The sequence below is a fragment of the Acinetobacter tandoii DSM 14970 = CIP 107469 genome (assembly GCF_000400735.1).
Lineage (GTDB): Bacteria > Pseudomonadota > Gammaproteobacteria > Pseudomonadales > Moraxellaceae > Acinetobacter > Acinetobacter tandoii.
On the sequence record NZ_KE007367.1, the window covers coordinates 699225 to 756895 of the forward strand.

The following is a 57671-nucleotide window of genomic DNA, read 5'->3' on the forward strand; positions in this document are numbered from 1 at the left end:
GCCCATCAACAGTGGCAACCAGTTCAACAAGAAATACAGCACAACGAGGGTACAGAAAAAGCTGATCCAAATCTGAATGGTCGACATACGACGGTCTTTGGCAAACAGTACTTCCATAAAAGATGTGGTTTGCTGACTTTGGGTTTTTCTTTGCAAATAATCGCTAGATTCAGGCAATAATTTTAACAACAACGGAATTAATAAAATCGGTGCAATACCGCCGACATAAAAAATATGACGCCACTCTGCATCTCCTGCCAACATCATGGCAACCACCGAAGTTAATAGCCCTCCAAATGGAATACCGCTATACATCACACTGACCGCAGTTCCTTTACGGTCAGATGAAACTGCCTCAGATGCCAAAGTAATCATCATGGGTAAGGCACCACCCATTCCTAAACCGGTTAGAAAGCGAATGACTAACAGGAGTTCATAATTAGCTGCAAAAGCAGTCACTAAAGACATGACTCCGAAGAGTAAAATACTAAAAATTAATACTTTTTTACGACCAATAATATCTGCCAGTCTTCCTCCAATAATAGCACCTGGCAAAGTACCTAAAATTGCTGCACTAAAAGCCAAGGCCATTTGTGCATTATCCAACATAAACTCTGCGCGCATGCGCGGTGCTGCAACCCCCATGGATTGAAGATCAAAACCTTCAAAGATGGCGATGGCAAAACACAGCAATAAAGTGATTTTCGCCTTTCCTGACGGATGTAACACTTTTTCCATAGTTCAATCCTTTTTTCACAGTTATTTCCATTAGATTTTGTTGTTTTGTGCTGTTCATTGAACACCCAATAAAATATCAGTTAGACTGATTAAAAAATCAATAGTAATTTTAAATATAATTTTAAATAATATTTAATTTTTATATTTTTCATTGATTTATAAATTTTATTTGAAATTTTTCAAAAAACACTTGAATGTAAGTTTAACTGATATTATGTTGGATACAGAACAAACAAACTGTCATTCAAGGAGTAAGCACATGACATATGAAAAGCGCTGGGAAACCGTTGATGTTAAAGTTCAAAATGGAATTGCATGGGTCACATTCAATCGCCCAGAAAAGAAAAATGCCATGAGTCCAACATTGAATCGTGAAATGATTGATGTATTGGAAACTATCGAACTGGATCAAGAGGCTCGCGTGGTAGTTCTTACAGGTGCTGGCGATTCATGGACTGCGGGCATGGATTTGAAAGAATATTTCCGTGAAGTGGATAGCCAACCAGAAATTGTACAAGAGCGTATCCGCCGTGATTCTTGTCGCTGGCAGTGGCAATTATTGCGTATGTATTCAAAACCAACCATCGCTATGGTTAATGGATGGTGTTTCGGTGGCGGCTTCTCCCCGTTAGTGGCTTGTGATCTGGCTATTGCAGCAGACGAAGCAACCTTTGGTTTATCTGAAATTAACTGGGGAATTCCACCGGGCAACTTGGTCAGTAAAGCAATGGCTGATACTGTTGGACACCGTACCTCTCTGTATTACATTATGACGGGCAAGACTTTCAGCGGAAAAGAAGCGGAAAATATGGGCTTGGTCAATAAAAGTGTGCCTTTGGCTCAACTTAAAGAAGAAGTCACTGAACTTGCCAATATTTTACTAGAGAAAAACCCTGTGGTATTGCGTACTGCGAAGAATGGCTTTAAACGCTGTCGTGAACTCACTTGGGATCAAAATGAAGATTATTTATATGCCAAGTTAGATCAATGTAACCATCGCGATACCGAAGGCGGACGCCAAGAAGGTCTGAAACAATTCCTAGATGAAAAATCAATTAAACCAGGTTTACAAAGCTACAAGCGTACTGGCTAATTTCTGGTTTTTTTAAATGGTTAAGTAAGGATACAACCCATGAACAATGTACAGTTAAAACAAGATGAATCTATAGACATGCCAAACAGTCCTACGGTGCAATTGCTCATTCACGGGCAATCTGTCGATGCATCGAATCAGGCAACATTTGAACGGATTAGTCCTATTGATGGTCAAGTCGCCAGTGTTGCGGCGGCTGCGACATTAGCCGATGTTGATTTAGCAATAGCATCTGCGGAAAAGGCTTTTCCTATTTGGTCGAAACTTTCTCCTACTGAACGTCGCTTACGTTTACTCAAAGCAGCGGACTTGATGGATGCAAGAACAGATCAATTTATTGAAATTGGGATGCGTGAAACAGGTTCAACTGCGACATGGTATGGGTTTAATGTCCACCTTGCTGCCAACATGTTGCGTGAAGCAGCAGCCATGACCACACAAATGGATGGCAGTCTTATTCCGTCTGATGTGCCGGGAAATATGGCAATGGGGATCCGTGTTCCGTGTGGCGTTGTAGTTGGCATAGCGCCTTGGAATGCTCCTGTAATTTTACCGACTCGTGCATTAGCAATGCCACTGGCCTGTGGTAATACTGTGGTACTCAAAGCATCTGAAGCTTGCCCTGCAACACAGCGTTTAATTGGTCAAGTGTTGCATGAAGCAGGACTTGGCGATGGTGTGGTAAATGTCATTACTCATGCTGCTGAAGACGCACCACAAATTGTGGAACGCTTGATTTCGCACCCTGCGGTCAAACGAATTAATTTTACTGGCTCTACCAAAGTCGGAAAAATTATTGCAGAAACCGCGGCCAAATATTTAAAACCTGTTCTACTCGAACTTGGTGGAAAAGCGCCTGTAGTGGTGTTGAATGAAGCTGATGTTGATGAGGCTGTCAATGCAGTTGCATTTGGTGCTTTTTTCAACCAAGGGCAAATCTGTATGTCTACCGAACGTGTACTCGTTCAAGATGGGATTGCAGATCAATTTATTGAAAAACTGATTGAAAAGACCCGTACCATTCATGCAGGAAATCCAGCATTTAAAGGGCACACTCTTGGGGTATTGGAAAGCCAGCGCGCTGCAAATCGCATTCGACATTTACTTGAGGATGCGCAAAGTAAAGGGGCAAATTTACCGCTCGGCATTCAAATACAAGACACCACCATGCAACCAACTTTGGTTTTAAATATTCAACCCGAAATGCTGCTATATCGTGAAGAATCTTTTGGCCCTGTTTGCACGGTACAACGCTTTAGCAACGTTGAAGAAGGCATTGCCGTTGCCAATGACAGTGAATTTGGTTTATCTGCTGCCGTGTTTAGTCAAAATATTGCACAAGCACTGGATGTTGCAAAACAAATTGACTCAGGTATTTGCCATATTAATGGTGCAACCGTACACGATGAAGCACAAATGCCTTTTGGTGGAACCAAAGCCAGTGGATACGGACGCTTTGGCAGTAAGGCTTCGATTGCAGAATTTACCGAATTACGTTGGATTACCATTCAAACCCAGCCTCGCCATTATCCAATTTAAGGCTTGGACTGGCGTAGAAATAAAATATAAATTGCATGATGCAAAAAATATAAAAGCGCAGTGATGCGCTTTCCATGGAGTGAAAAACAATGCAAATGAATGCCACTCAATCACAAGATCGCGAACGACTGGTAAAACTTGGGCGTCATGATATTGATTACGTCTACAAAGATCAGGTTTTGTATCTGCATCCGAAAGAACAACTAAACAGCTATCCGCAAAAACTGACTGATCGCCTGATTCATTTTGCACAAACCAAACCAGAGCATATTTTTGCGGCAAAACGGAATACTCAAGGTGAGTGGGTTAAACTCAGTTATGCCGACACCTTGCAACGTGCATGGCATATTGCCCAAGCCTTACATAATCGCAATTTGAGCGAGCAGCGCCCTTTGCTTATTTTATCGGGCAATGATCTTGAGCATTTAACGCTGTCGATGGCTGCGATGTTGGCTGGTGTTCCATTTTCTGCCATATCCCCTGCTTATTCACTGATTTCACAAGATTTTGGCAAACTCAAACATGTTTTCGATGTACTTACTCCGGGTATGGTTTATGCCAATGATGGTCAGGCTTTTGCTAAAGCCATTCAAAGTTGCGCCCAAACGGAGATTGAAGTTGTTACCAATAAAGGGATTCTAGGCGAACATGGTTGCACTGCCTTTCAAGAACTATTAGATACGCCTGTCACGAATGTGCAAGAGCATTATCAAAGTTTAGACGAACATCAAATTGCCAAATTTTTGTTTACTTCTGGTTCGACTAAACTACCGAAAGCTGTTCCAACTACACATTTGATGTTAAGTGTAAATCAGCAAATGTTATTACAAACTTTCCCAGAGTTTGAAGAAACACCACCTGTATTACTCGATTGGTTGTCTTGGCATCATACCTTTGGTGGTAGCCACAATGTCGGGATCGCCTTATATAACGGCGGCACTATCTATATCGATGATGGTAAACCTGTTGCAGGCAAGTTCGATGAGACGATTCGAAACTTAAAAGAAATTTCACCCACAGTTTATTTAAATGTACCCAAAGGTTGGGAAGAACTCACCGATGCACTGGAAAAAGATGCTGAATTGCGTGATCGCTTTTTTGCCAAAGTGAAAATTCTATTCTTTGCCGGTGCTGCTTTATCCGAAGCGGGTTGGAATCGATTAGACCGAATTGCACAGCAACATTGCGGTGAAAAAATCCGCATTATGAGTGGCCTTGGCATGACCGAGACAGCCCCCTCTTGTGCCTTTACCACAGGCCCGCGTGTTATGGCAGGCTTTATTGGCTACCCTGCACCCGGCTGTGAAATCAAATTGGTTCCATATGGCGATAAACTTGAATTCTGTGTCCGTGGCAAACATGTCATGAAAGGTTATTGGCGCTTAAATGAAGATCAGCAAAGTACAGTCTTTGATGAAGAAGGCTTTTTCCATACTGGAGATGCGGTTCGCTTAGTCGATGTCAATGATCCAACTCAGGGCTTGATGTACGATGGCCGTATTGCAGAAGACTTTAAACTCAATACAGGCACGTTTGTAAATGTTGGTACCTTACGCAATAAAGTGCTGATTCAGGGAAATTTACTGATTCAAGATGTCTGTATTACGGGGTCTAACCTAAACGCGATTGGTTTTTTAATTTTTCCCAAACTGGATGCCTGTGCCGATTATGCAGGGCTGTCTTTATCAGAACATCGCGCTGAAGAAATTTTGAAACATCCAAAAATCCAGCAATGGTTCCGTCAATTCTTGATGCACTACAACAAAGATGCAACAGGAAGTTCCAATCGCGTTTCTATGCTGTATCTGCAAACTGAACCACCGCAACTGGATGCGGGTGAAGTCACCGATAAAGGTAATCTCAATCAAGGCAATATTATTAAGCGTCGTGCCGAGAAAATTGAAGAGTTGTATCAAAAACAGACCGATAATTCGCTGATTATTCGAGTCCCAACTTTAAACAACTAAATCACTGAAATAACAGTAAAAAAACTCAATTTATTTTGGGCTTTACCCTTACTTTTGCCAAAAAAAGGTTAAGTATGCAACAAGATACTGAATTTGAACTGTTTCGCGATAACTATCGCCGCTTTTTGAAAGAGTTTGTCACTCCACATTATGAGCAATGGGAAGAAGATGGTCTGATTCCGAGACAATTATGGAACCAGTTAGGTGAAAACGGCTTTTTATGTGTGGATGTACCTGAAGAATATGGCGGTTATGGCGCCCCCATTCACTATTCTCTGATGCTGGTACAGGAAACTGCACAAGCAGGTTTTACCTCCTTGGCTGTTGCAATTGGTGGACAAAATGAACTGGTTTCTCCATATATTCAAAACTTAGGCAGTGAAGAACAAAAGCAATATTGGCTACCCAAAATGGTTACTGGCGAAGTGGTGACTGCGATCGCCATGACGGAAGCCAATGCTGGCTCTGACTTACAAGCCATTCGTACTCAAGCCATTTTGAACGATGACCATTATCTGGTGGATGGTTCAAAAACCTTTATTTCCAATGGGATACATGCCGACCTCATTGTCTTGGTGGCAAAAACAAATCCTGAAGCTCGAGCAAAGGGTATTTCCCTATTATTGGTTGATGCTACATTAGAAGGTGTTGAAAAAGGGCGATCTCTGAAAAAAATTGGACTCCATGCCCAAGACACCGCTGAGTTATTTTTCGATCAGGTCAAAGTACCTAAGAATCAAAGACTGGGAGAAGAAGGTCAAGGTTTTGCCTACCTCATGCAGGAATTGCCCCGTGAACGTTTAAGTATTTCCATGATGGCATTGGGTTCAATTTTAGGTGCGATTGAACTCACCAGTGATTATGTTCAGCAACGAAAAGCCTTTGGTCAACCTTTAAGTCACATGCAAAACACGCGTTTTGTGTTGGCCAACACGCAAATTAAAGCCAAAGCAGCTCAGGCCTTTGTCGATCAATGTGCGGAACAATATAGTCGAGATGCGTTAAGTGTCAGCCATGTTGCTGCCTTGAAATGCTTTATTACCGATACTCAATGCGATGTGATTGATCAATTACTGCAATTGTTTGGTGGTTATGGCTACATGCAGGAATATCCAATTTCACGTTTCTTTGTCGATGCGCGTGTGCAAAAAATTTACGGCGGCACCAATGAAATTATGAAAGAAATTGTCGCGCGGGAAATGCTCGGAAAATAATTCGTTTAAACGACAAATGAAGAACAGACCTTGGTTTGAGGTCTGCATGTAAAACAACAATGATATTTCAGGAAGAAATGCAATGCAGTCTAAATTATGGATGTACTCTACCCTTATGCTCTCCAGTTCAGTATTTGCTGGTAACTTTATTGATAACAGCACAGTCGATTTAACCACGCGAAATTTTTATTTCGATCGAGATTATCAAGAGCAGTCTAAATACCCAGCCGCTAAAGACTGGACACAAGGATTTATTCTAAAAGCCAATTCAGGCTATACCGAAGGAACAATTGGTTTTGGGATAGATATTTTAGCGACGGCTGGGTTGAAATTGGATGCTAGTGCTGACTATGCAGGAACAGGAAATTTACCACGAGATACTGTGACCAATGAACCTGCTTCCAGTTATGGGGAAATTGGAGTCACAGGTAAAGCTAAAATCAGTAAAACTGAATTAAAGGTTGGAACACTTCGACCAATGAACCCTGTACTGGTTGCCTCACCTGCCCGTTTATTACCACAAACCTACCGAGGCATTTCCTTAGAATCGAAAGATATTCCAAATCTGGATTTTCAATCGGCGTATATCGATCAGGTCAATCATCGTGATTCAACTAACTGGGAAAATCTGCGCATTTCAGCAGTCAATGGTCGCTTTAAAAGTGCCGATACCGACCAACTGTATTATCTAGGTGGTCATTATCAGCTTATTCCAAGTACCAAACTGACCAGTTTTTATATGGATGTAGAGGATCTATATAACCAGTCCATGTTTGGCATTACCTATAATCACAAATTCAATGACAGCAATAATTTTAGCTCACAATTACGTTACTACCGCAGCCGTGAAGATGGGCAAGCCAAAGCAGGTTTGGTGGATAACGACCTGATTCATGGTTATTTTGAACTGAAACATCAAAATCACAAATTTATTTTGGCGACTTTTCATCATAGTGGCGACACAGCATTTCCATATTTAACGGGCGGAGAAACGGGGCTACTGATCGATACTTGGCCTGCGGAATTTTTAAATCCCAAAGAGCGTGTTTATAGCTTCCGTTATGAATATGACTTCAAAAACTATGTACCAGGTTTACGTTTCATGACCCGTTACACCACAGGCGATAATATTTATGCACCAAATTTGGGTGGAACCGATTTAAAAGAACACGAAACCGATTTTGACATTGGTTATACCGTGCAAAACGGGCCATTAAAAAATCTAGGTTTACGTGCTCGCTACGCCATGTATGACAACAACATGCTCTCAACCGCCAACATCAAACCGTCCAACGAAACACGTATTAACATTGACTACACTTGGAAATTTAAATAATGCCTTGAGGTTCTGCTGTTGCCAGAACCTCTTTTTTTTTTGCGAGAAAATTCTAATGAAAAAAATACTCGGACTTTGCTTTGGCCTGAGCTTATTCAGCCAGAGCTATGCTGAAACGCAATACCATCCGCCAGTACCTCATTTAGAACCACTGGCTCAATTTAGCGTGGATTTGAATGCACCTGTTTGGGAGCTTGGAACCACTAGCGATAGCGGCAAACGTCGAATAATTCCAATTACAGGTGGCACCTTCCAGGGGAAACAACTCAAAGGTCGAATTTTAAATAATGGAGCAGATTGGCAAATTGTGGACAATCAAGGACTTGCCATTATTGATACACGTTACCTGTTAGAAACAGATGATGGCGCTTTAATTTATTTACAAACCAAAGGTTATCGACATGGCTCAAAAGAAGTGCTGCAACAACTGGCGCAAGGTAAAGATGTCGACCCGAACAAATACTATTTCAAAATCACCATGCAATTTGAAACCAGCTCACCCAAATATGCGTGGCTGAATCAAACTGTTGCCGTCGGGAGTGCCATGCGTTTAGGCAAAGCCGTAATTTATGACGCTTACACGCTGCAATAAGCATCGAAGCTCTATCTATCTTTTCGTCATTATTCGAGGAACGGATCTTTCATTATGACTCCAAGCACTTTAACAAACCTTCCCCCCATTCATCATCTTCTGGGAGGTCATAATATCCAATGGAATGCTGACCAGACTGAACTAGAAATTAGTTATGTCGCATTGGACAGCTTTACCAATCCGCGAGGCAGTGTAGAAGGTGGCATGGTCTGTGCCATGCTAGATGATGTGATGGGGCTGTTTGCTTATCTTGCCAATAATCAAACTCCAGCAACCACCATTAACTTGACTATGGATTTTTTACGTCCCTGCCAAGTGGGAACTGTACTCACCAAATGCCGCTTTACCAAACAAGGCAAAGCCATTCTGAGCCTTGAAAGCGAAGCATGGCAAAACCAAAAAATGATTGCACGAAGTACCGCCAATTTCATGGTTCTCCAATCTTAACCTTCAACATTGATTGATATGGAATTTCAATAATGCAAAAAAATTTAAAACAAAAAAATTGGTTCACACCGTTAAGTGTATTGACCTTATGTATTGGTCTTTCAGCCTGTAGCGATAATGACAGCTCAAATACGCCACAAGCGACAGTATCAATTCCGCAAGTGACGCCTGCTGTGGGCACCAATTTAAAAGGTGCTTGTACAGATTTAAATGGCTTTCACTATGCAAACACCAGTATCACTTCAGCAACTTTACAAGAAGCGGGCAGCCTCAAGGTTGCGGGGCAAGACATCGCTGCACATTGCTTAATTACAGGCTACATGTATCCACGCGTCAGTCCCGTAGATGGTCAAACCTATCAAATTGGTTTTGAAATGCGCTTACCTCTAGATTGGAATGGTCGTTTCCTTTATCAGGGGAATGGTGGTACAGATGGCAATATTGCGACAGCAACGGGGCAAGTGGGCAGCGGTGGCCCATTGACCAATGCCCTGCATGATGGCTTTGCTGTTATTTCATCTGATGCGGGACACAATGCAGCCCAAAACCCATTGTTTGGCTTAGACCCACAAGCTCGAATTGACTATGGGTATGGCGCAATCACTAAACTCACGCCAATGGCGAAAAATCTGATTCAAGCCGCTTATGGAAAATTGCCAGATCGTTCTTATGCAGGTGGAACTTCAAACGGTGGTCGACATGCCATGATGGCGGCAACACGTCTAGCAGATCAGTATGATGGGATTCTTGCCAGTACACCGGGTTTCCATTTGCCACGTGCTGCGGCAGCCCAACTTTATACGGCGCAACAATTACGCCGAGTGGCTACCGATGAAAACGATTTAAGAACAGCCCTCACCCTATCTGAACGGAAAGTGCTGGCGCAAGCTATTTTAAATCAATGTGATGGACTTGATGGTATTACAGATGGTTTAGTCCAAGACGTTGAAGCTTGTCGTACGGCATTTGATATTCACCGCGATGTTCCAGTATGTTCTAGCACACGAGATGGCAGTTGTTTATCTACAGATCAAATTGATGTGCTTGCCAATATCTATCAGGGTCCTGTAAATGCAACAGGTGAAGCATTATATGCCACACAACCGTTTGATCCGGGGCTGATCGGCAGTAATTGGGCGAGTTGGAAATTTGATTCATCTGTTGGTACAGCACGTGACCCAGTTGCAGTCGGAATCATTTTTCAGGTTCCACCAAATCCAGACGTTATGCTCAATTCTCGCCAATTTGCTTTCAACTTTAATTTTGATGTGGACTATGCAAAATTATCTGCCACCAATGAAACCTACCCAGAAAGTGCCATGTCTTTTATGATTCCACCTGATGAGTTGAATTTGGATAAACTCCTTGCACGTGGCGGTAAAATGATTGTAGTTCAGGGCACTGCTGACGGTGTATTTTCTGTAGATGACACCCAGAACTGGTACGATAAATTACTACAAAAATATCCAAATAACGCCTCTGGCAATGCTCCAAGTTTTGTTCGTTTTTTTCGTGTTCCAGGCATGAATCACTCTCGTGGTGGTATCTCAACCGATCAGTTTGATGCACTCACAGCCTTGGTCAATTGGGTGGAATATGGTCAGGCGCCAGATCGAATCATTGCTGGAGCACGGGGTGAAGGCAATGCCAGTGGGCAAGTGAATACTGAATTACCTACCGATTGGTCGGCCACTCGTACACGCCCACTTTGCCCATATCCTTTAATCGCACGTTATAACGGTCAGGGAGACAGTGAGCAAGCCGAGAATTTTAGCTGTAAATTGTAATAAAAAATAAGTGTTTAGAAACAAAGTAAGAGCGAAAAATCAGCTCTTTCTTTGTTTGAGTCAGGTTAATACTATTTATAATCGAATGGCTGGAAACCTTCCTCAAACATGACTTCTCCCCAAACATTCGATTTTGTTGGTGTAAAGTCAAAAATTTTAGAAGAGTTTAAGCTATTGACTGCATCTATCAAAAGATTTGCAGTTTTAATCCTCTTAGCTCGTTGTATTTTAATGATTTAAATTTTATTACCATAATTTCAAATGCCTTATCATATCTTTATGCTTTATTGATGATTAGAACTCAATCCCTAAAATTAACCGTATTGCGATTGCACCCAGTAACACGCCCATAACTTTTTCTAAAATAGAATTATATTTCAGAAAGCCTGATCTGATTCTAGGCTGCGTAAAAATCAAACTGACTGCAATAAACCACAAAGTATTTACCAAACACATCCACTCACCATACAGGATCTGTATATATAACGGTGTTGTTGTGCTGACTATACTGGTGAAAATGGCCAAGAAAAAAATGGTGGCCTTCGGGTTCAGTGCATTGGTCCAAAAACCAGTCATGAACGCTTGATGATAAGATATCGTTCTGTGTTCAGAGGTAACATCCATATTGATTTCAATTGGTGTCGACCCACCTTTCAAACAATTCCAGCCTAAATAGAGTAAATATAAGGCACCGATTATTTGAAAAAGACTCATGAAAATATGATTTTGAGACAGAACTAGCCCAACACCCATAAGGGTATAAAACACATGAACGGAAATGCCACAACCAATTCCTACTGCGGTTATACAGCCGATTCGATAACCGTGTTGGGTACTTTGCCGCACACTAATAATGAAATCGGGACCTGGAATAATGACTGCAAGAAAATGTATGAGGGTTAGCGTAAGAAACTCATGGTAATAGACATTCATCCTAAAATACCCTTAGCTAAGGCATAATGTACGGTGAGTTTGCCTTTCTTTATTTCCATTTTAATAATTTTGACGTTACCAACTTCCGATAAAGATAGAACATGCGTTCCACCACAAGGATAGGCATTCAATTCACCAAACTGAATTTCACGAAATCCATTCTCATTAAGGGTAATCTTTGCTGCTAAATCTGCATCGATAAAGGCTTGTAGACGAGTTTCTAAATACATAGAATCCACAGGTTCACTGTTTTGGGTCGCCAAAAACTGTACTTTTGAATTATTTGGCCAGTGTTGTGCTTTGATTGGTTGCCAACCATAACTTTCAACAATATGTCCAATCAAATGTCCTGCACTGTGCAAACGACTGTGGAGTCGACGGGCTTGAATATCAACTTTTGCATATACTCGACCTAATGCTACAGCACTTTTACATAGATGAATAATCGTGCCATTTTCAATTGCGACATGGACAACTTCACTCTCTGCAATATATCCAGTATCACTCGGTTGTCCCCCACCTTGAGGATGAAATGGCGTGTTTTCTAATTTAATTTCAAATTGACCATTTTCCAGTAAAGTACAAGCCACAACTTCGACGAAACTTTCAGTAACACCAGATAAATAAAGATGTTTAATCATGAAATAATAACCATATCTAAATATGAAAAAATTGTATAACTTTGTCTATGGGGTGATAATCTAGAAAATTATCAAATAACTTTTGCTTCATGAGCACAAATCAAAATTTAAACTTACTGAATGAAATGGTGACATTTGTAACAGTGGTAGAAACAGGCAGTTTTTCTGAAACAGCGCGTCAGTTTGGAACAACACCTTCCGCAATCAGTCGAGCTATTTCGCGTTTGGAAAAAGCATTAGGGACCCGGCTACTACAAAGAACCACTCGTAAGTTACGTATAAGTGAAAGTGGACAAGCTGTATACGAGCGTTGCCTAGATATGGTGAATGCAGCTCAAGCCGTAATGGAAAGTTCGGAAAAATTTCACTCAGAACCTCAAGGTCAAATTCGAATGAGTGTGCCTAAGGCCGTTGGGCATTATCTAATTCACCCCTATTTACCTGAATTTTTGAGACTTTATCCTAAAATTGATATTCAACTACTATTAGAAGATCGTTATGTTGATTTAATTGAAGATCAAGTCGACCTAGCTATTCGTATTACAGAGAAGCCACATGATGGTTTGATGGGCCGTAAACTTTTAGAAATAGACCATGTAATTTGTGCAACGCCTGAGTATTTATCAAGGTTTGGTACACCTCAGCATCCACACGATTTGAAAGAACATCAGTGTATCTATTTGGGTGAGCAAGCAATAGATTCAAAATGGAAATTTCAACAAGGGAACAAAAACCTTTCAGTCCATGTCAAAGGTCGCTACGCGGCGAATCATACAGGAGTACGACTTGATGCAGCCTTACAGCACCTTGGAATTGCCAGTTTACCATTCTTTGTAGCCAATAAGGCAATGAAAAATAAGCAGTTAATTCAAGTTTTGTCAAACTGGTATTTTAAAACCTACTATAGTGGCGGAGCATGGTTGTTGTACCCAGCGACAAAACATTTGCCACCAAAACTAAAAGTATTGATTGAATTTCTGGCACAAAAATTGGCACAAGAACCGACATTGTTAAGACCAGATTGATAAAAAAATACGCAAAAGGTTGTATGCTGAAGCAATGAAGGAAGGTGCTTTAAATATGAGCAGAACCAGTAAATGTAAGAACAATTTTTGTTATTTATATTAGAAAAATAATATTGGCATTGTATAAATTGAATAGATGAAAATATTATTTATACAATGCCTAATTCATATTAATTAGTTAAAGTATTCCATATATAGTCCATACGTTGAGAATATATAACTTTACTGCGAATAAGATAAACATCTTGGAAAAAATGATAACCATCTAAGACGCGTAATTTATTTTCAGTAATTTCTTCTTCTACTAATAATTTAGGCAACCAAGCAACGCCTAGTCCTTGTAAAACCAAAGCTTTTAAATCTCCAGCATTATCTGTTTCATATAAAATTCGATAATCTAATTTATCTTCAATTTCACGATCGACACATTTTCTTAAATAAGCCTGCTTACTATAAGACAGCAACGGAAAATTTTGATCTAAACTGTATTTCTCATATTTATCGCGTGCAGATGCAACGGGAAGAATTTCCATTTTCACAATTTTATGAAATGCAAAAATTGCATGGTCTAACTGTTTTAGAGTTTCTTCATCACAATAGCAAATTAAAAAATCACATGAACCTTCTTTCAACAGTCGCATGCCCTGTTTCATATTGGCTGCAATAATTTCAAGCTGTAGATCTTTAATATCTGTATATAAATTGTGAATGAAATTAGGGAAAAACTGTGTAATTAACGAATGGGACACGGCAAACTTGATAGAAAGCTCATTGTTCCTAATATTTTTTTCCAGATACTTTATTGTTGTATCTAATTGATTTTGTATATTTTTTGCAGATGACAGCAGGATTTGACCAGCATCTGTAAAGTCTACATTCTTGCTATAGCGTTTTAAAATTTGAAAGCCTAAAGCATCTTCAATGGCTTGAATTCTGCGTGTAAAGGCAGATTGTGTTACATGTCTGAGTTCGGCCGCTTTTGAGATAGATTTTTCTTGTTCTAATGCAAGTAAATCTTCAATCCAACGAATTTCCAATGACATTTGCGCTGTCCATAATCTAAGCGATATTGATAATTATACAGTGTTATGCAAAAAATGCATGGATAAATATTTTTTTACATTAGTCAGGCTGGGTGTTCTAGTTCTAAGATAAAATTATTCCCGCTATAGAGCATTTCTTAATGAATATTGAAATTAAATCACGGACTGAAAAAGATTTACTCGGTTTTAAAGAAGTCCCATTCCATTGTTACTACGGTGTACAAACACTTCGTGCATTGGAAAATTTCAATTTAAGTCCGAATAAATTAAGCCATTTCCCAATTTTCATTAAAGCATTGGCGATGGTTAAATCTGCATGTGCAGTTTCAAATTTTAAATTAAATAAATTAGAAGAAAATAAATACAATGCAATTCAACATGCTTGCCAGCAGTTGATGAACGATTTATATCATGATCAATTCCCAATTGATATGATTCAAGGTGGTGCTGGTACTTCAACCAATATGAATGCAAATGAAGTAATTGCAAATATTGGCTTGGAATATATGGGACATGCTAAAGGTGAATATAAATATTTACACCCAAATAATGATGTAAATATGTCACAGTCAACCAATGACGTATACCCTACAGCAATTAAAGTTGGTTTATTATTTTCTTTAGATCAACTTAACACACCATTCCAAAGCTTAATCGATAGCTTCCGTGCGAAATCTGAAGAATTTGCGCATATCTTAAAAATGGGTCGTACCCAGTTGCAAGATGCTGTGCCTATGACTTTAGGTCAAGAGTTTGGTGCATTTGCTAATACCTTACAAAATGACTTGAATATGCTTTACAGCATCATGCCGAATGCATTAAGTGTTGTGAACTTAGCAGGTACAGCAATTGGTACAGGTATTAACACTGAAGTTGAATACCGTTTACACGCAATTGAAGCGTTGTCGCAAATTACGCAAAAGAACATTTCAAGTTCTCCTGACTTAATTGAAGCAACTTCAGACATGGGCGATTTCGTTCTATTGTCAGGCTTCTTAAAGCGTACAGCGACTAAACTTGCTAAAATTGCCAATGACTTACGTTTATTGTCGAGTGGTCCACGTGCAGGTCTAAATGAAATTCACTTAGAACCACGTCAACCAGGTAGTTCAATCATGCCAGGTAAAGTGAACCCAGTAATTCCTGAAGCAATGAACTTGGCATGTTACCAAATTATTGCAAATGACTTGGCAATTACCCTTTCTGCTGAAGCGGGTCAGTTACAGTTAAATGCAATGGAACCGTTAATCGCTTTTAAACTTTTCGAATCAATTGATTTGTTAGGTAAAGCAATGCGTATGTTCCAATTGAAATGTATTGAAAACATCCGTGCGAATGCTGAACATTGCCAACACTTGGTAGATAACTCAATTGGTATTATTACTGTATTGAACCCATACCTTGGCTATGAAACGACGACTCGTATTGCCAAAGAAGCAAACCAATCTGGTCAAAGTATTCTTGCGCTCATCAAAGCCGAAAACTTGCTTTCTGATGAAGTCCTAGCAGAAGTACTTTCAGTACAAAACATGGTACATCCTAAGCAATCTGCATAATATTTTTATGTAATTGCTCAAAAAAGGAACTTAGTCATAAGTTCCTTTTTTCTTTGTTCGTAGTCCCAATTCAATCTAATAAGTAGTGTACCTTTCCAAAAGGAAAATTTACCACATTGAGCTAATAGGTATTCGATTTAAAAGTTTTTATGCTGCCTAGTGATTTTTTACAATGAGATCTAATGGTTATCATTTGAATACAGTTTTCCACTTTATCTTCATCAAAGTCATTCCATAATAAAAGCAGATCAATAAACTGAATAATCAAGGTATATAACAATGAATAATACAAATGGAGCCGTGAGTCGTGAAGTCCAAGATCATCTTTTATTCATTGGTTTAGATCGTGCCAGTAAACGAAATGCTTTTGATAGTCACATGATCTTGGCGTTATCTCAGGCACTCACTGAATATGAAGCCGACCCCGCTTTAAGATGTGCCGTTATTTTTGCACATGGTGATCATTTTACAGCAGGGCTAGATTTGCTTGAACTGCAAGATAAATTGGCTCAGGGTGTTTTTAATTTTGGTGCTGATCAAATTGATCCTTGGGGAGTAACTGGAAAGAGCAGAACCAAGCCAGTCGTTGTAGCCGTACAAGGTACCTGTTTTACCGCAGGCATTGAACTGATGTTAAATGCCGATGTTGTGATTGCCAGTGAAGACTGTAAATTTGCACAAATGGAAGTACTGCGTGGCATTATGCCTTTTGGCGGAGCCACAGTACGTTTTGTCCAAGCCGCAGGTTGGCAAAAAGCGATGCCATATCTTTTGACTGGGAAAAGTTTTACGGCAGCAACGGCTTTGGATTTAAATCTTATTTCTGAAAAAGTTGCATGCGGTCAACAGCTTACTCGAGCAACTCAAATTGCTCAGGAGATTTCTACAGCAGCACCCTTAGCCGTGCAAGCCTTACTCTGCTCTGCTCAAGAAGCACAACAAAAAGGCTCAGCGTATGCCCTACAGAATTTAGCCTCTTATTTACCTGCTTTATTCCAATCGGAAGATGCACATGAAGGTGTTATGGCAATGGTACAAAAAAGAAAACCTGAGTTTAAAGGAAAATAGAATGCTTTATTCAAGACTCGAAACCTTTATTCAATAAAAGGCAGATACTTTACGCTAGCTAAGGTTTAAGTCATAAAACGCCTTTGAAACATCCGTTACTTACACGAAAAAACATAACAGAAGTTTGAAATTCTTTTCTTCTGTTATAGTTTTTTATTTAAAAAGTGTATCTACATCAGTGAATAGAACTTCGCCATAATCATTACAAGCCATAGTAGAGTGAGTTTTGTGATGAAAGATGATCAAGGTTCAAATAACCCAGAAAAATATGCAGACAGTTCTATTTCCGATAAAGCCTTTAAACGAATGATTCTTTGGTTTTTCTTATACTGTGCATTTTTTTGCATCTGTGTCATCTTTGTGGTCAATGCCGACTCAGCATTTATGCCTTGATGTCACACAGTACAAAATAACATTAACATCCCCCTACATGAGATTTGCATCAGCAATCGAAATCTTCAAATTTGATTCTGATGCAATACAAATGATGATTTTAAATCAGACTCTTTAAATATTCTCCAAGCCAATTTGGCGTCTATAGTTCTATCATTCAATCTGACTCAAGTTCAAATTATGATGTCCTCTGACCGCATAATCAGTTAATATTTTTCAAAATAATTCAATAAATATGAGAAATATATGAGTGCAGAAGCGGATTCTCTTAGTCTCATCTCCCCTGTAATCTTACTTACAGCAGCCGTCATCGCTGTGCCAGTGATCAAACGCTTGGGGCTGAGTTCGGTATTGGGCTATCTAATTGCGGGATTAATTATTGGGCCATTTGGTTTGGCTTTTTTCTATGATTCAGCATCAATTTTACATATCGCTGAACTGGGTATTGTGATGTATCTGTTTGTGATTGGGCTAGAAATGCGTCCTTCACATTTATGGAGTTTAAGAAAGGAAATTTTTGGACTCGGAACCTTACAAATTATCGCATGTTCAATTGGGCTGACTGGCGTCGGCTTAGTTTATGGCTATTCTTGGCAAGTGAGTTTTGTGTGTGCTGCGGGTTTTGTCCTTACATCTACCGCAATTGTGATGCAACTTTTGGGAGATCGTGGTGATATTGCACAACCTCGTGGACAAAAAATTGTCTCTATTCTTTTATTTGAAGATTTGCTGATTGTTCCTTTACTCGCGATTGTTGCATTTATCGCTCCGAATCATGTTGTTGAAAGCACCTCGGTGCGTTTGCAAAATATTGGTATTGGCTTAATTTCAATTGCGGGTTTAATCGCGGCTGGTTATTGGTTACTCAATCCTCTATTCCGTCTATTAGCAGCAGCGAAAGCACGTGAAGTGATGACCGCAGCAGCATTATTGGTTGTCTTAGGCGCAGCATTGCTCATGCAAATTAGTGGGCTTTCTATGGCAATGGGTGCTTTTCTAGCGGGCGTACTCCTCTCCGAATCAACCTTCCGCCATCAAATTGAAGCCGATATTGAGCCTTTTCGAGGAATTTTACTTGGTTTATTTTTCCTTGGCGTTGGAATGTCCTTAGACCTAAAAGTAGTGAAAAATAACTGGCCACTGATTCTCAGTGCCGTCGTTGCATTAATGTTTGTTAAAGCAGTGATGATCTATCTTACCGCTCGTTTAACCAAAAGCCCGCATATCGAAGCGCTTGATCGTGCATTACTGATGGCTCAAGGCGGGGAATTTGCTTTTGTGCTGTTCACGGCAGCAATGAGCGCTCAAGTAATTAGCGCTGTCGAACGCTCGAATCTTACCGCTATTGTAGTTTTGTCGATGATTCTTACACCAATTATCGGTATTTTATTTAAACGATTTACCCAAAAAACAGCACAAGTTTCATTAGACAATATACGTATTGCAGATGGTCTTTCGGGTAAAGTTTTGATGATTGGTTTTGGTCGTTTTGGGCAAGTTACCAGTCAATTGTTACTCGCACGCGGTGTTGATGTCACAATTATTGATAATGATATCGACATGATTCAAAACGCGGAACGCTTTGGTTTTACCATTTATTATGGCGATGGTTCTCGCTTAGATATTTTACATGCGTCAGGAGCAGACACAGCAGAAGCCATTGTGGTCTGCGTAGACCACAAAGAAACTACGAATAAAATTGTAGAGTTGGTACAGCATGAATTTCCCCTAACCAAACTATTGGTACGCTCATATGACCGTGAACACGCCTTACATTTGGCTAAACAAAATGTCGATTACATGATTCGGGAAACTTTTGAGTCGGCTATGGTGTTTGGTGGAGCGATTTTAGAAGAACTTGGCGTTGACCTAAACGAGGTCGAAGAAATTAGTCGTGAAATTCGTGAACGTGACAAAGAACGCTTTGAAACAGAAGTCGCGGCAGATGATGTTTATGCAGGAATTGGCCTACAATACACAGGCCCACGCCCGACAGCACCATTAATCACGCCTAAGCATACAGGGCAAATTATTAATGAATGCGACACGCAACAGTAATCAAGATTATACAATTCATCAATAAAAAGAGGTCTAATTAGACCTCTTTTTTATATTTTGAGTAATTTCTATCGCGCTAAAATTTCATGACACATTTGTCTTAGCCATTGATGGCTGGTCTTATGATGACATGACATATGCCAGAACTGTTTTACGCTATAAGTCGGAAATGAAATAGGCGCATTAAAAATTTGTAAATTACCGCGCGATAATAATACTTCACTCAGGTAATAAGGCACAGTGGCAATCGCATCGGACTCTTGCACTACCAAACCCACACCCAAGTAGCTTGGTAAGCGCATGATAATATTGCGTTTTAGATCTAAATTTAACAGCTCATTTTCAATATGATAATGACCAATGCCAGCGTCAATATCTATATGTGACTCTGCCAGATACTGTTCAATGGTTAAATGATTTGGCGTTAAACGAGGATGGTTTTTCGCGGCAATCACCACATAGTATTGTTCAAATAACAATTGTTGATAAAAACCATTTTCCATGTGCGGCAAGAAACCAATCGCCAGATCAATTTCTCCATTTGCCATTTGATAACTGGTTTCAGAGGTAATCGGACGCACATTTAATCTTACATGGGGTGCATGCTGTTTTAAGTATTGTGAAATCTTTGGCAGCAAGACTAAATGTGATACATCTGTCATCGCAATGTTAAATTGCTGATGTGAATTCATTTCATCAAAATCGATGGTGAAATTATTAATTAATTCAATTCGGTTTAAGGCTTCACTCACCAATGGAAATAACTGCTTGGAGAGTTCCGTCGGCATCATTTCATTGCCAATACGTAAAAATAGCGGATCGTTATAATGTTGACGGATTTTATTTAAGCTATTACTGACCGCAGGTTGACTCATGCAGAGTTGTTCTGCAGCAACCGAAACACTTTTAAATTTATACACATAGAAAAAAATGCTGAGAAGTTTACAGTCAAGTTCGAACACTAAAATAGAAATCCTGATTTTATTTCAATAAGCGCATATCATCGCTTTTTTTCATATTTACGCCAATATCAAATTCTATCTTTTTCTGTGATTGTATGTATTTTCTTAATTATTTAAATTAATAACTTCCCCACACGCATGGTGAGAATCTCCGCCTCTAAGCTTTTTAATTCATCCATATGATGCGTGACATAAATCATCGGTAAATTTAGTTCATCTTTAATGCGTTTAAAAAAAGGTAATATTTGTTGTTTGAGTTGACGATCTAAACCTGTAAGTGGTTCATCTAAAAGTAATAAATTGGGTGACGACAACAATGCACGTCCAATACAAACACGCTGGGCTTCACCCCCTGATAGTTGATGGGCTTTGCGTTGAATCAGATGTTCTAATTCTAATAATTCTACAATTTGTGCAGAGTGAAATTTAATATCTTGAGGATCTTGAAGTTTTTCTGCATATTTTAGGTTTTGTTGAACATTTAAATGTGGGAATAACAACGCTTGTTGAAAGACTAAAGCAACTTGTCGTTGATGGGGCGCTAAGTTGATCTTCCGAGATGAAGCAAATAAAGTTTGAGAACCCAATTGAATATCACCCGATAGCGGATTGAGTAATCCTGCTATGTTCTTGAGCAAGGTGGTTTTACCACTTCCCGATGAACCGACAATGCCTAAAATTGGGTGCTGCATTTCAAGTTGAATATTTAAATTAAAATCAGCTCGTTGATAATGGAATTTACAGATCAACATGACGTTAAACTCCTAATTGCTTTTGATATTTCTGCAAAATCATATAATTGGCAATTAATGCACTAAAGGCCAACAGCATAGAAAGTGCAACTAAGCGCATTGCCATTTCTTCGCCATTGGGTTGTTGTAGAAATGAATAAATTGCAATCGGTATCGTGCGTGTTTCATCTGGAATATTGCCAACAAAAGTAATGGTTGCGCCAAATTCACCAAGGCTACGGCTAAAACACAAGATGCTACCAATAATGATGCCGGGAATTGCCAAAGGTAAACTAATACTACAAAACACCCGTATCGGGCTGGCACCTAAAGTTGCCGCTACTTGTTCTAATTGTTGATTAATCAATTGAAAAGACAGACGAATGGGCTGCACCATCAAGGGAAAAGCCACGATCATTGAAGCAAGTACGGCGCCTTTCCAGTTAAAAACCACCTGAATACCGAGTTCATTTAAGTAGCGCCCAATCCAGCCTTGTTGCCCAAATAAAACCAAGAGTAAATAGCCCAAAACTACGGGAGGTAATACCATCGGCATTTGTAAGATGGCTTCTAATACAAATTTAAGCCGAAACTCATAACGTGCTAAAACCCAAGCCAAAGCAATGGCAAAAGGCAAACTCAGCAAGGTCGCAAATATCGCGACTTTGGCTGATAAATATAATGCACTGAGTTCCTCTGGGCTTAACATGGATTCAGTCCTATTGTTTTAAAACAAAACCATAGCGTTGAAAAATTTGCTTTGCTTGGCTGTTAGTACGCACATATTGTTCAAATTTCAAGGCATCTTGATTGGTCATGCCTTGCTGAGTAAGCGCAATAGGATAAATAATCGGATGATGTGAATTGGCAGGGAAAGTCCCAATAATTTTAACCTTCTGGCTAATGAGTGCATCGGTTTTATAGACAATTCCAACAGTGCATTCCCCGCGTTCAATAAATGCCAAAGCAGCGCGTACATCATCTGTTCCCACAATTCGACCTTTTAAAGCTTTGAACCAATTCAGCTTAATTAAACTTTGCTTGGCATATTTCCCCGCAGGGACAGATTCCATTTGCCCTGTACACAGGTATCCCTGAAAAGCTCCTGCAAAGTTAAATTGTGGTTTGGCTTGAAACGGAATATTTAATTGACGCGAGCTAATGGCGACCAATTGATTCAATAAAAAAGGATGCACTTGCTTACCGCTAATTTTCTGTTTTTGTACCAGATAATTCATCCAGTCTAGATCCGCAGAGAAATAGATATCGCTACTTGCCCCCGCTTCTATCTGTTTTGCTAAAGCAGAGGATGCGCCAAACACAGGCACAATCTTAGTTTTTGGATATTGTGCCTGATACTGTTTGGAAATATCAGTTAAAGCATTGGATAAACTGGCTGCGGCATAGATTTTGACGGTATTGGCATGACTTAAAATGCTCAAACAGCAGGTTGTAACAAGCACTAAAGCAGGTTTAATTTTCATACAATCCCGACCTCTTAATTTAACGATAGTGGTTTGATTACAGGAAAAGCCCTTGTACCGTTGATCCTGCACTTAAAACCTGATTTTCAGGTATTCGAACCAAACAATTGGCGTGCATCAGATTACTCAGCATATGTGATTGCTGTTTTGATAAATTTTCGACCCATAATTGCCCTTGCTCAAAATGAGCAAACATTCTCAGAAAGCGTTCTCTCGAATCACTTTTGATGGATTGCTTTAAGGTTGCGTTAAACCAGTTAGGTAATTGAGTCTGACCTTGTAATGCATTTAATAAGGTTGCAGTATAAATTTGCATGCCGACAAATACCGCAGCGGGATTCCCCGGTAGTCCTAATAAATAACAAGTATCGCCAGATGCACGTTGATATTCTGCAAAGAGCATCGGTTTACCAGGTTTCTGTTTTACTTTCCAAAAGATTTGCTGAAAGCCTTGCGCTAATGCCACAGGTCGTACAAAGTCATAGTCTCCGACCGAAACTCCACCAGTGGTCAAAATGACGTCGTACTCTTGTTTGAGTTGTTGAATCAACTGTTGTAGCGTCAGTTCGGTATCTTCGACATGGTAAATGTTGACATTTTGCTGCTGTTGTTCAAACCATGCTTGGATTAATGGGGCATTGGCATCAAAAATTTTTCCCGCACTAAAATCATCTAGTGTTTTAGCGACTTCATCTCCAGTAATGACCACGGCAACTTTGGGAAATTGATAGACTTTAACCTGTTGAACCCCTGCCATCGCCAATGCAGCTATAGCCCCAACACTTAAATGCTGTCCTTGATTTGCCAGTAGTTGTCCGCGACTCAATTCTTCTCCTACATCACGAATATCGGCATGTATTTCTAAGGCGACATTGATTTGAATTTGATCAGGGCTCAATGGGGTGACAATTTCTTGCCGTGCAACGGTTGTTGTACCTTCAGGGATTTTTGCACCTGTGAAAATACGTAGTGCCTGTCCATTTTCAAGTTGCAAGTTTTGATCTTGCCCTGCTCGAATTTCACCAATCAATTCAAACTTGGAATTCTCTAGGATTGGCTGATTGCTGCATAGGGCATAACCATCGACCGCACTTTGATTAAACAAGGGCAAATCAATTTCAGAGTGAATATCTACTGCTAAGTATCGATTCAATGCCTGTTGCAATGGAATACTTTCACTGGCTAATGCATGAACTCGATTTACTATCATCGCAAGGGCTTGATCTACACTCATCATTCCTGTTTCAGCACAACAACCCGACATTATTGATACCCTCCTGCATGAGGAATATTTTTCTGTATATCGAACAGATGAATTAATGCAGGTTGAATCGCAATGAGGGATTCTTTCGCGCCCTGACGGCTTCCGGGTAAAGTGATCACTAGACTCTGATCAATATAACCTGCAACACCACGGCTAAGTGCTGCATAAGGTGTGCGTTTCTGACCAAAACTACGAGAGGCTTCCATTAACCCCGGAATTTCACGTTTCATTAAGGGTTGTAGAGTTTCTACGGTAAGATCTTTCGGACCAAGCCCCGTTCCACCCACGGTCAGAATAAGAGGATACTCTTTTTTTTGCTGTTCGATTAATGCCAGCAATTGCTCTGGACTGTCTGGAATCACCTGATACGCAATCTCTTTAAAATTGGCTTCTTGAAGGATCTCCAGCACATTTAAGCCTGCGGTATCTGGCTTTTTACCTGCGGCAACCGTATCGGAGAGGACAATGATTGAAGCAGGAATGGCATCTTTTAGTGCGCGAGTATAATGAGACTTGCCCCCTTTTTTCTTCGCTAGTTTACATTGGTCTAGGCATAAATCTTCTGGTTCGCAATGTGGCTTGAGCATGTCATAGAGGGTTAATCCCGCTAGACTGACCGCGGTTAATGCCTCCATTTCCACGCCTGTTGGACCAATAGTTTCAACGGTTGCTGTAATTAAGACATGTTGTTCGAAGAGTTCATATTCCACATCTGCACGGTAAATAGGTAATGGATGACACAAGGGAATCAGTTCATCGGTACGCTTGGCTGCAAGGATTCCTGCGATACGGGCAGTTTTTAGTGCATCACCCTTTTCAGTATTGCCATTGCGGAGTAGCTCAATACAGTGTGCAGGCGCATACAAAATACCCGTTGCTACTGCGGTTCTATAGCTTTCGGCTTTCATGCCTACATTTTTCATGGTGCTTTCCTATTGCTAAATATTAAACAGAAGCCGCTTTTGTTTGATGGTGTGAACATGATTCATGATGAGCATGTGACTGAACAGGCGTTGTAATGGCAACATAATCCTGATCTTTACGGATACAGCAACCTTCTACATATTGGCTCGAACCATCTGTATAAAACTCTTCTTTCCAGACAGGCACTTCATGCTTAACCCGTTCTACTGCTTCTTCACAGGCTTGGAAGGCTTCTCGACGATGTGCGGCATAAGCCATGGCAATAATTGCAGTATCGCCAATATCTAAAGCACCAATGCGATGAACCACCCGAACATAGGACACTTGATATTTGGCTTGAATTTCTTGCTCAATGGCGCGAATCATTTTTTCAGCAACAGGAGCATAAGCAGTATATTTCAACGCTTTGACCGCTTTACCTTCATGGTGATTACGTACTGTCCCGATAAAGATACCAATACCACCACATTCAGGAAAATGTTGGATACCATCAAAATCACTTTGCGTTAATGCGGTGGTTTGAACTCGTGGGAAATTTTTCAGGCTCATCTAACTTACCCCCCTGCCACTGGCGATAACAATACGAGGGTTATTGCATGTTCAATAACCAAATGACGCGGGATAATGTCTTCACCGATTGCACAGGCACAGCGCTCAATCAGGGTTTTAGCTTCAGGATAAAGTGACATGACTTGGCTTAAGACTGCCCCGATATCACTATTGGGCGGGCTGTAAATCACAAGGTTTGCAGGCAATAATTTTTCAACTGCACCATAAGCTTCAATTTTAATTTGGATGGTTGAATTTGATTGCAACATATTAACCTCCGATCATATGCATACTAATTTTTCTATAGGTTTGCTGTGCCTGAATGGCATGAAACCCCGCTTTTTTGTTCCAGATATAAGATTCAAGTTTCTGCTTTAACAGACTCGCATTTTGTTTCGTCTGAAGTTGCTCAATTTCAGTTTTAAGCGCTTGCCCTTGTGTGGCAAATAGGCAGTTATAAAACTCGCCTTGTGCGGTCAACCGTAGACGATCACATTCTCCACAAAAGGCATGAGTAATGGTGGAGATAATGCCGATTTGATGCCCATCGACCCAATACTGTCTTGCTGGACTTCTGGACTGCTCTTGGATGGCTTGAACATTAAATTTCGATGCAAGCGTATCCAGTATCTGCTGTTCACTGACCACATGTTCAGCGTTCCAATGTCGGTCACCATCCAAAGGCATAAATTCAATAAAACGTAGTGGAATAGCGAGGTCTTTTGCCCATTGCACCAAGGGAATGATTTGCTCATGATTTTGCCCTTGAATGAGCACACTGTTAATTTTTAATGGCAGCCCCACAGCTAATGCGGCTTGAATTCCCTCAAGCACGGGAGCAAGCTGCTTTTGGGTGAGCTGAAAGAACTGTATTGCATCTAAACTATCTAAACTGACATTTATACTGTCTAGCCCTGCACGTTTTAAATCTTGCGCATATTTTTTTAAGTAGTGACCATTGCTGGTCATCGAAATTTGTTTCAGTCCGATTTTTTTAAGTTTTTGCAGTTCCGCAACAAAATGCACAACCCCTTGACGCATTAAAGGTTCCCCACCCGTAATGCGAATATATTCAATCCCGTTTTGTACCATAAACTGGCAAAACTGAAACAATGCCTCAAAGCTTAAAATCTGATGTTTCTTCATCCACTCAGGATGTTCAGGCATGCAATAGACGCACTTAAAATTACAGCGATCGGTCACTGAAATTCTGAGTTTACGCTTGCTGCGACCAAATTGATCTATAAATGCAGCACGGGTTTCTACCATAGATACTGTCATGCATGTTATTCCATGTGGGAATGACCAAATGCCCAAGAATTGTGCTTATTAACTGATTGCACTTTGATTGTGCTCATAGCTATAAATGACTCAGCAATAAGTGTTCCAACTTTGTGCTATCTCTGGATTTAATTAAGAAATTTTAATTGTTGGTACTGTTGTAGTTCATCGAGTGAGTTAATACTGTGAAAAAATAGATTTTTATGACTAAACCGTGCAACTTGAGGGTGCATTTCAGCAAAACACTTTTTTAAACTGAACTGTTTTAGTTCAATGTCTCGATTTAATTTTTCCAACGCGCTACGTTTTAACAAACAGAAGGGATACAGTGCACGTCCATTTAATTCGACATAAGCCACTTCAGCCTGTGTGTTTTTTGCCAGTACAGCATGAAGTTTCTCAAGCACACGAGATGGAATGTAGGTGACATCACAAGGAATAAATAGAACATAGTCCGATGGGACATTTGTCCACGCGCTTTTCATGCCCATCAGTGGACCTAAAAACCCAGATTCCTCATCTTGATAATAGGCAATACTTGGCACTAAGGCGCGGTAAAGTGAATAGTCTCGATGGCTATTCACCCAAATAGAATTCACCTTCTGTTTTAGGGTTTGATGAATTTTTAAAAGCTGGATTTGATCATCAAAGGTTTGTAAAAGTTTATTCATTCCGTTCATACGTCGTGCTTGTCCTCCTGCAAGAATGACAAGATCAGTGGCAGGATAAGCTTTAATCATTCCACATCCTCCGTTTGACAGGCTTTAATTAAGCCGCGAATTTCAGGTAAGCAAGAACCACAATTGCCTCCTGCCTTTAAGCAAGCTGTAACTTGCTTTTCATTGCTGATGTTTTTCTCTTTAATAGTTTCAATAATTCGATTTTTACCCACTTTAAAGCAACTACACACCAATGGGCCTTCATTGTTGTTCATCGAAATAGGTTGACCCGCCAATAACGCTTTACGGTGCATGGCACTTAATCGCTCACGCTTAAATAATCCTGCAACCCAGTCTCGGTCTGGCAGTAAACCACGTGGGGCAATATATAAACTGGCTATCAAAATGCCATCTTTTAAGACGATGCTATGACTGATTTGTGCCGAATGATCGTCAACATTTAACCATTCAAAACTTTCATCTTGAAACGGTAAAAGTTCTTTTAAATGTTTGGTAATATCATCGTATTTACGGCGATCTGCCAGTTCATAACGAACAGCTTTGGCCGTGGTCACTTTGGTCCACCACACACAGGTTTCTATAGAAGCCTTGACCATAGCAGCGTACTCATTGCGAGCATAAAATACGCCCTGCCATTGAGTATAAAATGGTTGCAGCATCACGGGTGTGTGCTTAAATTCTGGCTCACCTGAAATAGCATCCACCACAGGATTGACCACTCGACCAATGCGGGCATCTGAAGCGACTTGATCGTTCCAATGGATGGGGGCAAAAACTTGCCCACGACGGATGCCTTGAGAAATAGCAGTTTTTAAAACACAGCGCCCCCAAGTCGAAGACATTTCGACCAAGTCACCTTCTTTCAAACCATATTTCAAAGCATCCTGCGCATGAATCTCACAAAATGGTTCTGCACGATGCGTACTTAAGTTGGCCGATAATCCTGTTCGACTCATGGTATGCCACTGATCACGTATACGACCAGTGTTCAAAGCCAGAGGATATTCACTGGTACAGGCATTTACAGGAGCAATATTTTCTACAGCAATAAATTTGGCTTTACCATCAGGATGGCTAAATTGCCCATTGGTATAGATCTGTCGTACCGTTTCAATAGACTGTTGTTTATCCCATACTGGCCACTGAGTTGGATTTAGATCATTGTATTCTTGTCCTGTTAGCCCTGTTAAACCTTGTAAATTGAAATAACGGAAAGTCTTTGATTCATCACGTTGTGCTAAGGGTACATTTTCACTGGCTGAAAGTTCTGCATGCTCGTTAAAAATTTCACTGACATTTTCAAAATTAAAACCAGAAAATCCCATTCTTTTTGCCACTTGCGAAACTGTCCACCAGTCTGCTTTGGCCGTTCCCGGCGCATCTAAAAATGCCCGTTGTCTGGAAATACGTCGCTCAGAATTAGTCACCGTGCCATCTTTTTCCCCCCAACCTAAAGCAGGCAGTAAAACATCGGCAAATGCTGTCGTGTCGGTGTTCTGGCAAATATCTGAAACCACCACAAAAGGACATTTTTCTAAGGCACGTTTGACCTGATCTGCATTGGGTAAACTCACCACAGGATTGGTGGCCATAATCCAAAGTGCTTTAATTTTGCCACTTTCAACGGCTTCAAATAAATCAACAGCTTTTAATCCAGCAGATTTAGCAATGACAGGACTTTGCCAAAAGTTTTGTACCAATTGCTGATGTTGAGGGTTATCAATATCTAAATGAGCTGCCAACATATTGGCTAAACCACCCACTTCACGGCCACCCATGGCATTCGGCTGACCTGTCATTGAAAATGGTGCCGCACCAATCTTGCCAATTTTTCCACTGTATAAATGGCAATTGGTAATTGCATTGGCTTTATTCACACCTTGTGAAGACTGATTGACCCCCATTGAAAATAGGGTCATTACTCGTTCAGTTTGTGCAAATTTGGCATAAAATTGTTGTAATTTCTCTAGTGTAATTCCCGTTTGTTTTGCGACATCTTCTGGATTTTGTTCTGCTTGGCTACTGAGCAAAGCAGCTTCAATACCTTGTGTATTTGCATCAATAAAGGCTTGATCTGCACATCCATTTTGATGCAAATACTGCAGGAGTCCATTAAATAGTGCAATATCTTGCCCCGGTAAAATTGGCAAATGTAAATCGGCTTGTTCACAAGTACTGGTAAAACGTGGATCAATCACAACCACAAAAATATCGCGTTCGGCTTTGACTTGCATAATCCGTTGATACAATACGGGATGGCACCACGCCGTATTTGAACCCACCAAAACCACCATATCGGTTTGTTCGAAATCTTGGTAACTGGCAGGAACAATGTCTTCACCAAAAGCCCGTTTATGTGCGGCCACAGCAGATGACATACAGAGGCGAGAATTGGTATCAATATTGGCTGTACCTAAGTAGCCTTTTACGAATTTATTCACCACATAATAATCTTCGGTCAGTAATTGCCCCGATACATAAAATGCGATGCTTTCAGCCCCATATTGCGCTATACAGCTTTGGAATTGCTGCGCAATTTGATTGAGTGCAGTATCCCAAGTTGTTGTTGTTTGCTGTGTATTTCTTCCGAGCATGGGCTGTAATAAGCGCGTTTCCAACCCAAGTGTATCCGCCAAATTACTGCCTTTAATACACAATTTTCCATAGTTAGAGGGATGTGATGCATCCCCCTCTACACTCACAACTTGACCTTGCGCCGTATGTTTGACATGTGCAACTACACCGCAACCCACACCACAGTACGGACAGGTGGTTTTTGTGCTCGCTGTAACTGGAGCTGTTGAGTTTTGGAGTTCCACAAATGGAATACTGGTCATACGGTGCTCCCTATTCTTACTTTTAAAACCATGGCAGCAAAAAATGATGCGTGATCTGAATTAACCTACTTTTTTTAATGCAAAATCCCGACCAAAAAGCAGCTTATTGCGAATATTGGAAATTGGGGTTTGATCTGCAATCAGTTCGGCATACCAAGCACCATCTTCTGTATCTCCGAACAAGACGGCTCCAATGACTTTGTCCTGTTGAATGATGATGCGTTTATAAATTTGACGTTTTTCATCATTTAAAATAATGTCTTCAAAATTATCTTTAGGCTCAAAATTCCCTGCCGAAAACACATCGACACCACTGACTTTTAATTGGGTCGGAACCGTTGGAGCTTTAAAGGTCAGACTGCCATGCTCTGCCAAGTGACTCGCGCAAATAAAAGCTTGTCCCCATAAAGGCTCGACTAAACCAAAGGTCTGACTGCGATGTTCAATACATTCACCCACTGCATAAATACTTGGGTCAAAAGTTTGCATGGTGTCATTCACCATCACCCCTCGGTTGGTTCTGAGTCCTGCACTTTGCGCTAGGCCAATATTCGGGCGAATACCAACTGCAAAGACCACCAAATCTGCATCTAACACGCTGCCATCTTTTAAACGTACTTGGCGGACTTGACCATCTGTACCCACTAGCTCTTCAGTATTGGCTTCAGTAATAATTCGAATCCCTTTTTGCTCAATACTATGACGAAGCATTTGACTGGCACGATCATCCAGTTGACGTTCCATAATCCGATTCATTAAATGTAAAACGGTAACATTCATGCCACGGCGTTTTAAGCCATAAGCAGCTTCTAAACCAAGTAAACCAGCACCAATCACCACGGCATTACGCTTGTTCTCACAATATTCCAGCATGGTATTGACATCATAAATATCACGGAAACTTACGACGCCTTTTAGGTCGGCACCTTTAACTGGCGGTACAAAAGGCTTAGACCCTGTGGCTAAAATGAGTCGGTCATAATCCACCACAATGCCTGTTTGGGTATGTACTTGTTTACGTGGTCGATCTATTTTCACGGCAGGATCATCTGCAATAAAACGTATACCTTTGTCGCGATACCATGCATGTGGGTGCAGCATAATGTCTTCAACCGTTTTTTCACCAGATAACACTGGCGATAGCATAATGCGGTTATAGTTGCCCCATGGCTCTTCACCAATGACGGTAATTTCATAACGATCAGGTGCCATATCCAATAAATCTTCAAGACAGCGCATACCTGCCAAACCATTTCCAACCAAAACCAGCTTCATTTTTTCTAAAGAAGGCACATTGTTGGTGATATAGGTTTTTTGTGCTGTTGGACTCACCCAAACACGGCCATCTTGAATTTTGGTTGGGAACACCAGTAGTTTTTGATCTTTATCTTCTAAACAACGTCCAGTGGCTAAACTAAAATGCTGCTTATAAATGGGCGATGCAATAACACGTTCACCTTGTAAGTCGCCAATAATGCCACGGCTCATGACATTGGCTTGGCTGAAAGGATCTTTATTGCTCAGTGCATAAACGCGTTTTTCTGTCCCTACACGGAACAAAGCAATTGCTTGCCCTTCAACCAAAGCCCCTACGCCCGTATTTGGGGTGATGTCATTTAAATCACAGACCTCAACCCAGTTTTGATCTGGAAGCATATTTTTATCATTTAAAATCGTCATTTACGTTCTCCTTATTATGCTTCAACCATTGGAATACGGTCTTCAGCGCGTTCTGCGCTGTTTAATGGGCGAATTTGTCCGCGTTCTTGAGTAAATTGAATGTGTGGATCGGCTTGCTGTTCAGCGCTTGCATTGATATAAGTTTGGAAACGTTTACGAATTTCAGGGTTCTCAACTGCTGTACGCCATTCATCTTGATAAGTCCCAACAATGTGCTGCATACGACGTTCAAGTTCTGTGGCTAAACCCAGTGAGTCTTCAATAATCACGGATTTCAGATAATCCAAACCACCTTCCATGTTGTCGCGCCATACGCTGGTGCGTTGTAAACGATCTGCGGTTTGTATGTAGAACATAAAGAAACGGTCGATATAACGAATTAGAGTTTCGGTATCCAAGTCAGATGCGATCAGTTCTGCATGGCGTGGTTTCATGCCACCATTACCACAGACATAGAGGTTCCAGCCTTTTTCAGTGGCAATCACACCGACATCTTTACCTTGGGCTTCTGCACATTCACGGGTACAGCCCGAAACTGCCATTTTTAATTTATGTGGTGAACGTAAACCTTTGTAGCGGTTTTCAAGGAAGATGGCTAAACCGACTGAATCATCCACACCATAACGACACCATGTACTGCCGACACAAGATTTAACCGTGCGTAATGATTTACCGTAAGCATGACCAGACTCAAAACCTGCGGCATTCAACTCTTCCCAAATCAACGGCAGTTGGTGCACTTGTGCGCCAAACATATCAACACGTTGTCCGCCCGTAATTTTGGTGTACAGGTTGTATTTTTTGGCAATTTGACCTATAGCAATTAAGCCATCTGGTGTGACTTCACCGCCAGCCATACGTGGTACAACAGAGTAAGAACCATCTTTTTGGATGTTTCCTAAATAGTAGTCGTTACTGTCTTGTAAACCTGCATGACTTGGTTCAAGTACGAAATCATTCCAGCAAGACGCTAAAATGTTTGCAGCCGTTGGTTTGCAAATATCACAGCCCAAACCATGCCCATGCTGATGAATCAGGTCATCGAAGGTTTTAATTTCATTCACACGAACCAAGTGATAGAGCTCTTGGCGTGAGTATGGGAAGTGTTCGCAAATATGATTGTTGACCGTGACGCCTTGACGTTGTAATTCAGACTTCAATACCTGCGTTACTAAAGGAGCACAACCCCCACAAGCCGTCGCAGCTTTGGTACATTTCTTTAATGCCCCCAAAGAGGTCGATCCGTCACTAATGGCTTGACAAATATCGGCTTTCGATACGTTATTACATGAACATATGGTCGCACTGTCTGGCAGTAAGTCGACACCACTGCCGCCTGCTTTAGCGCCTGAGTCAGCAAACCCTGGCATGATGAGGCTTTCTGGAACTTCGGGTAATGCCAGACCATTTAACATCATTTGTAGCAAGTCGCTATATTCTTTGGCATCACCCACCAATACAGCACCCAAAAGTTTGGTTTTTTCTGCATTGACCACGATTTTTTTATACACCAATGCATCTTCATCGGCATAGAAATAGCTCAATGAATTTGGAGTCATGGCATGTGCATCACCCACTGATGCGACATCTACACCCATTAACTTTAATTTGGTGCTCATGTCTGCACCAGCGAAGAGGTTACATTCTTGCTGCATCACATGCTTGGCCGCAATACGTGCCATGTCATAGCCCGGTGCGACTAAGCCAAAAATTTTATTGTTCCAAAGCGCACACTCACCAATGGCATAAATATCTTCATGACTGGTTTGGCAATAATCATTAATCACAATACCGCCACGCTCACCAATGGCTAAACCGCTTGAGCGGGCAAGTTCATCGCGTGGGCGAATACCTGCTGAAAATAAGACGATATCGGTTTCAAGTTCAGAACCATCACCAAATTTCATTACATGAACTGCGGATGAGCCATCTTCAATACATTGTGTGGCTTTTTGGGTATGAACTTTGACCCCGAGGTTTTCAATTTTAGTACGGAGTACTTTGCCGCCTAAATCATCAATTTGCACCGCCATTAAGCGTGGCGCAAACTCTACCACATGCGTTTCTAAGTTCAGGTCACGGAGCGCCTTTGCTGCTTCAAGTCCTAATAAGCCACCACCAATCACCACACCTGTTTTTGCATTGAAACTGGCCGCTTTAATGGCATCTAAGTCTTCAATAGTGCGGTAAACAAAACAGTTTTTGCGTTCATTACCCGGAATGGGCGGTACAAAAGCATAAGAGCCTGTCGCTAAAACCAATTTGTCATAGCTAAGTGTTTCACCCTGATTGGTGGTCACAAATTTATTTTCTGGATCAATTGCAGTGGCTTTGGTATTTAAACGTAGATCAATTCCATAAGCATCGGCAAAGTCTGCACGTGCAAGTGACAAATCTTTGGCACTTTTTCCAGAAAAGTATTCGGTTAAATGCACGCGGTCATACGCTAAACGTGGTTCTTCTGCCAAAATGGTAATTTCTACTTCATCACCTGCCTGCTCAAGTACACTCTCAATGAACTTGTGCCCGACCATACCGTGACCAATCATAAGTAGTTTCATATTCTTTCTCCTTAAATTTTTTTACTTATGCCATGTTGTTACGATCAAGCACGGCTTGTTCAAATAGACGTTGTTCTTTCTCTTTGTGTTCGACTGAAAAGCGAATCATGAGCACAAAACTTGCTGCAATGACCACCAGTCCACCCAGAACCATGAGGCAAGTTTGAATATCTAGGACACCTTTCAGTAGGAAACCTGCTGCAACCGCACCTACGTTGCCCCCCGCACCGATAATGCCTGCAACCCCGCCTAAGGCATCACGATCAATAAATGGCACCAATGCATAGGTTGCGCCGCAAGCCATGTGGGTAAACAAAGCAAATACGGTCATGGTTAAAATGGCCAATATCGCAGTGTTCACTTGTGAGAATACAATTAGGAACAGACCTTCCATCAGGATCATGCCGAACAAGACTTTAGTACGTCCATCCAGCCCTTTTTTAGTTGCCACTTTGTCTGAAATAATGCCGCCCAGCGCACGGGCAAAAAGTGCCAAAAGTCCGAAAATACCCGCAGCCAAACCTGCTTCTTTTAGTCCAAAGCCAAAGTTTTCCACGTAGTACATGGCGACAATGTTATGAATAAAAATTTCGATACCAAAACATGCGGCATAAGAGCCAAATAGAATCCAGACACGATAGTTACGGGCTGCATGCGTTAAGATGTTTAAGCCACCTTTTTTCTCACTGCCAACTTGAATGCCTTGAGCGCGTAATTCTTTGAAGTTGCCTTGTGGGCAATCTTGCGTGTATTTCCAATACAGTCCGCCCACAATCAGCATCATGATGCCAGGAACAAGTAAGGCAATACGCCAGCCCATAGCCTGTTCAATACCGAACATTACTAAAGCTGAAAGTAGAAGTGGCATTAAAGCTTGAGTGGCACCACCCCCAGCATTTCCCCAACCCGCAGTAGTTGCATTTGCAGTCCCGACAACATTTGGAGCAAACATAATGCTGGTATGGTATTGAGTGATGACGAAACTTGCGCCAATTGCACCAATGAGCAGTCTAAAGAATAGAAAAGATTCATAACTGTTGGCAGATGCAACTCCAAATACAGGAATGCTGCCAAGAATAAGCAACGCAGTATAAGTTTTGCGCGGGCCGTATTTGTCACAGAGTGGACCAACAATCAAACGAACCAAAATCGTAATTGCAACGGCTGCAATATTAATATTCGCGATTTGATCTTTAGTCAGATGGAATTCGCCTGCAATGACAGGCATGAGCGGTGCACAGGCAAACCATGCAAAGAAGCAGACAAAAAAGGCGAGCCAACTCATGTGGAAGGCTCGCATCGCTGAAGTCTTAAAATTAAAAAGACTTATTGTTGTGGCTTTTTTCTCATATAAATTTGAAGACATAACCCTCTCCTTCCTGAACTGAACGTATATAAATTCCTACTCGGCAGAGTGATCTGCTTTATAGGTCGATCAGAACGGACATCGTTGGCCGTCTTACAAATTTTTTAAGAGTCGTCTTTGACTCATAAGGGGTAATGCAATTGCTATGCCAATATCAACACTACCAACCTAAGATACTGTTTTAGTTTTATATTTTTTAAAAATAATAATTATTTTTATATTGCTGCTGAAATTCTATTCAATCTCAAGTATTGGATGATGACGATCGAAACACCCCATCATGTGAGCTTTTGCCACTAAATTGCACATTTTGCTTTGTAATGGTGCACAGATAAATTTTAGGATTTGCTTATTTGTATTTTTTGTATGTTTAATCACCAAAATGGTACATCGGCATGTTTATTGCTTGTTAATGCTACAAAATAAACATCATTTCTGCCCTGATTAGCAGCCCAATAGCGATAGCTCAAATATGCCAAAGCTTAAAATTGCCCTGATTGATGATGATCAAGATCGTGCCAACTATATAAAAGATTCACTGCTTCAGCACGATTTTGACGTGGTGGCCTGCTTAACCATCGATCATTTAAATATGTTCAAATTAGAGCACTTACAGGCCGATGTCATTTTGCTGGATATGGATCATCCACATCGTGACATTATTGAAAGTTGTGTGAGCCAGTTTGATTTACCCACTGTGCTATTTACCCAAAATAGCCAAAAAGACATGATTAAGAGTGCTATTGATGCTGGAATTACGGCTTATATTGTCGATGGAATTGATCCTGCAAAATTAGATAGCATTTTAGAGATATCTATTGAACAGTTCAAAAAGCATAAGAAATTACTGACAGATTTAAAGGAAACCCAGAATAAACTGGCAGATCGTAAAGATGTCGAGAAAGCCAAAGTTCTTTTGATGCAACTGCATCAGCTCACTGAAGACCAAGCATTTCAATTACTCCGTAAAAATGCCATGAGCCATCGAATGACCATGGGAGAAATGGCACGTCGCCTACTCGATGCGCAAGAATTACTACAAACCAAGTTGAAGGATTAAGCTATGTCTACATTAGAAAAAACACATATTCAACTTGGCTATATTCCATTGCTCGATTGTATTTCTATACTTTGGGCAAAACATTGTGGTTATTTTGATGAACTTGGATTAGATGTCACACTGGTTAAAGAAGCCTCTTGGGCTAGTCTGCGAGACCGTTTGGCTTTTGGATTATTAGATGCAGCACACTGTTTGTCAGGTATTTTACCTGCAGCCTCAATTGGTACAGATCATATCGGTATTCCATTTCAAACCCCTTTAGTGTTAAGCGTAAATCGTGCTTATATCAGTTTAAGTCAGAAATTATGTTTTGAGCTGGGCATTACCCATAACGACACCGCAAAGGAAGTCGCGGCTAAAGTTATGACCGCGATTCAACACGGACAAAATATTCAATTGGCACATGTATTTGCCAATTCCATTCATCATTTTTGTATTCGTGAATGGCTCGCACTGGCAGATGCAGAATTAACCCAAAGCATTAAACTCAGAATTTTACCGCCACCTTATATGGTAGAAGCCTTAAATAATCAGGTGATTGATGGCTTCTGTGTTGGGGAGCCTTGGAATACTCAAGGTGAAGTTTTAGGACTGAGTCAAATCGTGGCTTCTAGTCAAGATGTCATTCCTGAAATTGCCGATAAAGTATTAGCGGTGACCAAAGAATGGGCTACAGCCCATCCGAATACCTTAAAAGCAATTACTCAAGCCATTCAAAAAGCCCAGCGTGAAATCAAAACCATGCAGAATTTTAGCCAGATTTGGGCATTATTAACTGAATATGAAGTTTTACAATTTGAATGTTCAGATCGTATCCATGTTCAAGAATTTTATAAAATTCAAAATATTATTAGAAATTTGATAGATGATACAGCCATCCCTAAAGTTGAAGATTTTGAATGGCTGATTCAGCAAATGGAGAAATGGAGCAATGTTCAAGTGAATCATGCTGAGCTTAAAAACTTAAGTCAGCAATGTATCATTCAACTTTAGCTTTTATGGTTTAGATTAGAGTTTTCGTAAGGTTAAGATTTGTTCGCTGCGACCAAAGGGGCCATGTACATCATGCAGGACTGCACTGGTCAAACCAATGCCATCTGTACCATATTGCTGTTCGACGTCTAAACCGAGCCATTGTCCCTGAGGAATGCGATATAGATGAATTTGCAAATCTAAATTTGGAAATGCCCAGCCCGCTTGAGGGTCTTGGCGCGGCACAACCCCATTTGCCGTATCCACCATGCCCATCAGTTTGACAAAATCTGATGTGGTTTTACCTTCCACCATATTACATGGGTTGGTTAGCCAAACGAGCCCTTTTCCTGCTCTGCGGGACGTTTCGGCACGGGTTTCAATACTCTGAATATAACCGCCTGGCCAGCACTTCATGCCATCCCAAACAGGCAATTGCTCTGGATGTTGAACTTTTTGATCTTCAAGTCCCGCAATACTATGCGTGTCCTGTGTAAGCATTTTCCATGCACGGGCCACAATACAGGTTTTACCATTGGCTTTCATTTCGCTTTCAATCAGCTCAATGGTTTTTCCACCTCGAACCATACGTGTGCTAATGCTAAAATCGCCAAATCCAATTAAACCAAAAATATCGAGACTAATGCGCCCTATTCGCATGTCATCTCGAGGTAAAAACTGTTCCAATTCTGCACAAATTACGCCTGTTGCAGGTGCCATATGTTGCTCATGCGGATTCCAAGCACCTTGTGCATGCAAGTTCGATTGATAATGTGCAGTTACACTTCCATCTGCATGTTGTTCGCGTTGTATTAAACGATAATAAGCAGGCATATTCATATCCTTATTCTTTTGTGTATTCCTTAATTAAGTTCGTTGTTTCAATGAGCATTATTTCACTGCACAAAATCCGTAATAATTTAGAATTTGGCTGTAGGTTTTAACTTTTTTAAATCCAACATTGGATAAGAGCTGCTGTCCCATTCGTGGAGAGACAAGGAAAAAATCTTGCTGTAATCGTTCAACCATTTTTTCACTTTGAACTGTGGTTAAGCCATTATTTTCACAAAGTTGCTTCAGTACAAAAATCTCATGTGCTTCGGTTTCTTTCATTAAGTCATAAGTCAGTAACATTCCATTGGGTTTTAGTTGAGTAAAGATATCTTTAAAGAAGTTTTGCTTTGATTCCAATGGAATAAAATGAGCCACCAGAATAGATAATACCGCGTCAAAAGTATGAGTTGTGCCGATGGATTTTGTATCGCCATGAATAAAGCGAATACGGCTTAAAACACCTTGCTTTTCTAGATGCTGCTTTGCCTTACATAACATGACATGCGATGGATCTAGCGCTGTAAAGTTCCAAGTTGGATGCTTTTGCGCCAAATATTGAATTTCATATCCTGTTCCACAGCCCACCACCAAAATGTCTACATGTTCTTGTTCGGCATAATGATGAGTTAAAATCGCATCAACTTGCTGATGCGTTAATTCGTAGCCTGGAATAAGCTTGCGGATATGCTCATCATATCCCTCCACCACTTGTGGGCTGTTAAAGTCTTTGGCCATACTGCACTCTATTGAATAGTTCGGCAGCCCATGATGACATTGCTCAGAGCTATTCATCATTGCATACTGCTTTATGATTTTTGTTAAGCTACCGACATTGCATCCAAAGTCAGTTCCGCAATTGAAGGTTTTGGTTTTTCTACCGTTAAACCTAATTTTTGAAATAATTGTTGATCTTTGCCCTGTGCGACATTCGGCGTCGTCAGCAGTTTTTCACCCGAGAAAATGGAATTTGCACCAGCCATAAATGCCAATGCTTGATCTGAATCAGACAAAGATTCACGACCTGCAGAAAGACGAATATAGCTTTTTGGCATAATGATACGTGCAACAGCAATGGTACGAATCCATTCAGTCACATCGAGCTTTTCTACATCTGCCAATGGCGTACCTTCAATTGGAACCAACATGTTAATTGGCACTGATTCTGGGTGAATAGGTAATGTTGCTAGTTCAAGTAATAAGCCAATACGATCGGCAGTATCTTCACCCAAACCCACAATACCGCCGCTACACACTTTCATGCCTGCACCACGTACATATTCAAGTGTATTTAAACGATCATCGAAAGTACGGGTACTGATGATATTAGAATAATACTCACGCGAAGTATCAAGGTTGTGGTTATAGTAATCTAAACCTGCATCTTTTAAGCGTTCAGCTTGAGACTGGTTTAACATGCCTAAGGTCATGCAAGTTTCCAAACCTAAAGCTTTTACTTCACGAACCATTTCAAGCACATAAGGCATATCACGCTCATGCGGGTTACGCCATGCAGCACCCATACAGAAGCGAGAAGAACCAGACGCTAATGCTTCTTTTGCTTCGCTAATAACCTTTTCTACAGCAATACGCTTTTCTGCTTCTAGTTTTGAATCATAACGTGCAGATTGAGAGCAGTATTTGCAATCTTCAGGGCATTTCCCTGTTTTAATTGATAATAAAATACTGACCTGAATCTGGTTCGCATTAAAATTTTGTCGATGGATTTGTTGTGCTTGAAAAACCAAATCTAAAAAGGGTTGCTGATATAGATTTTGTATTTCTGCGCGAGTCCAATCGTGACGAAGTTCCATCATGATTTCCTTATTCCGTTTGAATTATTCAGACCTTTTCGTTTTCTCCCTTTACCCTGAAGCAGAGTAAAGGGAAACTCCAAGTCAGAAGATCACATTATGCAATATCTTCCATTAAATTCAGCTCTTTACGCATAAATTCTTGAAGTCGGAATTTTTGTGCTTTACCTGAAGCGGTCATTGGAAACTCGGTAAAGAAACGTACATAACGTGGTACTTTATTATGTGAAATATGTTCAGCACAATAACGTCGGATACTTTCTTCTGTCGTTTCATGGTGCTCATGGAGAATGATACAGGCACATAGTTCTTCACCATAGCGTGCATCAGGCAGACCAATCACCTGTACATCACTGACATCTGGATGGGTATATAAGAAATCTTCAATTTCTTTCGGGAACAGATTTTCACCACCGCGAATCACTACATCTTTAATGCGACCTTTAATTTTTACAAAGCCGTCATCATCCATTTCAGCAATATCACCCGTATGCATCCAGCGCGCGTTATCAATCACTTCTTGGGTTTTTTCACTATCTTCCCAATAACCCAACATCACTGAATAACCACGAACACAGAGTTCACCGAGTTTGCCACGTGGTACGACTTTTCCTGCTTCATCCACAATTTTGATTTCTAAATGTGGATGTACACGGCCTACTGTTCCGACACGTTGCTCCACCGTATCAGTGGTCGAGCTTTGTGCACTGACAGGTGCTGTTTCGGTCATGCCATAACAAATCGTAATTTCCGTCATGTGCATTCGCTCCATGACACGTTGCATAATTTCACGCGGACATGGGCTACCTGCCATAATGCCTGTACGTAAACTACTCAAATCAAAGTCGTTGAATTGTTCATGCTCTAAGGTCGCAATGAACATGGTGGGCACACCATAAGCTGCTGTACATTTCTCTTGCTGAATGGCTTTTAAAGTGTCTAATGGGTTAAATACAGCCGATGGATAGACCATGGTTGAACCATGTGTAATACAGGCTAAATTCCCCATCACCATGCCGAAACAGTGAAATAATGGTACTGAAATACACACGCGATCTTGTGGGGTCAAATGAATCGCTTCACCCACAAAATAACCATTATTTAAAATGTTATTGTGCGTGAGCATAGTACCTTTCGGGTTACCTGTGGTTCCCGAAGTAAACTGAATATTAATGGTTTCATCAAACTGCAACTCACTTGCAACCCCTTCTAAATGATCAAGTTGTTTTGCAGTAGGTTGCCCCAAAAGATCTTGAAAACGATGAATACCTGTATGCACTGCTTCATCAATTTTAATCACGTGTTTTAAATGAGGTAAACGTAGCGCATTTAAGATTTTATCTTCAGCTTCTTGCAGCTCTGGTGCAATTTTGGTTAAAAGCTCTTGATAATTTGTGGTTTTAAATTGCGATGCAATGACTAAACCTTTACAAGAAACCTTATTCAGTACGTATTCTAGCTCGTTACTTTTATACGCGGTGTTTAGGTTAACAAGAATAATGCCCGCTTTAAATGCAGCGAATTGAGTAATGGTCCATTCCACACAATTGGGGGACCAAATGGCAAGGCGATCGCCTTTTTTAAATCCCAGCTTAAGTAAGCTACAAGCCAGTGCATTTACCTGAGCTTGTAGCTCTTTGTAGCTTAAGCGTACATTCTGATGCACACTGACCACTGCATCCTGATCTGCATATTGCGCACATGCCTGATCAAATTTTTCACCAATGGTCATGCCCAGTAAAGGTTGACTGCTGGTTCCATACGCATAGCTTAACCGTACCTGTGTCATTTGAATCACTCTCCTTGATTCTTTGTAATTCTGATTCTTACTGTTTTATTTTGATCACAGAGATTACTTTGTACGGATTTTCCTCCTTTGCATATAAGACTATTTAATTACGATCCTGTAATTGCACAGCTTGTACACAAAAGTCTGCAACCTGTTTCACAAAGTAATCTTTGTAGTTTTGATCAAACATTACATTACGAGATGGATTTAAAGGTTCAATTACAACAAAAGTCATGCTTCCGACAATGCATAACGCCACCGTATTTAAATCTTCAAAACCGAACTCACCATTGACTTTCCCTTCGGCAAGAATCTCGTTAATCGTTTGTTTAATTAACTGTTTACTGCGAAAACGCTCATGCTCAACAATTGGATCTACAGGTTCGAACATGAGTGAATACGACAGTTGAGGACTGTTGAGTGCCCGCTTAACAAAGGTCGTGACAGCCTTATGTAATTTTTGTTGTGCTGTTAACCCTTCACTGCTCGCAATCGTATTCAAAATATGAATTTCATGCTGAATCGCTTCAGACAACACTTCAATTAAGACTTCACTTTTATTATCAAAATAGCGGTAAACCAAGCCACTAGAAACGCCTGCACGTTCCGCAATCGCTTGAATTTGGGCATCTTTAAATCCCCCTTGAGCAATAAGTTCTCGCGCAGATTGCAAAATCGACTGTCGATTTTGTTCCATTCGCTCTTGCATCAATGTCGATCTTTTATAACTCATAATCTTATTCTCATCCAGATAAAATGAATTGTAAATCATTTTGTGAATTTTAGTTCACTTTTTTAAAAAATAGATGTATTGTAAAACTACAAGCACAACAACAATGCTTATTGGACAACAAATATAACCTCAGGATGAACAGCATGAACGCACACGTTCCATTACAACTTAGTCTACAAACCTTAAGTTTCGGTTTAGATGAAACTTTGATCGCACTGCGTGATTCAGTTGCTGCATTTTGTGCAAAAGAAATTGCACCAATTGCTCAACAAGTGGATCGTGACAATGTATTCCCTGCACACCTTTGGAAGAAAATGGGTGATATGGGCTTACATGGTTTAACAGTAAGCGAAGAGTATGGTGGTTCTAACCTCGGTTATTTAGCGCATATTATTGTTATGCAAGAAATCTCACGCGCATCTGCCGCTATAGGATTGTCTTACGGAGCACATTCTAACCTATGTGTGAACCAAATTAAGCGAAATGGTAACGAAGAACAGAAACAACGTTATTTGCCTAAACTTATTTCTGGTGAATTTGTAGGTGCATTAGCAATGTCTGAACCAAATGCAGGCTCTGATGTGGTCAGCATGAAATTAAAAGCGGAAGAACAAGGCGATCATTACCTATTAAATGGCTCAAAGATGTGGATTACCAATGGTGGTGATGCCGATGTCTTGGTGGTTTATGCCAAAACTGATTTACAAGCAGGTGCTAAAGGCATGACGGCATTCCTGATTGAAAAAGATATGCCAGGTTTCAGCCATGGGAACCATCTCGATAAATTAGGAATGCGCGGTTCAAATACGTATCCACTGTTTTTCGACAACGTTAAAGTGCCAAAAGAAAATGTGCTTGGCGGTGTGGGGAATGGCGTAAAAGTGCTCATGAGCGGTCTGGACTATGAACGTGCGGTACTCAGTGCTGGTCCTCTAGGTATTATGGATGCCTGCATGGATACCGTGATTCCTTATATTCATGATCGTAAACAGTTTGGACAAGCACTGGGTGAGTTCCAGCTCATGCAAGGCAAAATTGCCGATATGTATTCAACTTGGTTAGCTTGTAAAGCACTTGTGTATGCAGTGGGTGCTGAATGTGACAAAGCTGAACATAGCCGTAGCTTAAGAAAAGATGCTGCCAGCGCCATTCTTTATGCTGCTGAAAAAGCAACGTGGATGGCAGGTGAAACCATTCAAGCATTGGGTGGTAATGGTTATATCAACGAGTTTGCAGCGGGTCGTTTGTGGCGTGATGCAAAACTTTATGAAATTGGTGCAGGAACTTCTGAAATCCGCCGTATGTTAATTGGTCGTGAATTATTTAACGAAACGGCTTAACGCTTCTGGCTCACTTTATACAAGGAAGTTTATATGAATCAATTACAAACCCAAATGCAAAGCGGTCATGAAGAGTTGAATCTGGTGAAAATGCCAAAACACCCCAATCAAAACATTACTTTCGCAAGCCAAGGCTCGGATTTAAATCAGCTGCAAAGCAAAATTAACAGCCGCAGTGAAGAATTTAAAAACAATCAGGCAACGATGTTGAATTTGGTACAAGATTTAAAACAAATCAGCCAAAAAATAGCCTTAGGTGGTGGTGAAAGCGCGCGTCAAAAGCATATTGCTCGTGGAAAACTGTTGGCACGTGACCGTATTGATCAACTGATTGATGCAGGAACCGCTTTCCTTGAGATTGGACAATTGGCAGCACATAAAGTCTATCCTGATGATGTCCCTGCAGCGGGCGTTGTAGCAGGCATCGGTCAAGTGAATGGTGTGACTTGCATGATCGTTGCCAATGATGCAACCGTCAAAGGCGGCACCTATTACCCGCTGACCGTGAAAAAGCACTTACGCGCACAAGAAATTGCAGAACAAAACCACTTACCTTGCATTTACTTGGTGGATTCAGGCGGTGCCTATTTGCCAATGCAAGATGAAGTGTTCCCAGATCGTGACCACTTCGGACGTATTTTCTATAACCAAGCCCGTATGTCGAGCTTAGGTATTGCTCAAATTGCGGTGGTCATGGGCAGTTGTACCGCAGGTGGTGCTTACGTCCCTGCCATGTCGGATGAAACCATTATTGTTCGTAACCAAGGCACTATTTTCTTGGGTGGACCACCATTAGTAAAAGCCGCTACAGGTGAAGTGGTCAGCAGTGAAGACCTTGGTGGTGGTGACGTGCATACTCGTCTTTCAGGGGTCGCTGACCATTTGGCCGAGAATGATGAACATGCTATTCAGATCGCGCGAAATATTGTGGCGAACTTAAACATCAAACCGAATAAAACAGTAGAAGGAATTGAAGAACCACTTTTCCCTGCCGAAGAACTGTATGGCATTGTACCAAGTGATACCCGTAAACCCTTTGATGTGCGCGAAATTATTGCCCGTATTGTCGATGGTTCACGCCTTGATGAATTTAAAGCGCGTTTTGGTACCACTTTGATTACAGGCTTTGCCAAAATTTATGGTATGCCTGTCGGAATTATTGCCAATAACGGCATTCTATTCTCAGAGTCAGCACAAAAAGGCGCGCACTTTATCGAGCTCTGTGTACAACGCAATATTCCATTATTGTTTTTACAAAACATCACGGGTTTTATGGTTGGACGTCAGTACGAAAATGAAGGGATTGCCAAACACGGTGCCAAACTGGTCATGGCGGTTGCTACAGCCAATGTGCCTAAACTGACTTTGATTATTGGTGGATCATTTGGGGCTGGAAACTACGGTATGTGTGGTCGTGCTTATTCGCCACGCTTCTTGTGGACTTGGCCAAACTCTCGGATTTCAGTCATGGGTGGCGAACAGGCTGCGAGCGTACTCTCGACCATCAAACGTGACCAAATTGAACAAAAAGGTGAATCTTGGTCTGCCGAAGCGGAAGATGAATTCAAACAACCCATTCGTGATCAATACGAACGTCAAGGTCATCCATATTACTCTTCTGCGCGTTTGTGGGATGACGGTGTCATTGACCCTGCTCAGTCTCGTCAAGTATTAGGTCTAAGTTTGGCAGCAGCATTAAATGCTCCAATTCAGCCAACCAAGTTCGGCGTATTCCGCATGTAAGAGGTGAAAAATGGACTATCAATTTTTACAACTCGAACAACAGCAACAAGTGGCAACGGTTTGGATCAATCGTGCTGAACTGCATAATGCCTTCAACACAACAGTGATTGAAGAATTGCATCACTGCTTTCAACAGTTGAATGAACGTAATGATATTCGCGTGGTGGTTTTGGCGGGTCGTGGTAAAAGCTTCTCCGCAGGTGCTGACCTAAACTGGATGAAACAGGCAGGACAAGCCTCTCAAGCAGACAATGAAGCTGATGCTTTGAAACTGGCGAAAATGCTGCAAAGCTTAGCAACTTTAAAACAGCCGACCATTGCACGTGTTCAAGGTATTGCCTTTGGTGGTGGTATGGGTCTCGCCTCTGCTTGTGATATTTGCGTGGCGAGTACAGATGCAAAGTTTGCAACCTCAGAAGTACGTTTAGGTTTAGCTCCTTCGACCATTAGTCCTTATGTGATTCGCGCCATTGGTGCCCGTCAGGCTTCGCGTTATTTCCTCACAGCTGAACGTATTAGTGCAGAACAAGCCTTACAAATTGGTTTAGCCCATGAAGTCACCACGCCTGAATTACTCGATGCCAAAGTTGATGAAATTGTACAAGCCTTATTATTGGGTGGACCTGAAGCACAAGCTGCATCGAAGCAACTGATTCAAATGGTGAATCAGCAAAGTGTGGATGAAACTCTACTCTTGAAAACGGCACAACATATTGCCCATGTGCGCCAAGGTGAAGAAGCAAAAAATGGACTGAATGCTTTTTTAAACAAACATAGCCCAGCTTGGATCAAGGCAACGGCATAACAACAATAAGGACAGAACAATGTTTGAAAAAATTCTAATTGCGAACCGTGGTGAAATTGCCTGCCGTGTGATCCGTACTGCGAAAAAGTTGGGAATTGCAACGGTTGCGGTTTATTCAGATGCCGATGCTCAATCTCAGCATGTGAAACAGGCAGACGAAGCAATTTATATTGGTGAATCCCCTGCTGCACAAAGCTATTTACAGATTGAGCGTATTATTCAAGCTGCTCTAGCTACAGGTGCTCAGGCAATTCACCCAGGTTATGGTTTTTTATCTGAAAATGACCAGTTTGCTGAAGCCTGTGAAAAAAACAACATTACCTTTATTGGTCCGCCTGTTGCTGCCATTTTAGCGATGGGCTTGAAAGCCACGTCTAAAGCATTGATGGAAAAAGCTGGCGTACCTCTCACTCCGGGTTATCACGGTACCAATCAAGATGCAACTTTCTTAAAACAACAAGCTGACCAGATTGGCTATCCCGTATTAATTAAAGCCAGCGCAGGCGGTGGCGGTAAAGGTATGCGTCTGGTGGAACGTGAAGCTGACTTTTTAAGTTCCCTTGCATCTTGTAAAAGTGAAGCCAAATCCAGCTTCGCCAATGATGACGTGTTAATTGAACGCTATGTGATACAACCACGCCATATTGAAGTTCAGGTTTTTGGCGATACACATGGCAACTATGTACATCTGTTTGAACGTGATTGTTCGGTACAACGTCGCCACCAAAAAGTACTTGAAGAAGCACCTGCCCCTTTGATGCCGCAGCATAAACTAGAGGCGATGCGCCAAGCTGCAATTGATGCTGCACGTGCAGTGGATTATGTCGGTGCGGGTACGGTTGAGTTTATTGTAGAACAAGACGGTACAGCGTATTTCATGGAAATGAATACTCGCCTACAAGTAGAACACCCTGTAACAGAAATGATTACAGGACAAGACTTAGTCGAGTGGCAATTACGTGTCGCTTATGGTGAGCCATTACCGAAGCAACAACATGAATTACAGATTCATGGTCATGCGATTGAAGCGCGTGTTTATGCGGAAGAACCTGAAAAAGGCTTCCTTCCTGCGATTGGTCAAATTAGTTATTTACATTATCCAAAGCAAAATCAGCATGTCCGTGTGGATAGCGGAATTGTTGAAGGCGATGAAATTACCACGTTCTACGACCCAATGATTGCCAAGTTAATTGTTTGGGGCGAAAACCGTGAAGCAGCATTGGTTCAAATGCACCATGCTTTAGGTCAGTTTCATGTAGAAGGCTTAGGCAATAATATTGCATTCTTGGACCGTATCATTCGCTGTGATTCATTTAAAAATGCCAAACTGGATACCAATCTGATTCAACGTGAAGATGCGTTTTTAATGAATGCGGAAGTTGCTTCATCCGAAACCATTGTATCAGCGGCATTTATTGAACTATTGAAGCGTTTTCATCAACAGCAAAATGCAAATCCTGTTTGGTCATCATCACCGCTTTGGCGTGTCAATGTGAAGACTCAATACGGCATAAAATTGCAACTAAATCAACAAGCTATCGAGGTGCGCTTTACTGCTATCGATAACGGCTTTATTGCACACTATCAGGGTCAGGAATATCCTATTCAAGGTCAACTGCTAGATGCACATGTAGCCCAACTCAATCTGAATGGTAAACAGTCGAAATTGGCCTTTAGTGTAGATGCAGACTATTTAACTGTTTTTGAAAATGGGCAAACACATAAATTTGCTTATATCCGTCCGAACTATGGCAATGTCGATACTCAACATAGTGAGGGTAATCTGAAAGCGCCAATGCCAGGTGTAATTACCCAAGTTCTGGTTGAAGCCAATGCGCAAGTCAAAAAAGATGACATTTTACTGACGTTAGAAGCCATGAAAATTGAATATGCTATTCGTGCTCCACGCGATGGTGTAATTACTTCGTCCTACTTCCAAGCCGGTGATCAAGTCAAAGCAGGTGATGAGCTGGTGGAATTTCAAGCTTTAGCAGAGGAAGTGGCATGACTGAATTTGTAAAAATTGTAGAGGTCGGTCCGCGGGACGGACTGCAAAATGAGAAAACACCACTCACACTTCAAGACCGTAAACAACTGATTTTGGATTTAATGCAAACGGGGCTTAAAGCTATTGAAGTAGGTTCTTGTGTGTCTCCGAAGTGGGTGCCACAAATGGCATCCAGTGATGAACTCTATGCTGAATTGCCCAAGGACCCGAATGTTCAATTCAGTTTGCTCACGCCAAATATGAAAGGTTTTGAATCTGCTTTGGCTGTCGGATGTAAAGAGGTTGCGGTTTTTACCGCAGCTTCTGAAAGCTTTACGCAAAAGAACATCAATTGTTCAATTAATGAAAGCTTTGAAAAATTTGCCGACATCCTAAAAGCAGCCAAAGAACATGACATTAAAGTTCGTGGCTATGTGTCTTGCGTGGTCGATTGCCCCTATGAAGGTGCGATTGATCCGAAACAAGTCAGCAAAGTCGTGACTCGTTTATTTGATATGGGCTGTTATGAAGTCTCTTTGGGTGAAACCATTGGTACAGCAACCCCCAACCGTGTCAAAAAGATGTGGGAAGCTTGCTTAAGCGAATTAGATGCTCAATTCATGGCAGGACATTTCCACAACACCTATGGCATGGCAATAGCCAATATTTACCAGTCTCTTGAACAAGGCATTCGGATTTTTGATTCTTCTATTGCGGGTTTAGGTGGCTGTCCTTATGCCAAAGGTGCTTCAGGCAATGTCAGTACCGAAGATTTATTGTATTTACTCAATGGCATGGGCTTTGAAACAGGGATTCATGTTGAAGCATTGATGCAAGCCAGTCAAAACATTAGTCAACGTTTAGACCGAAAAAATCCCTCGAACTATGCCAATGCATATTTACAAACGCGTTGTGCTTGAACTGGAACTGCGACTAAAAAATCAGCCACTCAATGAGCGGCTGATTTACATTTCATACTAATCAAACCAACTTAATCAGCCGAAATATCTTCAAACAGAACTGAAGATAAATAGCGTTCACCACTATCAGGTAAAATCACCACAATGTTCTTGCCTGCATTTTCAGGACGAGCTGCCAACTGTGCTGCCGCTGCCATCGCTGCACCGCTAGAAATTCCCACTAAAATTCCTTCTTGAGTCGCAGTTTTACGTGCCCAATCAATTGCATCTTGGCTAGTAATTGCTACAACTTCATCGACTAAATCGAGGTCCAAATTCTTTGGAATGAAGTTTGCCCCAATCCCTTGAATTTTGTGCGGTGCAGGAGTAATTGCTTCACCACGCTTAGTTTGTCCAATAATTGCAGATTCAGCAGGCTCTACAGCAACTGAGTAAATTGGCTGGTTTTTCACTTTTTCAAAGAAACGTGAAATCCCTGAAATGGTACCACCTGTACCCACACCTGCCACTAAAATATCGACCTGACCATTGGTCGCTGCCCAAATTTCAGGACCTGTTGTATCTTCATGAATTTGTGGATTGGCTGGATTTTCAAATTGTTGTGGCAGGAAATAATGTTCAGGTTGTTCAGTCACTAAACGTACCGCTTCATCAACAGCACCTTTCATTCCTTTAGCTGGTTCAGTCAACACTAAGTTTGCACCTAATGCTTTTAACACTTTACGACGTTCAATACTCATGCTTGCAGGCATGGTTAAAGTAATATCATAGCCTTTTGCCGCTGCAACAAACGCTAAAGCAATTCCTGTATTACCACTGGTCGGTTCTACAATATGCATACCTGCTTTTAACACACCACGTTTTTCTGCATCTGCAATCAGTGCCGCCCCAATACGACATTTCACTGAAAAAGCAGGGTTTCGGCTTTCAACTTTGGCAAATACATTTGAACCACCTGAAATGACACGATTAATGCGAACCATTGGTGTGTTACCAATTGCTTCAGCATTATTGCTATAAACCGCGATACCTAAATTATTTGGTGTTGGAAAGGCTGAATCAGTACTCATGTTATATCCCTAAGTTTATTGACTATTTATAACTGAATCATGATACAACCAATTTTGCTGAAATACAGATGGCGCTGAGCATTTTCTGTAGATTTCGTTTTAAAAACCTTCTTTGTGAAGATCTTGATTTCGGCATTTCCCTATGCCGTTTACAGTTTAGACTTCTAAAACTGTTTGGTTCCATTGTTCAAGTACGGAAACTGCTGCTGTAAAATCCATCTGCTCGGCTTGTGCTTTAGGAATTTCCTTAAACAGCGCTTGAATACTTTCAAAAATCGGCACGTTTGAATCCTGCTGTTGCGCTAAATCCAAGCCAATACTAATATCTTTTTGCAGTAAATTTAGGGCAAAGGTTTTAGGGAAACTACGGTTCAATACCTTTTGCGCCATGATGGAATCAGACACTGTACTTTTACCACTTGAATGATTAATACAGTTTAAGGCAGCCTTAACATCAACCAGTTGCTGCTTCAGAATAGTTAACCCCTCCGCCAAAGCCCACAAATGGGTTGCCATCAGTACATTATTCACGGCTTTCACCGCAAAGCCTGAACCGCTACAGCCGACATATTCAACCAAGCCAGCAAATGCAGAAATGATCGGTAAAGCACGCTGATAAGCTTGTTTATTTCCACCCAACATCACGGTTAAGGTTCCCCGTTCCGCACCAATCGTTTGACCAGACACAGGTGCATCTAGATAGGCAACCTGATTTTGCCCAAGCTGCTGAGATAACTTGCGTGCTGAATCTGGCACACCACTGGTACAGTCAATCCAAATACTGCCTGCTTTTGGCGGATATTGTGCAATTAACTGTTCGACATCCGCACTGGTCGGCAAGCAGGAAAATATAAAATCGGCTTGCACGGCTTGTTCCAAATTCACAGCCTGTGTACCAAACTGCTGTGCATGTAGCTCGGCTTTTTCAGTTGTACGGTTCCAGACATACACGGGTAAACCCAGTTTTGGCAGATGGGAAGCCATATGCCAACCCATCGCACCTAATCCAATAAAAGCAATACTTTGACTCAATTTCTCTCTCCAATCAGGCTCATTAAGAACCTTGTGCAACACTGCTGTTCGCTTGGCTTTCCACACTTTGAACTTTTGCTACAGTCTCTTCACCACGGTTTAAAAATAGGTTAAGTAGAATTGCTGCCAGTGTTGCGGTACCAATACCACCCAAGTCAAATGATCCAATGTGTAAACTGAAGTTTCCTGCACCCATAATTAAACTTACGGCTGCAATAATTAAGGTGCTGTTTTGGGTAAAATCAACTTTGTTATCGACCCAGATTTTTGCTCCAGCGACGGTAATTAAGCCAAATACAACGATAGATGCCCCGCCTAAAAGTGCGACGGGAATGGTACTGATCACCGCACCAAACTTTGGTGATAAGCCAAGTAAAATGGCGAAGATCCCTGCGACTACAAAAATGGTGGTTGAATACACTTTAGTGACGGCCATTACGCCAATGTTTTCTGCATAGGTGGTCATGCCTGTACCACCAACCGAAGCGGATAAAGAGGTACACACACCATCTGCGAAAAATGCACGCCCCATATACGGCGACAGGTTTTTTCCCGTCATGGCTGAAACAGCTTTGAAATGTCCCAAGTTTTCCGCCACTAAAATAATCGCGACAGGTGCAATCAGTAACATAGCATTTGCGTTAAAGACGGGTGCATGGAACGTCGGTAATCCAAACCATGCAGCATGGCCAATAATTGAGAAATCAATCGGTTTACCCCAACCCATGACATTCGCAAGCAAGAAGTACACAAAATAAGCAGAACACAGCCCAATCAGTAACAACAACCGACGCACCATGCCACGAGTAAACACAGCAACAGCACTAATACAGACAATGGTAATCACCGCCATCCACGTGTCAAATGTATTGGTAGATACACTTTTAATGGTAATGGGTGCAAGGTTTAAACCAATGATCATCACAATCGCACCTGTGACAATCGGTGGCATCAACTTTTCGATCCAACTTGTTCCCGTCTTCATCACCACAAGACCAATACCGGCATACACCAGGCCACAAGCAATTGTTCCCCCAAGGGCCAAAGCGATGTTCGGATTCGAGCCTGCACCTGCGTAACCTGTTGCTGCTGCAACTGCCCCAATAAAGGCGAAACTGGAGCCCAAATAACTTGGCATACGACCGCCCGTCATCAGGAAGAATAAAATCGTGCCTATCCCTGTAATGAAGATAGTTAAGTTGGGATCAAAACCCATCAGCAACGGTGCCAACACCGTTGCTCCAAACATGGCAAAAGCATGTTGTAAGCCTAGAATGATACTGCGACCGACAGGTAAATATTCATCAATTTGAACAGGTGTTGTATCTAAATCGCCTTGGTAAGGCTTAAATTTTGGAAACCACGATTGTTTTTCTTGCATGGGTTTCCCCTCCTTCTTATAGGGTTTGTTCTTTAGCACATACGGTGTGGTTCACAATAAGCACGGTTAAAATACATCAACGCATTTAAGCCCTGATTGTGTTGAATTGCTTTGACCTGACAGAACAAAACATCATGACTCCCCACACTCATGCTTTGTACAATTTCACAGTCAAAACTAATCAAGGCATCCTGTAAAACAGGCGCCTGAGTAGCCAACGTTTCCCACTGACCCGCAGCAAAGCGTTCAGGCATTGGCGTTTTGCCACCAAAAACATTGGAAAGTGTCATTTGATGTGAAGCTAAGGTATTCACACATAACACTTTATTGGTCTTAAAAGTCTCAAATACAGATGCAGAACGATTGAGGCACACCAATAAGGTCGGTGGTGTATCAGTCACACTACATACGGCAGATGCGGTAAAACCTGCGACACCTGCGGGTCCAGAAGTAGTAATCACATTCACTGCTGCCCCCAGATTTGACATGCCTTCGCGGAATGCTTTCTGATCGACTTCAATATGCGTAGTTTTTTGCGTGTTATAGAGTTTTTCTAAACATTCTTCTTTGATTAAACTTTTGAGTAATTCTGCATTCATGTTCGTTCTCCTGTAGGGGCTGATCTCGCTACTACCTAAGCAGTAGCGACATGGGCAACACTGGCTATTTCAACGAGGGCATCAGGCTTCACCAAACCAACCTGAATGCAGTAACGTGCAGGCTTATCCCCTGGGAAATACTCGGCATAGACTTGATTAATCGCCGCATAATCTGCCCAATCTTTGACAAAAATATGGTTAAAGGTCACATCATCCATACTTCCACCTGCTTCTTTCAATACTGATTGAATGGTTTCTAAAATATGTCGTGCTTGAGCAGCCGCATCTCCAACATGAACTACATTGTTATTTTCATCAAAAGCCAATGTGCCTGAGACATACACAATATTGTCTGCCTTGGTGGCTGGGACATAGGGTGCTAAAGGTTTTGAGGTTCCTGCTGGAATAATGACTTGTTTAGGCATGTTGATCGCTCCGTATTAGGCAGATTTTGCAAGTTGGTCGGTATTAGGAACAAAGGTATCGATAAAACTTTGTGTATCTGACACCCAGCCAAAGAAGGTTTTAATGTTGTAGAGACTCGCCGCTTGCATTTCTGCTGGACCCGCCTGATAACAGGCATCTTTTAATGCCACCCCGAAGTACTCGAGGAAAAAGCCATCTCTTAAGGTCGATTCCACGCAAACATTGGTCGCAATACCCACGAAAACCAAATTACGGATACCACGGGCGCGTAACATGCTGTCCAATGCGGTATTGAAGAAACCGCTGTAACGAGGTTTTTCAATGACAAGGTCTTGCGCTAAGGGTTGTAATTCATCGATCAGTTCAAAATCCCAACCGCCTTTTGCCAGTAATTTTCCTTGAAGTTCAGGCTGCTTACGCATAGTTTTGAGCGCATTAGATTTATGAAAATTTGGTGAACCGCGCCCTCCAGCTTCTACATATTGATCATCCCAGCCGTTTTTAAAGTAAATCACTTGAATATTGGCTGCATGTGCCGCTTCGACCGCCTTTTTAATGTTCTGTACTACAGGTTGGGTCGCAGAAACATCAAAACCTGCCAAATCCAAATAGCCACCCATGGAGGTATAGGCATTTTGCATATCAATCACAATTAACGCCGTTTGCTCAGGTGCAAACTGAATATTTTCTGGTTCTGCTTTTAAGGTTTTGCCTTGCCCCGTAGCTTCGGTAAAATCACTGATGACTGTATGTGTATTGACTTGGCTCATGCTGATTTCTCCAAAACTGTGATAGGTGCTTGTTCCGCCAGATCCATCACAACGTGTTGACGGCATTGCATAAGCGGTTGAATTTTTTGACCAAAATCTTCGACGCCCTGAACGAAATCATCAAAAGTTAATAAAATGCCTTCTGTACCTTTAATTTCGCCAATTTCATCCAACATTGCTGCGACTTTTTCATAAGAACCGACCAAGGTGCCCATGTTGATATTGACGGGAGATACGCTCGATGCCATTTGGCGAATATTGGTATCGGTTCCTGAAGTGGTGTCTTTGCCGCCTTGATTCATCAGCCAGTTAATTGCTTCCATATCTGCACCATCGTTATAGCTTTGCCATTTCGCCAATGCTTCTTCATCAGTTTCAGCAGCAATCACCATAAACAACACATAAGTTTGAACATCACGTCCTGTTTTATCAGTATGTGCTTTTAGGCGATCATTGATTTCTGCATAAGCGGTTGGTGTGTTTAAACCTTTACCAAAGACAAAGTTGTAATCTGCATATTGCGCAGAAAATGCGAGTCCAGTATCAGATTGACCTGCACAGATAATTTTCATATCCGCTTGTGGAGTTGGGCTGACACGACAATCTTGCATTTCAAAATGTTCACCTTTGAAATCTGACTTACCTGTAGCCCACAGTTCCCGAAGAACTTGGACATATTCAGATAAATAGTCATAGCGCTTACCAAAATACTCATCACCTGGCCACATACCCATTTGTGTATATTCAGGCGCTTGCCATCCAGTCACTACATTTAAGCCAAAACGACCATTTGAAATGGAGTCAATAGTCGAGGCCATACGCGCAACAATTGCAGGTGGCATCACCAAAGTTGCTGCGGTTGCATAAATTTTAATTTTGCTGGTAACTGCAGCTAAGCCTGCCATAAGTGTGAACGTTTCTAAGTTGTGATCCCAAAATTCAGTTTTGCCACCAAAGCCACGCAGTTTGATCATGGACAACGCAAAATCGAAACCATAATGCTCAGCACGTTGTACAATTTTTTTGTTGAGTTCAAAGCTCGGCATGTACTGTGGCGCATTTTCAGAAAGTAACCAGCCGTTGTTCCCGATTGGGCAAAAAACACCTATTTTCATGTGTTACATCCTCATTCAATTATGAAATTTCTCAAAACCTATACCCTGTTATTCTTTGGGATATAAATTTTTATATTCTTGATTTTGTGATTGCATGGAGTGTGCCAACTTTTTAAATTCATTTAATATCAACAATTTGAAACCATTAATAATTTTATGTATTTTACCAATGGGTAAAATCACTATTTTTTTCATGCACTTTTTTTGTGATTCATGATCTAAATTCGTGCACTTTTTTGACCAAATGGAAAAATAATCACAATAAAAAAGGCACTGAGCTAAGCAGTGCCTTTTTGAATTTTTATATCAACCTATAGAATGCTAGAGATGAACCTCGGTTGTTAACTTGCAGCTAATTTTTCAGCAGATTTCTTCACCAATTTTTCTAATAACAATTGATTGAATATTTCAGGTTGTGTAACCGTTACCGCATGCGCACCCTGCGGCAGCACATCTAATTCAGCATATGGAAATAGCTGTTTTAATTGATAACTTTGTTGATACGGCACCAGAAAATCATCTTCAGTCGCGATTAAATACAGTGGAATTTTATTTAAACTTGAAATCGTTTCAGCCTCCAGTTCATAACGCATTAAAGCTTTAAGTCGGGTGAAGACATTAATTAAAGGAGGAAATTGTTCAATCTGCTTATTTTCCTGAATTTCTAGATCTGAAATATGTGCCGAAATCCATGCTGGCGGATATAAGAACAATGCTTGCGCTCGGACATACGCTTCGACACCTACATACTGTAATAATGCGATTCGTGTACTAAAGCACTTGTGTGTATGCGCATCTAACTGTTGCCAGCCATTGATAACCGTGAGTGACAACATAGTTTTTTCAGATTTTTCGAGTAAAACGGCCAATTCCGCCCCAATAAAACCACCCAACGCATGCCCAACAAAATGGAATTCTTGAATATTCAATATAGATAATAAATCCATGACCTGTTTGGCTAAGTCAGTCATACTGTAGTTTTCATCAAGGATCGCTGCATTTTTATGGCAACCTTCTTGGTCATAAATCACCACATGAAAATTTTGTTGTAATGCTTTTATTTGCGGTGTCCAAAACTGTCCATGTCCACCCAAACCCGCCGATAAAATGATATATTCAGCGGATATTTTTTGTGATGGAAAAACCTGATAATGCATAATAATTGACCTCTAAGAAAAATGTATTTCCTAGCGTTCAGCAAAAAACATGCCCATTTACTTTTTTTCAATAATTCAAACAACGTTTTGATCTTTATTGTCGTATTTTCTAAAGATACGATCTGTTACATGCTTTATGTTCTATTTAGCATCAAAAGCATTTGTATTCTTAGACAAGATTGAACAAAATAATCTCCGAAACATGGTTCATAGGAATAACAATGTCCAATAAAGGTTATCGCCAATTTTATCGTCAACTCACACAGAAAATTCTAAATAAAGTGGTGAGTCCACAAGTATTAGGCACGACCTCTGAACTAGAACAGCAATATTCAGCTTCGTCCGACACCCCTATTTGCTATGTATTACAAGATGCTT

Annotated in this window: 51 protein-coding genes (2 of these 51 cut by a window edge); 20 read left to right on the forward strand and 31 right to left on the reverse strand. The window is 41.1% G+C overall.

The features are described 5' to 3' along the window. On the reverse strand, window positions 1-738 hold the 5' portion of the coding sequence (gene mhpT / locus I593_RS12760; RefSeq protein WP_016167993.1) for a 3-(3-hydroxy-phenyl)propionate transporter MhpT. The gene continues 495 nt to the left of window position 1, outside the view; the window shows 738 of its 1233 coding nt (coding positions 1-738); the start codon lies at window positions 736-738; the stop codon falls past the left edge of the window. Between the two features lie 259 nt (window positions 739-997). On the opposite strand from mhpT, the gene I593_RS12765 reads away from it, so the two are divergent. The 8 genes from I593_RS12765 to I593_RS12800 all read left to right on the forward strand — a co-directional run bounded on the left by I593_RS12765 (window position 998) and on the right by I593_RS12800 (window position 10713). Next, window positions 998-1831: a p-hydroxycinnamoyl CoA hydratase/lyase gene (locus tag I593_RS12765; protein WP_016167994.1), complete on the forward strand. Its 834-nt coding sequence runs from the start codon at window positions 998-1000 to the stop codon at window positions 1829-1831. Between the two features lie 78 nt (window positions 1832-1909). Beyond that, on the forward strand, window positions 1910-3370 hold the full coding sequence (locus I593_RS12770; RefSeq protein WP_035302035.1) for an aldehyde dehydrogenase: 1461 nt from the start codon (window positions 1910-1912) through the stop codon (window positions 3368-3370). A gap of 89 nt (window positions 3371-3459) precedes the next feature. After that, complete coding sequence (locus I593_RS12775; protein ID WP_016167996.1) at window positions 3460-5337, forward strand: feruloyl-CoA synthase; 1878 nt, start codon at window positions 3460-3462, stop codon at window positions 5335-5337. Between the two features lie 74 nt (window positions 5338-5411). After that, on the forward strand, window positions 5412-6551 hold the full coding sequence (locus I593_RS12780; protein WP_016167997.1) for an acyl-CoA dehydrogenase family protein: 1140 nt from the start codon (window positions 5412-5414) through the stop codon (window positions 6549-6551). Between the two features lie 82 nt (window positions 6552-6633). Beyond that, a complete protein-coding gene (locus tag I593_RS12785) occupies window positions 6634-7887 on the forward strand; it encodes an OprD family porin (protein ID WP_016167998.1) in 1254 nt (417 codons plus the stop codon). Window positions 7888-7942: 55 nt separating this feature from the next. Then, window positions 7943-8479 carry a DUF3237 domain-containing protein gene (locus I593_RS12790; protein WP_016167999.1) on the forward strand — a complete coding sequence of 179 codons (537 nt, stop codon included), beginning with the start codon at window positions 7943-7945 and terminating at the stop codon, window positions 8477-8479. 54 nt (window positions 8480-8533) lie between these two features. Continuing rightward, window positions 8534-8926: a PaaI family thioesterase gene (locus I593_RS12795; protein ID WP_016168000.1), complete on the forward strand. Its 393-nt coding sequence runs from the start codon at window positions 8534-8536 to the stop codon at window positions 8924-8926. A gap of 32 nt (window positions 8927-8958) precedes the next feature. Further along, on the forward strand, window positions 8959-10713 hold the full coding sequence (locus tag I593_RS12800; RefSeq protein WP_016168001.1) for a tannase/feruloyl esterase family alpha/beta hydrolase: 1755 nt from the start codon (window positions 8959-8961) through the stop codon (window positions 10711-10713). Between the two features lie 294 nt (window positions 10714-11007). Here the strand turns inward: I593_RS12800 and I593_RS12805 are convergent, their stop codons facing one another. Both I593_RS12805 and I593_RS12810 read right to left on the reverse strand, forming a co-directional pair. Further along, window positions 11008-11646: a LysE family translocator gene (locus I593_RS12805; RefSeq protein ID WP_016168002.1), complete on the reverse strand. Its 639-nt coding sequence runs from the start codon at window positions 11644-11646 to the stop codon at window positions 11008-11010. Continuing rightward, window positions 11643-12287: an alanyl-tRNA editing protein gene (locus tag I593_RS12810; protein ID WP_016168003.1), complete on the reverse strand. Its 645-nt coding sequence runs from the start codon at window positions 12285-12287 to the stop codon at window positions 11643-11645. Before I593_RS12810 ends, I593_RS12805 begins: the two co-directional genes overlap by 4 nt. Before the next feature lie 89 nt (window positions 12288-12376). Between I593_RS12810 and I593_RS12815 the strand changes: the two genes are divergently transcribed. Beyond that, the gene (locus I593_RS12815; protein ID WP_016168004.1) at window positions 12377-13312 is read left to right on the forward strand and encodes a LysR family transcriptional regulator; all 936 of its coding nucleotides are present in this window, start codon (window positions 12377-12379) and stop codon (window positions 13310-13312) included. Between the two features lie 170 nt (window positions 13313-13482). Here I593_RS12815 and I593_RS12820 read toward each other — a convergent pair whose 3' ends face one another. Further along, a complete protein-coding gene (locus I593_RS12820; RefSeq protein ID WP_016168005.1) occupies window positions 13483-14355 on the reverse strand; it encodes a LysR substrate-binding domain-containing protein in 873 nt (290 codons plus the stop codon). 140 nt (window positions 14356-14495) lie between these two features. Here I593_RS12820 and I593_RS12825 point away from each other — a divergent pair, with 140 nt between their 5' ends. The 3 genes from I593_RS12825 to I593_RS12835 all read left to right on the forward strand — a co-directional run bounded on the left by I593_RS12825 (window position 14496) and on the right by I593_RS12835 (window position 19430). Next, window positions 14496-15911 carry an aspartate ammonia-lyase gene (locus I593_RS12825; protein WP_016168006.1) on the forward strand — a complete coding sequence of 472 codons (1416 nt, stop codon included), beginning with the start codon at window positions 14496-14498 and terminating at the stop codon, window positions 15909-15911. Window positions 15912-16190: 279 nt separating this feature from the next. Beyond that, the gene (locus I593_RS12830; protein WP_016168007.1) at window positions 16191-16979 is read left to right on the forward strand and encodes a crotonase/enoyl-CoA hydratase family protein; all 789 of its coding nucleotides are present in this window, start codon (window positions 16191-16193) and stop codon (window positions 16977-16979) included. A 639-nt stretch (window positions 16980-17618) separates the two neighbouring features. Continuing rightward, window positions 17619-19430, forward strand: a complete 1812-nt coding sequence (locus tag I593_RS12835) for a monovalent cation:proton antiporter-2 (CPA2) family protein (RefSeq protein ID WP_016168009.1) — start codon at window positions 17619-17621, stop codon at window positions 19428-19430. A 68-nt stretch (window positions 19431-19498) separates the two neighbouring features. Here the strand turns inward: I593_RS12835 and I593_RS12840 are convergent, their stop codons facing one another. The 14 genes from I593_RS12840 to I593_RS12905 form a co-directional block, all read right to left on the reverse strand. Next, entirely contained in the window at window positions 19499-20392 is an 894-nt protein-coding gene (locus I593_RS12840; RefSeq protein ID WP_016168010.1) for a LysR substrate-binding domain-containing protein, read from the reverse strand. A gap of 113 nt (window positions 20393-20505) precedes the next feature. Next, the gene (locus I593_RS12845; protein WP_016168011.1) at window positions 20506-21144 is read right to left on the reverse strand and encodes an ATP-binding cassette domain-containing protein; all 639 of its coding nucleotides are present in this window, start codon (window positions 21142-21144) and stop codon (window positions 20506-20508) included. A gap of 4 nt (window positions 21145-21148) precedes the next feature. Then, on the reverse strand, window positions 21149-21832 hold the full coding sequence (gene modB, locus I593_RS12850) for a molybdate ABC transporter permease subunit (RefSeq protein WP_016168012.1): 684 nt from the start codon (window positions 21830-21832) through the stop codon (window positions 21149-21151). Window positions 21833-21842: 10 nt separating this feature from the next. After that, complete coding sequence (gene modA, locus I593_RS12855; protein ID WP_016168013.1) at window positions 21843-22607, reverse strand: molybdate ABC transporter substrate-binding protein; 765 nt, start codon at window positions 22605-22607, stop codon at window positions 21843-21845. Window positions 22608-22644: 37 nt separating this feature from the next. After that, window positions 22645-23871, reverse strand: a complete 1227-nt coding sequence (locus tag I593_RS12860) for a molybdopterin molybdotransferase MoeA (protein ID WP_016168014.1) — start codon at window positions 23869-23871, stop codon at window positions 22645-22647. Beyond that, the gene (gene moaCB, locus I593_RS12865; protein ID WP_016168015.1) at window positions 23871-24794 is read right to left on the reverse strand and encodes a bifunctional molybdenum cofactor biosynthesis protein MoaC/MoaB; all 924 of its coding nucleotides are present in this window, start codon (window positions 24792-24794) and stop codon (window positions 23871-23873) included. The genes I593_RS12860 and moaCB overlap by 1 nt, the downstream gene beginning before the upstream one ends. 22 nt (window positions 24795-24816) lie before the next feature. Further along, window positions 24817-25344, reverse strand: coding sequence for a molybdenum cofactor biosynthesis protein MoaE (locus I593_RS12870; protein ID WP_016168016.1), 528 nt, complete (start codon window positions 25342-25344; stop codon window positions 24817-24819). Window positions 25345-25349: 5 nt separating this feature from the next. Beyond that, a complete protein-coding gene (locus tag I593_RS12875) occupies window positions 25350-25613 on the reverse strand; it encodes a MoaD/ThiS family protein (protein ID WP_016168017.1) in 264 nt (87 codons plus the stop codon). 1 nt (window position 25614) lies between these two features. Then, window positions 25615-26625 (reverse strand): GTP 3',8-cyclase MoaA, encoded by a 1011-nt coding sequence (gene moaA, locus I593_RS12880; protein ID WP_016168018.1) that lies wholly within the window; start codon window positions 26623-26625, stop codon window positions 25615-25617. Window positions 26626-26753: 128 nt separating this feature from the next. After that, the gene (mobA, locus tag I593_RS12885; RefSeq protein WP_016168019.1) at window positions 26754-27365 is read right to left on the reverse strand and encodes a molybdenum cofactor guanylyltransferase; all 612 of its coding nucleotides are present in this window, start codon (window positions 27363-27365) and stop codon (window positions 26754-26756) included. Next, window positions 27362-30142 (reverse strand): nitrate reductase, encoded by a 2781-nt coding sequence (locus I593_RS12890; RefSeq protein WP_016168020.1) that lies wholly within the window; start codon window positions 30140-30142, stop codon window positions 27362-27364. The genes mobA and I593_RS12890 overlap by 4 nt, the downstream gene beginning before the upstream one ends. 60 nt (window positions 30143-30202) lie before the next feature. Continuing rightward, a complete protein-coding gene (gene nirD, locus I593_RS12895) occupies window positions 30203-31822 on the reverse strand; it encodes a nitrite reductase small subunit NirD (RefSeq protein ID WP_016168021.1) in 1620 nt (539 codons plus the stop codon). Between the two features lie 14 nt (window positions 31823-31836). Beyond that, complete coding sequence (nirB, locus tag I593_RS12900; protein WP_016168022.1) at window positions 31837-34383, reverse strand: nitrite reductase large subunit NirB; 2547 nt, start codon at window positions 34381-34383, stop codon at window positions 31837-31839. Window positions 34384-34408: 25 nt separating this feature from the next. After that, window positions 34409-35749: an MFS transporter gene (locus tag I593_RS12905; protein WP_016168023.1), complete on the reverse strand. Its 1341-nt coding sequence runs from the start codon at window positions 35747-35749 to the stop codon at window positions 34409-34411. 472 nt (window positions 35750-36221) lie between these two features. On the opposite strand from I593_RS12905, the gene I593_RS12910 reads away from it, so the two are divergent. Next, window positions 36222-36809 carry an ANTAR domain-containing response regulator gene (locus tag I593_RS12910; RefSeq protein ID WP_016168024.1) on the forward strand — a complete coding sequence of 196 codons (588 nt, stop codon included), beginning with the start codon at window positions 36222-36224 and terminating at the stop codon, window positions 36807-36809. A 3-nt stretch (window positions 36810-36812) separates the two neighbouring features. Beyond that, window positions 36813-37802, forward strand: a complete 990-nt coding sequence (locus tag I593_RS12915; RefSeq protein ID WP_016168025.1) for an ABC transporter substrate-binding protein — start codon at window positions 36813-36815, stop codon at window positions 37800-37802. Window positions 37803-37817: 15 nt separating this feature from the next. Here the strand turns inward: I593_RS12915 and I593_RS12920 are convergent, their stop codons facing one another. The 5 genes from I593_RS12920 to I593_RS12940 form a co-directional block, all read right to left on the reverse strand. After that, window positions 37818-38615, reverse strand: coding sequence for a thioesterase family protein (locus I593_RS12920; RefSeq protein ID WP_016168026.1), 798 nt, complete (start codon window positions 38613-38615; stop codon window positions 37818-37820). Window positions 38616-38672: 57 nt separating this feature from the next. Beyond that, window positions 38673-39350 carry a class I SAM-dependent methyltransferase gene (locus I593_RS12925; protein ID WP_016168027.1) on the reverse strand — a complete coding sequence of 226 codons (678 nt, stop codon included), beginning with the start codon at window positions 39348-39350 and terminating at the stop codon, window positions 38673-38675. Between the two features lie 83 nt (window positions 39351-39433). After that, on the reverse strand, window positions 39434-40426 hold the full coding sequence (bioB, locus tag I593_RS12930) for a biotin synthase BioB (RefSeq protein WP_016168028.1): 993 nt from the start codon (window positions 40424-40426) through the stop codon (window positions 39434-39436). Window positions 40427-40523: 97 nt separating this feature from the next. Further along, complete coding sequence (locus I593_RS12935) at window positions 40524-42215, reverse strand: AMP-binding protein (protein WP_016168029.1); 1692 nt, start codon at window positions 42213-42215, stop codon at window positions 40524-40526. Between the two features lie 103 nt (window positions 42216-42318). Continuing rightward, window positions 42319-42948: a TetR/AcrR family transcriptional regulator gene (locus I593_RS12940; RefSeq protein WP_016168030.1), complete on the reverse strand. Its 630-nt coding sequence runs from the start codon at window positions 42946-42948 to the stop codon at window positions 42319-42321. A 143-nt stretch (window positions 42949-43091) separates the two neighbouring features. Here I593_RS12940 and I593_RS12945 point away from each other — a divergent pair, with 143 nt between their 5' ends. From I593_RS12945 to I593_RS12965, 5 genes are all read left to right on the forward strand, one after another. Continuing rightward, on the forward strand, window positions 43092-44288 hold the full coding sequence (locus tag I593_RS12945) for an isovaleryl-CoA dehydrogenase (protein ID WP_016168031.1): 1197 nt from the start codon (window positions 43092-43094) through the stop codon (window positions 44286-44288). 90 nt (window positions 44289-44378) lie between these two features. Then, window positions 44379-46031, forward strand: coding sequence for a carboxyl transferase domain-containing protein (locus I593_RS12950; protein WP_042069050.1), 1653 nt, complete (start codon window positions 44379-44381; stop codon window positions 46029-46031). A gap of 10 nt (window positions 46032-46041) precedes the next feature. After that, on the forward strand, window positions 46042-46836 hold the full coding sequence (locus tag I593_RS12955) for an enoyl-CoA hydratase/isomerase family protein (protein ID WP_016168033.1): 795 nt from the start codon (window positions 46042-46044) through the stop codon (window positions 46834-46836). Between the two features lie 19 nt (window positions 46837-46855). Continuing rightward, entirely contained in the window at window positions 46856-48844 is a 1989-nt protein-coding gene (locus I593_RS12960) for an acetyl/propionyl/methylcrotonyl-CoA carboxylase subunit alpha (RefSeq protein WP_016168034.1), read from the forward strand. Further along, entirely contained in the window at window positions 48841-49743 is a 903-nt protein-coding gene (locus tag I593_RS12965; protein ID WP_016168035.1) for a hydroxymethylglutaryl-CoA lyase, read from the forward strand. The genes I593_RS12960 and I593_RS12965 overlap by 4 nt, the downstream gene beginning before the upstream one ends. A 71-nt stretch (window positions 49744-49814) precedes the next feature. On the opposite strand, the gene cysK is transcribed toward I593_RS12965, so the two are convergent. The 8 genes from cysK to rutD all read right to left on the reverse strand — a co-directional run bounded on the left by cysK (window position 49815) and on the right by rutD (window position 57293). Further along, a complete protein-coding gene (gene cysK, locus I593_RS12970) occupies window positions 49815-50813 on the reverse strand; it encodes a cysteine synthase A (RefSeq protein WP_016168036.1) in 999 nt (332 codons plus the stop codon). 156 nt (window positions 50814-50969) lie between these two features. Beyond that, window positions 50970-51845, reverse strand: a complete 876-nt coding sequence (locus tag I593_RS12975) for an NAD(P)-dependent oxidoreductase (protein ID WP_016168037.1) — start codon at window positions 51843-51845, stop codon at window positions 50970-50972. Between the two features lie 22 nt (window positions 51846-51867). After that, window positions 51868-53226, reverse strand: coding sequence for a pyrimidine utilization transport protein G (rutG, locus tag I593_RS12980; RefSeq protein ID WP_016168038.1), 1359 nt, complete (start codon window positions 53224-53226; stop codon window positions 51868-51870). A 32-nt stretch (window positions 53227-53258) separates the two neighbouring features. After that, a complete protein-coding gene (rutF, locus tag I593_RS12985; protein WP_016168039.1) occupies window positions 53259-53825 on the reverse strand; it encodes an NADH-dependent FMN reductase RutF in 567 nt (188 codons plus the stop codon). A gap of 35 nt (window positions 53826-53860) precedes the next feature. After that, window positions 53861-54250 carry a pyrimidine utilization protein C gene (rutC, locus tag I593_RS12990; RefSeq protein ID WP_016168040.1) on the reverse strand — a complete coding sequence of 130 codons (390 nt, stop codon included), beginning with the start codon at window positions 54248-54250 and terminating at the stop codon, window positions 53861-53863. Between the two features lie 15 nt (window positions 54251-54265). Further along, window positions 54266-55021: a pyrimidine utilization protein B gene (gene rutB, locus I593_RS12995; protein WP_016168041.1), complete on the reverse strand. Its 756-nt coding sequence runs from the start codon at window positions 55019-55021 to the stop codon at window positions 54266-54268. Beyond that, window positions 55018-56136, reverse strand: a complete 1119-nt coding sequence (gene rutA, locus I593_RS13000) for a pyrimidine utilization protein A (RefSeq protein ID WP_016168042.1) — start codon at window positions 56134-56136, stop codon at window positions 55018-55020. Before rutA ends, rutB begins: the two co-directional genes overlap by 4 nt. Before the next feature lie 341 nt (window positions 56137-56477). After that, on the reverse strand, window positions 56478-57293 hold the full coding sequence (rutD, locus tag I593_RS13005; RefSeq protein ID WP_016168043.1) for a pyrimidine utilization protein D: 816 nt from the start codon (window positions 57291-57293) through the stop codon (window positions 56478-56480). 221 nt (window positions 57294-57514) lie between these two features. On the opposite strand from rutD, the gene plsB reads away from it, so the two are divergent. Beyond that, a protein-coding gene (gene plsB / locus I593_RS13010) for a glycerol-3-phosphate 1-O-acyltransferase PlsB (RefSeq protein ID WP_016168044.1) crosses the window boundary here: on the forward strand, window positions 57515-57671 show its 5' portion. It continues 2345 nt past the right edge of the window; 157 of the gene's 2502 nt are visible here — the first part of the coding sequence; it begins with the start codon at window positions 57515-57517; the stop codon falls past the right edge of the window.

What these genes read in the sequence shown, in the direction of transcription:
- I593_RS12830 (WP_016168007.1), top strand. Translation starts at nt 16,191, where the DNA reads ATGAATAATACAAATGGAGCCGTGAGTCGTGAAGTCCAAGATCATCTT.
- mobA (WP_016168019.1), bottom strand. Translation starts at nt 27,365, where the DNA reads ATGATTAAAGCTTATCCTGCCACTGATCTTGTCATTCTTGCAGGAGGA.
- I593_RS12825 (WP_016168006.1), top strand. Translation starts at nt 14,496, where the DNA reads ATGAATATTGAAATTAAATCACGGACTGAAAAAGATTTACTCGGTTTT.
- I593_RS12780 (WP_016167997.1), top strand. Translation starts at nt 5,412, where the DNA reads ATGCAACAAGATACTGAATTTGAACTGTTTCGCGATAACTATCGCCGC.
- I593_RS12805 (WP_016168002.1), bottom strand. Translation starts at nt 11,646, where the DNA reads ATGAATGTCTATTACCATGAGTTTCTTACGCTAACCCTCATACATTTT.
- nirD (WP_016168021.1), bottom strand. Translation starts at nt 31,822, where the DNA reads ATGACGATTTTAAATGATAAAAATATGCTTCCAGATCAAAACTGGGTT.
- I593_RS12815 (WP_016168004.1), top strand. Translation starts at nt 12,377, where the DNA reads ATGAGCACAAATCAAAATTTAAACTTACTGAATGAAATGGTGACATTT.
- rutA (WP_016168042.1), bottom strand. Translation starts at nt 56,136, where the DNA reads ATGAAAATAGGTGTTTTTTGCCCAATCGGGAACAACGGCTGGTTACTT.
- rutF (WP_016168039.1), bottom strand. Translation starts at nt 53,825, where the DNA reads ATGAATGCAGAATTACTCAAAAGTTTAATCAAAGAAGAATGTTTAGAA.
- I593_RS12915 (WP_016168025.1), top strand. Translation starts at nt 36,813, where the DNA reads ATGTCTACATTAGAAAAAACACATATTCAACTTGGCTATATTCCATTG.
- modA (WP_016168013.1), bottom strand. Translation starts at nt 22,607, where the DNA reads ATGAAAATTAAACCTGCTTTAGTGCTTGTTACAACCTGCTGTTTGAGC.
- I593_RS12810 (WP_016168003.1), bottom strand. Translation starts at nt 12,287, where the DNA reads ATGATTAAACATCTTTATTTATCTGGTGTTACTGAAAGTTTCGTCGAA.
- I593_RS12945 (WP_016168031.1), top strand. Translation starts at nt 43,092, where the DNA reads ATGAACGCACACGTTCCATTACAACTTAGTCTACAAACCTTAAGTTTC.
- rutD (WP_016168043.1), bottom strand. Translation starts at nt 57,293, where the DNA reads ATGCATTATCAGGTTTTTCCATCACAAAAAATATCCGCTGAATATATC.
- I593_RS12775 (WP_016167996.1), top strand. Translation starts at nt 3,460, where the DNA reads ATGCAAATGAATGCCACTCAATCACAAGATCGCGAACGACTGGTAAAA.
- I593_RS12860 (WP_016168014.1), bottom strand. Translation starts at nt 23,871, where the DNA reads ATGTCGGGTTGTTGTGCTGAAACAGGAATGATGAGTGTAGATCAAGCC.
- I593_RS12870 (WP_016168016.1), bottom strand. Translation starts at nt 25,344, where the DNA reads ATGAGCCTGAAAAATTTCCCACGAGTTCAAACCACCGCATTAACGCAA.
- cysK (WP_016168036.1), bottom strand. Translation starts at nt 50,813, where the DNA reads ATGAGTACTGATTCAGCCTTTCCAACACCAAATAATTTAGGTATCGCG.
- I593_RS12770 (WP_035302035.1), top strand. Translation starts at nt 1,910, where the DNA reads ATGCCAAACAGTCCTACGGTGCAATTGCTCATTCACGGGCAATCTGTC.
- I593_RS12835 (WP_016168009.1), top strand. Translation starts at nt 17,619, where the DNA reads ATGAGTGCAGAAGCGGATTCTCTTAGTCTCATCTCCCCTGTAATCTTA.
- I593_RS12795 (WP_016168000.1), top strand. Translation starts at nt 8,534, where the DNA reads ATGACTCCAAGCACTTTAACAAACCTTCCCCCCATTCATCATCTTCTG.
- I593_RS12905 (WP_016168023.1), bottom strand. Translation starts at nt 35,749, where the DNA reads ATGTCTTCAAATTTATATGAGAAAAAAGCCACAACAATAAGTCTTTTT.
- rutG (WP_016168038.1), bottom strand. Translation starts at nt 53,226, where the DNA reads ATGCAAGAAAAACAATCGTGGTTTCCAAAATTTAAGCCTTACCAAGGC.
- I593_RS12890 (WP_016168020.1), bottom strand. Translation starts at nt 30,142, where the DNA reads ATGACCAGTATTCCATTTGTGGAACTCCAAAACTCAACAGCTCCAGTT.
- I593_RS12920 (WP_016168026.1), bottom strand. Translation starts at nt 38,615, where the DNA reads ATGCCTGCTTATTATCGTTTAATACAACGCGAACAACATGCAGATGGA.
- I593_RS12765 (WP_016167994.1), top strand. Translation starts at nt 998, where the DNA reads ATGACATATGAAAAGCGCTGGGAAACCGTTGATGTTAAAGTTCAAAAT.
- moaCB (WP_016168015.1), bottom strand. Translation starts at nt 24,794, where the DNA reads ATGAAAAATGTAGGCATGAAAGCCGAAAGCTATAGAACCGCAGTAGCA.
- I593_RS12910 (WP_016168024.1), top strand. Translation starts at nt 36,222, where the DNA reads ATGCCAAAGCTTAAAATTGCCCTGATTGATGATGATCAAGATCGTGCC.
- rutC (WP_016168040.1), bottom strand. Translation starts at nt 54,250, where the DNA reads ATGCCTAAACAAGTCATTATTCCAGCAGGAACCTCAAAACCTTTAGCA.
- modB (WP_016168012.1), bottom strand. Translation starts at nt 21,832, where the DNA reads ATGTTAAGCCCAGAGGAACTCAGTGCATTATATTTATCAGCCAAAGTC.
- I593_RS12940 (WP_016168030.1), bottom strand. Translation starts at nt 42,948, where the DNA reads ATGAGTTATAAAAGATCGACATTGATGCAAGAGCGAATGGAACAAAAT.
- I593_RS12785 (WP_016167998.1), top strand. Translation starts at nt 6,634, where the DNA reads ATGCAGTCTAAATTATGGATGTACTCTACCCTTATGCTCTCCAGTTCA.
- rutB (WP_016168041.1), bottom strand. Translation starts at nt 55,021, where the DNA reads ATGAGCCAAGTCAATACACATACAGTCATCAGTGATTTTACCGAAGCT.
- I593_RS12800 (WP_016168001.1), top strand. Translation starts at nt 8,959, where the DNA reads ATGCAAAAAAATTTAAAACAAAAAAATTGGTTCACACCGTTAAGTGTA.
- I593_RS12845 (WP_016168011.1), bottom strand. Translation starts at nt 21,144, where the DNA reads ATGTTGATCTGTAAATTCCATTATCAACGAGCTGATTTTAATTTAAAT.
- nirB (WP_016168022.1), bottom strand. Translation starts at nt 34,383, where the DNA reads ATGAAACTACTTATGATTGGTCACGGTATGGTCGGGCACAAGTTCATT.
- I593_RS12965 (WP_016168035.1), top strand. Translation starts at nt 48,841, where the DNA reads ATGACTGAATTTGTAAAAATTGTAGAGGTCGGTCCGCGGGACGGACTG.
- moaA (WP_016168018.1), bottom strand. Translation starts at nt 26,625, where the DNA reads ATGACAGTATCTATGGTAGAAACCCGTGCTGCATTTATAGATCAATTT.
- I593_RS12790 (WP_016167999.1), top strand. Translation starts at nt 7,943, where the DNA reads ATGAAAAAAATACTCGGACTTTGCTTTGGCCTGAGCTTATTCAGCCAG.
- I593_RS12950 (WP_042069050.1), top strand. Translation starts at nt 44,379, where the DNA reads ATGCCAAAACACCCCAATCAAAACATTACTTTCGCAAGCCAAGGCTCG.
- I593_RS12960 (WP_016168034.1), top strand. Translation starts at nt 46,856, where the DNA reads ATGTTTGAAAAAATTCTAATTGCGAACCGTGGTGAAATTGCCTGCCGT.
- I593_RS12955 (WP_016168033.1), top strand. Translation starts at nt 46,042, where the DNA reads ATGGACTATCAATTTTTACAACTCGAACAACAGCAACAAGTGGCAACG.
- I593_RS12925 (WP_016168027.1), bottom strand. Translation starts at nt 39,350, where the DNA reads ATGGCCAAAGACTTTAACAGCCCACAAGTGGTGGAGGGATATGATGAG.
- bioB (WP_016168028.1), bottom strand. Translation starts at nt 40,426, where the DNA reads ATGGAACTTCGTCACGATTGGACTCGCGCAGAAATACAAAATCTATAT.
- I593_RS12875 (WP_016168017.1), bottom strand. Translation starts at nt 25,613, where the DNA reads ATGTTGCAATCAAATTCAACCATCCAAATTAAAATTGAAGCTTATGGT.
- I593_RS12935 (WP_016168029.1), bottom strand. Translation starts at nt 42,215, where the DNA reads ATGACACAGGTACGGTTAAGCTATGCGTATGGAACCAGCAGTCAACCT.
- I593_RS12820 (WP_016168005.1), bottom strand. Translation starts at nt 14,355, where the DNA reads ATGTCATTGGAAATTCGTTGGATTGAAGATTTACTTGCATTAGAACAA.